26 protein-coding genes (1 of these 26 cut by a window edge) are annotated in these 43,573 nt (G+C 71.1%); 13 read left to right on the forward strand and 13 right to left on the reverse strand.

Going from position 1 to position 43,573, the window contains the following annotated elements; translation table 11 throughout:
* Window positions 1–1,277 carry the start of a hypothetical protein gene (locus IU476_RS27200; protein ID WP_228824379.1) on the reverse strand. The gene continues 1,396 nt to the left of window position 1, outside the view, so 1,277 of the gene's 2,673 nt are visible here — the first part of the coding sequence; its start codon is at window positions 1,275–1,277; the stop codon falls past the left edge of the window.
* Window positions 1,278–1,505: 228 nt separating this feature from the next.
* Between IU476_RS27200 and IU476_RS27205 the strand changes: the two genes are divergently transcribed.
* Complete coding sequence (locus tag IU476_RS27205) at window positions 1,506–2,585, forward strand: oxygenase MpaB family protein (protein ID WP_195104735.1); 1,080 nt, start codon at window positions 1,506–1,508, stop codon at window positions 2,583–2,585.
* A gap of 107 nt (window positions 2,586–2,692) precedes the next feature.
* Here IU476_RS27205 and IU476_RS27210 read toward each other — a convergent pair whose 3' ends face one another.
* From IU476_RS27210 to IU476_RS27220, 3 genes are all read right to left on the reverse strand, one after another.
* Entirely contained in the window at window positions 2,693–3,658 is a 966-nt protein-coding gene (locus IU476_RS27210) for a bacteriocin fulvocin C-related protein (RefSeq protein ID WP_195104737.1), read from the reverse strand.
* Window positions 3,659–3,871: 213 nt separating this feature from the next.
* Complete coding sequence (locus tag IU476_RS27215) at window positions 3,872–4,480, reverse strand: hypothetical protein (protein ID WP_195104740.1); 609 nt, start codon at window positions 4,478–4,480, stop codon at window positions 3,872–3,874.
* 97 nt (window positions 4,481–4,577) lie between these two features.
* Window positions 4,578–5,261: a TetR/AcrR family transcriptional regulator gene (locus IU476_RS27220; RefSeq protein WP_195104742.1), complete on the reverse strand. Its 684-nt coding sequence runs from the start codon at window positions 5,259–5,261 to the stop codon at window positions 4,578–4,580.
* 216 nt (window positions 5,262–5,477) lie between these two features.
* Here IU476_RS27220 and IU476_RS27225 point away from each other — a divergent pair, with 216 nt between their 5' ends.
* Window positions 5,478–7,316, forward strand: a complete 1,839-nt coding sequence (locus IU476_RS27225; protein ID WP_228824380.1) for an ABC transporter ATP-binding protein — start codon at window positions 5,478–5,480, stop codon at window positions 7,314–7,316.
* Window positions 7,313–9,058: an ABC transporter ATP-binding protein gene (locus IU476_RS27230; RefSeq protein ID WP_195104744.1), complete on the forward strand. Its 1,746-nt coding sequence runs from the start codon at window positions 7,313–7,315 to the stop codon at window positions 9,056–9,058. Before IU476_RS27225 ends, IU476_RS27230 begins: the two co-directional genes overlap by 4 nt.
* Before the next feature lie 19 nt (window positions 9,059–9,077).
* On the opposite strand, the gene IU476_RS27235 is transcribed toward IU476_RS27230, so the two are convergent.
* From IU476_RS27235 to IU476_RS27250, 4 genes are all read right to left on the reverse strand, one after another.
* Window positions 9,078–10,397, reverse strand: coding sequence for a salicylate synthase (locus IU476_RS27235; protein ID WP_195104746.1), 1,320 nt, complete (start codon window positions 10,395–10,397; stop codon window positions 9,078–9,080).
* A gap of 116 nt (window positions 10,398–10,513) precedes the next feature.
* The gene (locus tag IU476_RS27240; protein WP_195104748.1) at window positions 10,514–12,103 is read right to left on the reverse strand and encodes an NAD(P)/FAD-dependent oxidoreductase; all 1,590 of its coding nucleotides are present in this window, start codon (window positions 12,101–12,103) and stop codon (window positions 10,514–10,516) included.
* Between the two features lie 44 nt (window positions 12,104–12,147).
* Complete coding sequence (locus tag IU476_RS27245) at window positions 12,148–13,380, reverse strand: cytochrome P450 family protein (RefSeq protein ID WP_195104750.1); 1,233 nt, start codon at window positions 13,378–13,380, stop codon at window positions 12,148–12,150.
* A gap of 14 nt (window positions 13,381–13,394) precedes the next feature.
* Window positions 13,395–14,408: a methyltransferase gene (locus IU476_RS27250; RefSeq protein WP_195104752.1), complete on the reverse strand. Its 1,014-nt coding sequence runs from the start codon at window positions 14,406–14,408 to the stop codon at window positions 13,395–13,397.
* Between the two features lie 144 nt (window positions 14,409–14,552).
* Here IU476_RS27250 and IU476_RS36350 point away from each other — a divergent pair, with 144 nt between their 5' ends.
* Genes IU476_RS36350 through IU476_RS27290 form a run of 5 tightly spaced genes read left to right on the forward strand, consistent with a single transcriptional unit; the run spans window position 14,553 to window position 34,486 of the window.
* The gene (locus IU476_RS36350; protein ID WP_228824381.1) at window positions 14,553–25,223 is read left to right on the forward strand and encodes a non-ribosomal peptide synthetase; all 10,671 of its coding nucleotides are present in this window, start codon (window positions 14,553–14,555) and stop codon (window positions 25,221–25,223) included.
* A complete protein-coding gene (locus IU476_RS27275) occupies window positions 25,220–30,988 on the forward strand; it encodes a non-ribosomal peptide synthetase (protein ID WP_324194345.1) in 5,769 nt (1,922 codons plus the stop codon). The genes IU476_RS36350 and IU476_RS27275 overlap by 4 nt, the downstream gene beginning before the upstream one ends.
* 23 nt (window positions 30,989–31,011) lie before the next feature.
* Window positions 31,012–32,109 carry a saccharopine dehydrogenase NADP-binding domain-containing protein gene (locus IU476_RS37125; RefSeq protein WP_324194352.1) on the forward strand — a complete coding sequence of 366 codons (1,098 nt, stop codon included), beginning with the start codon at window positions 31,012–31,014 and terminating at the stop codon, window positions 32,107–32,109.
* Window positions 32,106–33,230 (forward strand): Gfo/Idh/MocA family oxidoreductase, encoded by a 1,125-nt coding sequence (locus tag IU476_RS27285; protein WP_324194346.1) that lies wholly within the window; start codon window positions 32,106–32,108, stop codon window positions 33,228–33,230. Before IU476_RS37125 ends, IU476_RS27285 begins: the two co-directional genes overlap by 4 nt.
* Window positions 33,227–34,486: a cytochrome P450 gene (locus IU476_RS27290; RefSeq protein WP_195104756.1), complete on the forward strand. Its 1,260-nt coding sequence runs from the start codon at window positions 33,227–33,229 to the stop codon at window positions 34,484–34,486. Before IU476_RS27285 ends, IU476_RS27290 begins: the two co-directional genes overlap by 4 nt.
* Before the next feature lie 51 nt (window positions 34,487–34,537).
* Here IU476_RS27290 and IU476_RS27295 read toward each other — a convergent pair whose 3' ends face one another.
* Window positions 34,538–35,248: a class I SAM-dependent methyltransferase gene (locus tag IU476_RS27295; RefSeq protein ID WP_195104758.1), complete on the reverse strand. Its 711-nt coding sequence runs from the start codon at window positions 35,246–35,248 to the stop codon at window positions 34,538–34,540.
* A 182-nt stretch (window positions 35,249–35,430) separates the two neighbouring features.
* Between IU476_RS27295 and IU476_RS27300 the strand changes: the two genes are divergently transcribed.
* Entirely contained in the window at window positions 35,431–36,840 is a 1,410-nt protein-coding gene (locus IU476_RS27300; protein WP_195104761.1) for an MFS transporter, read from the forward strand.
* 28 nt (window positions 36,841–36,868) lie between these two features.
* Here IU476_RS27300 and IU476_RS27305 read toward each other — a convergent pair whose 3' ends face one another.
* Complete coding sequence (locus IU476_RS27305; RefSeq protein WP_195104764.1) at window positions 36,869–37,165, reverse strand: YciI family protein; 297 nt, start codon at window positions 37,163–37,165, stop codon at window positions 36,869–36,871.
* A 198-nt stretch (window positions 37,166–37,363) separates the two neighbouring features.
* Between IU476_RS27305 and IU476_RS27310 the strand changes: the two genes are divergently transcribed.
* Window positions 37,364–38,284, forward strand: a complete 921-nt coding sequence (locus IU476_RS27310) for an alpha/beta hydrolase (RefSeq protein ID WP_195104835.1) — start codon at window positions 37,364–37,366, stop codon at window positions 38,282–38,284.
* Window positions 38,285–38,310: 26 nt separating this feature from the next.
* On the opposite strand, the gene IU476_RS27315 is transcribed toward IU476_RS27310, so the two are convergent.
* Window positions 38,311–38,913: a TetR/AcrR family transcriptional regulator gene (locus IU476_RS27315; protein WP_195104765.1), complete on the reverse strand. Its 603-nt coding sequence runs from the start codon at window positions 38,911–38,913 to the stop codon at window positions 38,311–38,313.
* 112 nt (window positions 38,914–39,025) lie between these two features.
* On the opposite strand from IU476_RS27315, the gene IU476_RS27320 reads away from it, so the two are divergent.
* Window positions 39,026–40,000, forward strand: a complete 975-nt coding sequence (locus IU476_RS27320; RefSeq protein ID WP_195104766.1) for an NADP-dependent oxidoreductase — start codon at window positions 39,026–39,028, stop codon at window positions 39,998–40,000.
* Window positions 40,001–40,427: 427 nt separating this feature from the next.
* Window positions 40,428–40,793, forward strand: coding sequence for a MerR family transcriptional regulator (locus IU476_RS27325; RefSeq protein ID WP_324194347.1), 366 nt, complete (start codon window positions 40,428–40,430; stop codon window positions 40,791–40,793).
* Between the two features lie 31 nt (window positions 40,794–40,824).
* Here IU476_RS27325 and IU476_RS27330 read toward each other — a convergent pair whose 3' ends face one another.
* Window positions 40,825–41,793, reverse strand: a complete 969-nt coding sequence (locus tag IU476_RS27330; RefSeq protein WP_195104767.1) for a hypothetical protein — start codon at window positions 41,791–41,793, stop codon at window positions 40,825–40,827.
* A gap of 281 nt (window positions 41,794–42,074) precedes the next feature.
* Window positions 42,075–42,545, reverse strand: a complete 471-nt coding sequence (locus tag IU476_RS27335; RefSeq protein ID WP_195104768.1) for a nuclear transport factor 2 family protein — start codon at window positions 42,543–42,545, stop codon at window positions 42,075–42,077.
* A gap of 89 nt (window positions 42,546–42,634) precedes the next feature.
* Here IU476_RS27335 and IU476_RS27340 point away from each other — a divergent pair, with 89 nt between their 5' ends.
* The gene (locus IU476_RS27340) at window positions 42,635–43,399 is read left to right on the forward strand and encodes a helix-turn-helix domain-containing protein (protein WP_195104771.1); all 765 of its coding nucleotides are present in this window, start codon (window positions 42,635–42,637) and stop codon (window positions 43,397–43,399) included.
* Window positions 43,400–43,573: the final 174 nt, after the last annotated feature.

Raw genomic sequence — 43,573 nt, forward strand, 5'->3', positions numbered from 1 at the left:
GGGGGTACGTGGAAGCGCTCGGCCAGCACCAGGTAGTGCGGTTGTTTGGGGGTCGGCGGGTTGGTCGGCGGCGGCTCCGGATCCTCCGTGCGGACGTCGGAGGTGATGTCGCTGACCGGGAGGGTGAAGACGAACGGAGCCAGCTTCGCCTTGAGCTCGGCGAGTTCGACGTACGCGGCGCGCAGCGACGCCGCGGGCTCGGGCAGCACGATGTCGTAGGTTTGGCGTAATCCGAAGCGGTACAGGCGAACCTGCCACTTGCGCATCATGCTGAAGTAGTCGATCCGGATGGCGTTCTGGTCGCTGGGGTTCTTCAGCGAGCGGGTGGTGCTCTGCTCGGTGCCGGTCACGGTCGTGGTCGAGATGGTGACCTTGTGTTCCTGTTTGGAGCGGGTGGAGGCCTTCTGGGTCAGGCTCGTCGCGTGTTTGCGGCTCTCGGTGGCGGAGTTCGACTCCTTGCTCTGGCCGGTGTAGGTCGAGGTCACCGAGCCGGAGATGACCGGGATGCCGCCCTTCACCGTGCCGGTGATGTTGAACTGGTTCGAATGTTCCTGCTCGGAGGTGGCGGCCTGGGACAGTTCGGTGTTGTCGGTGACGCCGGTCTCGCTGAGGGTTTCCAGCGAGTCGGTGACGATCGAGGTGAATTCCTTCTTCTGGACCGACCATTCCTTCTGGGTGACCGCGGTCTGCTCCAGCGGCGCGAGCGGGATCGTGGCGATCAGCTCGCCGCGCTCGATGCCCGCGGGCGCCATCTCCAGCCGCTCGAGGTTCATCAACCCGAGCTTGGGCCCGACGAGGTCGGCCTCGAACTGCCGGACCGCGATCTGTGCTCGCCGCAGCGCCAATTGCGCCGCACCGGAAGCCGATGCGTCCTCGGCGGCCTTCGCCGAAGCACGTACTTGCGCCTGCCGCAGTTCGACGAGCTGGTGCCCGACCGACAGCAGTTGCTCGAACGGGATCTCGGCGAGTGCGGGCATGCGGGCGGTGAACGACACGGTGGTGCCGTCGGTGAGCGCCGCGAAGAACTCGCGCACCGCGTCGGACGCGGCGCCGGGCGGCGCCAGTTCGGCCGCCTCGCCCGCGCCGAGCCCGAGCGACCGTAGGTAGACGAGTTTCGGGAGCGCCTGGCCGACCTGCGCCACCGGCACCCGCAGCGGGACCAAGGTGGCCTTGTAGATGTGCCGTGCGGCGGAGTCGAGCACCGGAGCCGGGGCGGGCGCGGCGGGCGCGACGGCCTCGGATCCGTGATCCAGTGAGATTTCGATGTCGGATGTCATGCGTCCCCCTCACATGTCAGTCATTACAGGCTAGCCGACAATCACGGGCCCGCACCGTAATCGACTTAATTGGTCAAATGACCGAATTCTGGTGTGTGGCAGAGGGTTTCACCAAGCGAATGTTCGGGCGTAATTCGCCGCGATCCGCTCCGGCTCGAGGTTACGCCGACGAATTCGTCGCGGTCCGGTTACCGTGGGCCGCACGGGATTTCTTCGATGGAGTGGGTTATGGGCACACCGGCGACGGTCAGTGAGGGCGACGCACGTGCCGAGTGGTTGCGGGAGATGCCGTTGTCGCCGTGGCTGGATGTGGGTGATCCGTTGGCGGAGGATGTCGTCGGCGTGATGCGGGCGCGGCGGCAACCGATGGCCGATCCGCTGCCGCGGATCCGGCGCCTCGCCGCGGACGGCGACCGGGCGTGCCGAGACTTCCTGCGCGACATCGAGACTCCGCCGGAATGGGCGGACTTCGCGCGGATGCGGCTGGGTGGGGCGATGGCACACCGTCATTTCGGGCAGTACGTCTTCGCGGTCGGACACGGTGCGCTGATGACCACGTTCAGTTCGCCGGATTCCGCCTATATCCTGACCCGCACCAATCGGCTCGAACGCGACGTGGTGCGACGGCTGTTCGAGTCATCGGAATTGTTCTTCGGAGTCCTCGACACCGACGAACTCCGCCCGGGCGGGAGCGCTTGGGAAACCTGCGTGCGGATCAGGTTGCTGCACACCATGATTCGGCTGCGGCTGGTGGCGGACGGGTGGCCGCTGCCCGGCACGCCAATCAACGCGCTGCACACCGCCGCGGGCCCGCTGTTCTTCGGCGCGATGATGCTGGACCGGCTGCGCTCGCTCGGCGCGTCCATCAGCCCCGCGGAGCGCGACGGGTTCTACATGATCTGGCGGTATGTGACCCGACTGCTGGGCGTGCCGCGCGAACTGCTGGGCGACACCGCCGCCGAACAGTCCGTCCTGGACGCGCGAATTCTGCCCTACACCTTCGATCCCGACGACAACTCTCGCCGGCTGGCCGACGTCGCGCTCACCGGGCTGAGCCGGATGCCGGTGGCGCGTCTGCTGCCTCGCGCCAGCCACGAGGTCATGGCGCGGTACCTGCTCGGCGGCGACCGCGCCGACGCGATGGGCATCCCCGCCCATCGCCTCGGTACCGCCGTCATGGTTGTCCTGGCACTGGGACTGAGACCCTACGGGTTCGTGCAGCGACTTCCGGTCGTCGCGCCGCGCCTGGAGCGGTTCGGGCGGCGTTGCCTGCGGGACCTGCGGAACGCCGGACCGGCCGGAATTTGAAGGCACCCATAGGGCGGGACGCGCAGGGATTGTCGCCGAGGACATAGACCCCGGCGGAGGGCGACGGCCGCCGGTGGACCCGTCGAGGTGTCGAGGGCCGGGCCCGGTCAGCTGCAGCGGCCGTCGCACGGTTCGACCCATGCGGTGCCGCAGCCGCTCCGGGTGAACTCGCAGTCGCTGGCGGGGTAGCAGTGCTGGTCTCCGCACCAGCCGTCGGTTGTCGCGCAGGGGCAGGTGTTGGCTGCGATTTCGCGGGTGGCGGGGCCGAGTATGCCGATGGCCGCGTAGGCGCGGTCGGGGCCGAAGGCGTCGATCGCGGCCTTCTTCAAATCCCCGAGCCGGGCTCGGACCGGAGCGCGGTCGTGTCCGTCGAAGGTCGATTCCTTGCCGAGAAGTTCCGCGGCGCGGTCGAGGACCTCACGTTGTGCGGGAGTGAAATCGGTGTGCGTGCTGCGGAAGTGAGCGAGGTGATCGGTCCACAGTGTGCTGCGCACCTGGGGAGTGTGCGCGTCGAAAATCTGCCGACGGTAGGAGAGGGGGTACTCGACGACCTGCTCGTAGGTGCGGGGGAGGTTGTCGCGGTGCGCGTGCACCCAGGAGCGCGCGGATTCCTGTTCCTTGGCGGCGAACGCGGGCACGGTGCCGGTGAGGATCAGACCGGCCGCCACGCCCGCGCCACCGGCGAGCCGCAGGAACTGCGCGCGGCCGACCGCGGCGGCGCCGGACGGCGCACCGGGGAGTTCGCTGGCCGCGCCGTCCGCGCGGCGGCGCAACGTGCCCAGCGCGTGCACGACGCGGACGCTCGCCACCGGACCGAGCCGACGGGCGAGCGGAATGGCGATCGCGCTGCCGGTCCAGGCCCGTACCTGCTCGCCCGCGCCGTCGACGCGCAGCAGCGTGGGCGCCCATTCGGGGTCGGCGCCGAGTGCGCGCTGCCGCCACCGTGTCACGTCGGCGTCGGCGAGCGACAGTACCTCGATCCGGTCCCGGCAGGCCTCGCCGACCACGGCGGACACGTTTCGACAGGTGCCGCAGGAGGCGTCGAAGGCCAGAATCCAGCGCTGGTGAGTCATGGACCGTCCTTACTACAGGTGGCACGGGGCAACCGCCGAATGCCGGCGCGGAATTGCCGATGAACTGGTGTAGAAACTGGGGCCGCTCTTTCGGCTGACGATATTTCCTGTAGCCCAAGACGATTCGCATCGGTAATTGCTAGGTAATACCTAGAAGGAGAGCTACGCCGATCTCGCCGACGGAGCGCACTGCGGCGACGTCCCGGCCGTCGGCTATGCCGGGGCGTTCGGTCCGGGTTCGGCGGGCACGTCCGTCGTGGTTCCGCGGATCGGCAGGATGCAGATCACCACGATCACCACGGTGCCGAGCGCGGTGACGCCGCCGAAGATCGCCGCACTGCCGAAGCTGACGTCGGCGGCCTCGCGGACGTTGACGGTCCGTTCGTCCGACAGCAGACCGCCCAGGGCTCCGGTGCCGGGACTCTCGACGAGCGTCTTGAACACCTGACCCTTGCTGTTGAGATACAGCAGCGTGCAGAGCACCGACAACGCCTGTCCCGTCGCGCAACCCAGGACGAGCAGGGCCAGCCCGACTCTGCCGTCGCGCAGGTACAGGCCGACCGCGACGATCGTCGCGAGCGCCGCCGCGGCGGTCAGCACGCCCCAGGCGCCGCTGATGTGCGCGGGATTCGCGCCCTCACCCCAGACGTCGGCCAGGTTCGGATCGGTGGTGCCCTGCGTCCGGCCGAAAGCGTTGGCCACGACCTTGCCCCGGCGTCCCGCCGCGACCAGCCACGGCTGGAAGAGCACGACGGCCGTGACGAGGCTCAGAGCCGCCGCACACAGAAAGGCCCAATACACGCGCAGATCGCGATCGGTCATCGCAAGCTCCCGTACCGGCCCAATGCACGCTATTGAATCACGCGGCGAACCGCGCCACACGCCGAGTCGGCGAAGTGTGCCCGGGGGACACCATGGGTCATCTGCCGTGGGAGGTGAGGTTGGCGATGAGGCCGTCGACGATGTCGCACACCGCTTTTCGCGTGTCGTAGCGGGCGACCGCGGTGGTCCAGTGGGGTAGGGCGGCTACCGCGGACGGGAAGTCGTCGCGTAGGTCGGAGGCGGCGGAATCGGTCCAGTGGGGTGGGGTTCGGCCGCGGCGGGTGGCGGCGGCGCGGTCGTCGGCGGCTCGGCGGGCGGTGAGTTCGCCGAGTGTGAAGCGCCAGAGCACGGAATACAGGTAGACCGCTTGCTCCTCGGTGGCGCCGAGGGATCGGGCGCAGCCGACGAATTCGTCGAGGATCCACATCGCCGCCCGGCCGTAGGTCTCGCCGGTGAGGAGAATGTCGACCACCCATGGCATTTCGTGCAGGGTGTCGATGAGGTAGAGGACGATCGCGACCAGGCGCTCCCGGGGGTCGGCGGGGAGTTCCGGCTGTCGCAGGTCGTCGGCGCGGGCGTCGAGGACGGCGAAGAACAGCGCGCCCTTGGTGGGGAAGTGGTGGTAGATCGCCGCCGTGCTGACGCCGAGCCGACCGGCGAGCCGCCGCATGCTGAACGCGCTCGCGCCGTCGGCGGCGAGCATGTCGCCGGTGGCGGCGAGCACCGCGTCGCGCTCCAGGCGGACCGGTCGGCCGCGGCGGCGGGGGGCGGGGTTCGGCACGGCGCTCCATTCTTCCGGCGGCGCTCTCGGCGGGCGAGGCGGGGTTGTCCCATGATAAAAATACGCGTTGGGAAAATTCGGCGACGGCCGCTGTCGCCGCCTTCACCCGGGGTGCGAGCTGTGTTAGAGTCCAGTTCGCAGTAATGACAATCGTTTTCATATACCGGCTGTCGAGGCTGCCGGAGCTGTACGCGCGCGATCGACGGGAGCCGTGAGATGACTGGGACCGGAGCGGCGCTCCAAGTGGACGAGGTGGAGCAAGAGCCGCGGCCGGCCGAGGTGACCCCGGGCAGCGCGCTCGTCCGGGTGACCGAGCCGGTCCGCGGGCGGCTCACGGCGGCGCTCGCCGTCGCCGCCCTGGGCGGCGCCGCCGGGGTCGCCGGTTGCGTCGGCCTCGCGCTGGCACTGCGGGAACTGCTGGCCGCCGACACCGCGAGCGGCACGGTCGTGCGCTACCTCGTGCTCGCCGCCGCCGGGTTCCTCGCTCGATTCGCCTTGCGCGCCTGGTCCTTTCTGCTCTCGCACCTGGCCTCGTTCGATCTCGAGCAGCGCCTGCGCCGCGATCTCGCCGCGCACCTGGCCCGGATCCCGCTCGGGGAGGCGCAGCGGCTGGGCTCCGGCGCGGTGAAGAAGATCGTCCAGGACGATGTGCGCGGACTGCACATGGCGGTGGCCGACGCGGTGCCGCTCGCCGGATTCACGGTGGCGCAACCCGTCGCGGCGCTGATCGCCCTGGGCTTCGTGGACTGGCGGCTGCTGCTGGCGGTCGCGCTGTTCCTGCCGGTGGTGTTCCTCGGCATGCAGCTGACCCTGCGCGACTACGTCGAGACCCGCCGCCGCTACGACGAGGCCAACGAGGCGATCAACGCGGCGACGGTCGAGTTCGTGCAGGGCATGCCGGTGGTGCGGACGTTCGACGACGGCACGGTCTCGTTCCGCCGCTTCGTGGACCGCGTCCGGCAGTTCAACGTCGCTACCACCAACTGGCAGAACAACAATCGCGGCGCGATGATCTTCGCCAACCTGACCGTCGCGCCGCTGCCGACCATCGTCATCGTGACCGCGGTCGGCATCTGGCTGACCTCCGCCGGGTCGATGTCGCCCGCCACGCTGATCGCCGCCGTCCTCATCGGCACCCTGCCGGTGGAGTCGGTGGTGCCGCTGATGAACCTGTCGAACCTGATCAACGACTCCAAGGCCGGAGCCGCTCGGATCGTCGAACTGCTAGACATCGCGCCGCTGCCCGAGCCGGAGCACCCGCGGCGCCCGGCGGACGGGTCGATCGAGTTCCGGTCCGTCCGGTTCGGGTACGCGGGGGCGGACCGGGCCGCCCTGGACGGCGTCGATCTGACCGTGCCGAGCGGGACGGTGTGCGCGCTGGTCGGGCCGTCGGGCTCCGGGAAATCGACTGTGGCGCGGTTGATCCCGCGGTTCTGGGACGTGGACGCCGGGCAGGTGCTGGTCGGCGGCGTCGACGTCCGGCAGATCCCGTCCGAGGACCTGCTCCGGCACCTGGCGATGGTCTTCCAGGACCCGTTCCTGCTCTCGGACACCGTGGCCGCGAACATCCGGCTCGGCCGGCCCGCGGCCACCGACGCCGAGGTCGAGGCCGCCGCGAAGGCCGCGCGGGCACACGATTTCATCGTCTCGGAGCTGCCGCGGGGCTACCAGACCCCGGTCGGCGAGCGCGGCGCCCGGCTCTCCGGCGGCCAGCGACAGCGGATCACCCTCGCGCGGGCCCTGCTGGCCGACGCGCCGATCGTGATCCTCGACGAGGCGACCTCGTTCGCGGACCCGGAGAACGAGGCGGCCATCCAGGACGCCATCGCCGAACTCACCCGCGGCCGCACCGTGCTCGTGGTCGCGCACCGGCTGTCCACGATCGTCGACGCCGACCGGATCGTGGTGCTCGACGCCGGCCGGGTCGCCGAAACCGGCACGCACACCGAACTCGTCGCGGCCGGCGGCACCTACGCCCGGCTCTGGGACCACCACCGGCGCGCCCGGGGCTGGGGTCTCGGCGCGGGCACCACCGAGGAGGTCACGCACCGATGAGCAGAATCCTGCGGCTCATGCTGCTCGCCGCCGGGGACTACCGCGACGAGTTCCGCCGCACCCTGTGGTTCGCGCTGCTCGCCTCGATCCTGCAGGCCGCCGCCTACGCCACGCTGATCCCGATCCTGTATCAGCTGAGCCGGCCGGAGGTCGACATCGCCGCCGCGTGGCGCTGGTTCGCGGTGCTGGTGGTGTGCTGGGTGCTCCAGGCGGCCTGCCACTACGGGCAGCTCCGGTTCGAGTTCGGCCGCTGGGCCGACGTGCTCGCCGCCACCCGGTTGCGGCTGGGCGACCGGCTGCGGACCATGCCGCAGGCCGATCTCGAGCGCCGGGCCGCGGGCGATCTCACCACGGTGATGGGCAGCAACGTCGCCAACGCGACGATGGGCTCGTCCGGGATGGCGCTGCTGTTCATCCAGATGGTGACGGTGCCCGTCGTCATCGGCGTGGTCATCCTCGCGGTCGACTGGCGTCTCGGCCTGGTCCTCGCGGTGTCGCTGCCGTTCGCGGTGTTGTTTGTCCGTCGCATCCAGCAGATCACCGGCGCGGGCGCGCGGCGGACCGACGCCGCCGACGCCGCGGCCGCCGCCCGGGTGGTCGAGTACGTGCAGGGGCTGCCGGTGCTGCGCGCGACCGGGCAGGTGGGCAGCTCGTCGCTGCGGCTGGTCGAGACCCTGGAGGAGCAGAACGAGGCCATGTCGGCCATGCAGAAGCGGCTGACCTGGCCCGGTCTGCTGGCCGCCGGTGTCGTCCAGCTCTGCCTGGTGGCGATGGTCGCCGTGGGCGCGGCCCTGGTGCTGGATGTGCGGCTGTCGGCGGCGCTGCTGATCGCCGTGGTGGCTGCCGCGGTGCGCTTCGCCGAGCCGCTGTCGGCCATGGCCAACATGTCCGCGATCTTCGAGGTCATCGACTCGGCGCTGGAGCGCGTCGGCGAGGTGCTGGACACTCCGGCGCTGCCGGTGCGCGCCCCGGAGGCCCGAATCACGGGGCACGACTTGGCATTCGAGGACGTGCGCTTCGGGTACGGCGACGGCGCGCAGGTGCTGCGCGGGGTGTCCTTCACCGCCCCGGCGCGCTCGCTCACCGCGCTGGTCGGCCCCTCCGGCTCCGGCAAGACGACGGTGACCCGGCTGCTGACCAGGTACGCCGATCCCGACGCGGGCAGCGTCCGGATCGGCGGGACCGACCTGCGCGACCTGGACCCGGCGGAGATCTACCGCAACATCGCGGTCGTGTTCCAGGACGTCTACCTGTTCGACGACACGATCCGGGCGAACATCGCGATGGCCGACCCGCACGCCACCCAGGAGCGGATCGAGGCCGCGGCCAGGGCCGCCAACGTGCACGCCTTCGTCGAGCGGCTCCCGCACGGCTACGACACCCGGGTCGGCGAGATCGGCTCCGCGCTGTCCGGCGGTGAGCGCCAGCGCATTTCGATCGCCCGCGCGATTCTCAAGGACGCGCCCATCGTGCTGCTGGACGAGCCGACCGCGGCGCTGGACACCGAGAGCGAGGTCTTCGTGCAGGAGGCCATCGACGCGCTGGTCGCGGACAAGACGGTCGTCGTGATCGCGCACCGGCTCTCCACCGTCGTGGCGGCCGACCAGATCCTGGTGCTGGAGGACGGTGCGGTGTCCGAACGCGGCACCCACGCCGAACTGCTGGCGCGGGAGGGGCGCTACCGCGCGATGTGGGCGGCGCAGAGCAGGGCGCGGACCTGGAAGGTCGGCGCCGCGGTGTAGTCCTCGGCGGCCGGGCTCGCTACGGGTTCGTGACCGGGCCGCAGTGGTCCGCGACGAGATAGGGGGCGACGCAGGCGAGCTTCTCGCGGGTCTCCTCGTGCTCGCGCTCCGGTGTCGAGCCCGTGACGACACCGGCTCCGGCGCGCAGCCAGCCGCGGCCGCCGCGCTGGTAGACCGCGCGCAAAACCAATGCGGCGTCCAGGTTTCCGGTGCTGTCGGCGCGCAGGACGGCGCCGCTGTAGAGGCCGCGGTCGCCGGGCTCGAGGTCGTCGATCGCGGCGCAGGCCGGAGCCTTCGGGATGCCGGAGGCGGTGATCGCCGGGAAGACGGCGGCGAGGGCGTCCCAGCCGTCGCGACCGGCCGCCAGCAGTGTCTCGACCCGGGACGCCAGATGCTGCACGCTGCCGCGCTCCTTGACGGTCAGGAACTCGCTGACCCGGGTGGCGCTGCCGACGCCGGCCAGTTCGTCGAAGGCCAGCCGGACGGAGGTCGCGTGCTCGTAGATCTCCTTCGGGTCGGTTAGCAGTTCGTCGCGCAGCGCGCGGTCGCGGTCGGGGTCGCCGGTCCGGGCGCGGGTGCCCGCCAGGGGCTGGGTGGCGGCGAGCCCGGCGCCGTCGGCCTCGAGCACGGTCTCCGGGCTGACGCCGGCGGCCTGCCAGCCGCCGAGATCGAGCAGGAACGAGCGGGCGGGAGTGTTGGCGCGCCGGATCGCCGCGTAGGTGGCGGGCATGTTCACCGCGAACGGCAGCTCGACCCGGCGGGACACGATCACCTTGTGGAACTCGCCGGCGCGGATGCGGTCCAGCGCCGCGCGCACCCGCCGCAGATAGGCGATGTCGATCCCGTCCAGCGGCAGCGGCGTGGGTTCGGTTGCGACGCAGTCTTTTTCGGGTAGGTCGAGGTCGAATGGGTCGCCGTGGCTCCTGATGTGGACCGCGTCGCCGGTGATCTCGAGTTCCACCCCGGGCACCATGAGGTGCGCGAGGGTCTCGCCCGGCGCGGCGGTCCGCGGCTGTCGGAGTTCGAAACAGGCCCAGCCGTACGCCCGCCACCCGGAGATCGGCGCCCGGTCGAGTGCGGCGCGGATCTGCGGCCACGGGGTGCCGGACCAGGAGGCGGTGTGGTCGCCGCCGAGGGTGCTGTGCAGCCGATCCGGTCCGACGGTGATCGCGCCGATCGGGTTGCCCGCCAGGTACCAGCGGCCGTGCTGTTCGTACACGACGTAGTCGGTGAGCTGCCCGGAGGCCGCGATCGCGGTCGCCAGGGCGAGCGGGTCGCGGGAGTGCGGGCGCACGCTGTGCACGTAGCCGTCGGCTTCGAGCGTGGTGGGTCGGTTCATCGTGCTCACTGTTCGGGTGGGGGTGCGGTGGGAGTCGGGGGATGCGGTGGAGTCGAGGGTGCGGTGGGATCGGCAGGTCGGGGTGGCCGGTGTCCGGGCGGCACCGGCCACCGGGATCAGGCGAAGGACTCGCTGATCCAGCGCGGCGCGTCGGTGCGGGTCCAGCGCATGAACTCCATCGCCGTGTCCTGGCCGATGTCGATGTACTTGAGTTCCGGTGTGCCGTGCGGCAAGTACTCGGGGAAGAAGCGGTCCCGGTTGATTCGCTCGACGATCGCGGCCGCGGCCGCCTCGGGAGTCAGCTCGCCCCGCTCGACCGCCTCGCAAGTCGCGCGCGCCGATGCCAGCAGTTCGCGGATGCTGCGCGCCAGCGGGGAGTCGCCGCGCTCGAGGTTGCGGAACACTTCGTCGTCCCGGCTCGAGAAGTACCGGGACAGCGCGTGTTCCAAGGCGGCGTCGGCGTAGAAGCTGTAGGTGTGCCAGACCCGGAACACGGCGTCCCACAGCGCGTAGTCGCGGAAACCGACGTAGGAGGAGTAGGCGAGATCGTCGTGCACGTCGAACATGCGCTGCTGCACCGCGTCCAGACCGGTGAACCGCTCGCGCGACCAGTCGCCCGCGCGGGCCGCCTCGATGATCCGCCAGGCCAGCGCGTTCACCGTCTGGAAGGAGTTGGCGAGCCCGCGGGAGAACAGCGCGTCGATCGCGCCCGCGGATTGCGCGGTGAGGCAGAAGCGGTCGCCGACGGTCTCGGTCGCGGAGTACTGCAACCGGCCGGTGCTCACCCACGGCCGGACCGCGCGGGCATTCGCGAATTGCCTTGCGACCGCCGGGAAGCGGTCGAGGAAGGCGCGGAACTCCGCCTCCGGGGCCGGGCGGTCGTCGTCGACGGCGTCCCCGGTCAGGGTGAGTCCGACGCTGCACAGCGGGTTGGTCGACGCGTCGTTGTTGTCGAATGGGATCACCCACAGCCAGCCGCCGTCGAAGATGTGGTGCAGGGTGCCGTGGTGCCACCGGGTCGGCGGGTCGTAGGCCACCGGAGCGACGTCGTCGAACGGCTCGACGCCGATCATGTGGGTGAACAGCGAGCGGGAGCGGGTGCGCGCCCGGGTGGGCAGTTCCCGCAACGCGAATCGCTCGGCCAGCACCGAGCGGAAACCGGTGGCGTCCACCAGATAATCCGCCGTGAACGTCTCGCCGGATGCCGAGCGCAGCGTCACCCCGCTGCCGGGATCTATGGCGATGTCCTCGATCCGGGTGTTCATCCGCGCGGTCGCGCCGTAGCGGACGGCGAGGTGGTAGACGTGCGCGTCGATGTCCTGGCGGAACCAGTGCGATTCGGTGCGGCGATAACCGGAGGCCAGCACGACCTGGTTGGCCTTGCGCGGATCGGACGCGCGGCCCTGCTCGTGGTACACGAAGCCGAAGTTCTGCTTCTGCCCGCAGGTCTTGACGACCTTCTCGGAGGTGTCCTGGAAGGTGGCCAGGGCGGCGAGTTCGGGAACGTCGTAGCGCTCGGCGAGCACGCGCATCGTGGTGGAGGCGTGCGGAATGGTGGACTCGCCCACCACGAAGCGCGGGTGCAGGCCGGCGTCGACGAGCAGCACCGCCAGCCCGTGCCGGGCCAGGATCGTGGCGAGCGTGCTGCCCGCGATCCCGGCGCCGAGCACGGCGACGTCGTAGCGGGGAGCGGTGGGGGATGTCATGGTGAAACTCCTTGTGCTGAGGGTGATCTCGGTGCAGCGCGGCGTCAGGGACGCACCGGCAGCGTGCGCAGGCCGCGCAGACCCATACCCGGGCGCCAGCGCGGCTCGGCCGGGTCGGTGGCCGGGCGCAGGCCGGGCCAGCGCGCGACGAGGGCGGTGAGCGCGACAGCGACCTCGGTGCGGGCCAGCGCCGCGCCCATGCAGTGGTGGATGCCGCCGCTGAACCCGAGGTGCGGGCGCGGCGCGCGGTGGATGTCGAAGCGGTGCGGATCGGGGACGTGGGCGGGGTCGCGGTTGGCGGCGGCGGTGCACACCAGCACCCGGTCGCCGCGGTCGACGCGCTGCCCGCCGAGCTCCAGCGGAGCCACCGCCAGACGCATGGTGGCCGATTCCACCGGACCCCAGTAGCGCATGGTCTCTTCCACGGCGGCCGCGGCCAGCGACGGATCGTCGCGGACGGCGGCCCACTGGTCCGGGTGGGTGAGCAGCGCCAGGACGGCACTGGCAATGAGGCTCGCCGAGGTCTCGAATCCCGCGGCCACCAGCAACCCGATCATGGCCTGTAACTCGCTGTCGGAGAGCGCGTCCCGGCCGGAGGCGGGATGGGCGAGCCTGCTGACCAGATCGTCGCCGGGCGTGCGCCGCTTGCGGACGACGAGCTCGCGGGTGTAGGCGTCGAGCTGCTCGCGCAGCACCGGATCCGGGCCGGACAGCGGGGTGGCGGCGGTCGCCGCGCGGACGGCGAGATCACGCAGGCCGGGGTGCCATTCCGCGGGGAAGCCGAGGATGTCGCCGAGCACGGTCAGCGACAGCGGATAGGCGTAGGCGTGCAGCAGGTCCACGGTGCCGTCGCCGGCGCGCGCCGCCCGCTCCGCGTCGTCCAGCAGCCGTTCGGCGTGCCGGATCACCGTGGGGCGCAACGCGGTGACCGACCGCGGCGTGAACGCCTGCTGCGCGGCCCGCCGCAATCGGGTGTGCTCCGGCGGATCGGACAGCAGCATGGTGGTGGGCGGCTCGGTGCCACCCGCGCGCGCTCGGGCCGCGCGTTGCGCGGGGGAGAGCAGCGCGCGGGGATCGTTGGCCAGCCGGCGGTCGCGCAGGGCCGCCTCGGCGGCCTCGTACCCGGTGATCATCCAGAATCCGCGACCGGGTTGCTCGGGGAGTTCGGCGAAGACGATCGGCGCGCGCGCTCGCAGTGCGTCGTAGACGGTGTGGGCGCGGGCGTGGAAATCGTCGGAGAGCAGGTCGATCACGATCGGCCGGGAGGTGTCGGGCATCGGTGGCGTTCCGTTCAGACCGGCATGGCCTCGATCAGCGAATACGAGGTGGGGAAGACCGTGGGGTGCACCGCGACGACCGCGAAACCGGCTCGGCGGCACAGGATCTCGTACTCGGTGCGGGTGCGCTCCTGGCCGCCCATGTTGACGAGCATGCTGATGTCGGTGAGGTAGGGGGCGGGGTCGGCGGTGTCGACCACGTCGGGCAGCACCGATTCCACGATCAGCAGCCTGCCGTCGGCCGGGAGCACCCGGCGGCAGCGGTCGAGGATGACGCCGCAGCGCTCGTCGTCCCAGTCGTGCAGGATGTTCTTGAGCACGTACAGGTCGCCGCCCGCCGGGACCGCGGCGAAGAAGTCACCGGACTCGACCCGGCAGCGGTCCGCCACACCGGCCGCGGCCAGCGTCGCGGCGGCCTCGGCCACCCCCGTCGGTGAGTCGAACACGATGCCGCGCAGCGCCCGCGCCCCCTTCAGGATCTGCGACAGCAGAGTGCCGTCCCCGCCGCCGACGTCGATGACGGTGCGGTGCCGGGTGAAGTCGTAGCTCACCGGAACCAGTTGCGCGATGGGCAGACTGACCTGGCGCATGGTCGCGTTGAATCGCTCGGACAGCTCGGGCCGGGTGGCGAGGAAGCCGAAGAAGTCGACGCCGTACAGCCCTTCGAAGGTCGGCTGCCCGGTGCGCACCGCCTGCTCGGTCAGCTTCCAGGAGTCCAGCAGCTCCGGGTCGGTGAACAGCAGCACCGCGGCGGCCTGCGAGTCCGGCCGATCGGTGCGCAGCGGCGTTCCCGCCTCGCCCAGCCGGAAGCGGCCGGGGCCGGTCTCGACGACGATCTCGAGGGCCGCCAGCGCCCGGAGCAGCCGGGCCAGCGCGCCGGGGTGAGTTCCGGTGCGGGCGGCCAGTTCTCGGTACCCGAGTTCGTCGTCGCCGAGGTGATCGGCCAGCCCGAGACGGGCGGCGGTGCCGACGACCTGGGAGCAGATCGTTCCGAACATCATGTTCATGAGTCGTTGCGGAGTTGCCATGCCTGCTTCCTGTGCGTCACCGAAGGCGTTGTCCACCAGCGGGTTTCGGGTGTTCGCACGATTCGTTCAGTTTGACCGAATCGTCCGGTCGTCGTAGATTCTAGCGTAAGTGAAAATGATTGTCGTTTTGCATAAGGGATCGTGATGCAGCAGAGGGTCGATGTCCTCCCCATTCGCTCGACGGCCGGGAGCGAGGAATCCGACGGCCTGCGTCGCGCTGTCGCCGAATTGACCGGGCTGGCAGCCGAAGAGCTGGCCGACGACGCGAATCTGCTGGAGCTGGGCCTGGATTCGGTGACGGTCATGCGGATCTCCGGGCTGCTGCGCCGCGCGGGCGCCCGGGTGGAGTTCCGCGACCTGGTGCGCGAGCCCACGCTGCGGGCCTGGTCGGAGCTGGTGCGGGCGCGGCAACCCGCCGCTCCGACCGTCACGGAATCGGCCGGGGTCGACCCGACGGGCACTGCCGCCTCGTCGCGACCGTCGGCGCCCGTGTCCCGCGCCGCGCCGCCCGTCGAGCCGTTTCCGCTGGCGGTGATGCAGCACGCCTTCTGGATCGGGCGCGCGGGAACGCACGATCTCGGTGGCGTCGCCGCGCACTTCTACAGCGAGTTCGACCACGACGGCGGGCTGGACCCGGAGCGGCTCGAGGGCGCCGTGCGCGCCCTGCTCGCCCGGCACCCGATGCTGCGGGTGACCGTCGACCCGACCGGTATGCAGCGGGTGGCCGAACACGCGACGGCCGCACTGGTGGTCCACGACCTGCGGGCACTGCCGGAGCCGGAGCGGGCCGCGCGCCTGGCCGCCGTCCGGGACGGGTGTTCGCATCGGGTCATGGACGTCGCGGCGGGTGAGGTCGTCGACGTACAACTCTCGCTGCTGCCCGGCGGACGCAGCCGGGTGCACCTCGACCTGGACATGATCGCCGGTGACGCGCTGAGCCTGCGGAACCTGCTCGCCGACCTGGCCGTGCTGTACGAGCACGGGCCCGACGCGCTGCCCGCCCTGCGGTACCACTACGGCCGGTATCTCGCCGACCGCGCCACCGCGCGCGCCGCCGCCAGGGAGCAGGCGCGGCGGTGGTGGCAGGAGCAGTTGCCGAAACTGCCTGCCGCGCCGCAGCTTCCGCTGCTGACCTCGGAGGAGGCGAGCGGCGGGCCGCGGGTCGGCCGACGGCACCACTGGCTCGCGCCGGAGCGGGCGGAACGGCTGCGGGAGCGGGCGCAGCGGGCCGGGCTGACCACCGCCGGTGTGCTCGCCACGGTCTTCGCCGAGACCCTCGGCGCCTGGAGCAGTGCCGACCGGTTCCTGCTGAACCTGCCCGTCTTCGACCGGGAACCCCTGCACGACGACGTGGATCGGCTGGTCGGCGACTTCTCCAGTTCGGTGCTGCTCGACGTGGACCTGACCGATCCGATGACGGTCGCCGAGCGGGGCGGCGCGATCACGCGCCGGCTGCGCGAGGTGCTGGGTTACACCGCCTACACCGGCGTCGAGGTGCTGCGCGATCTCGGCCGCGGCGGTGATCGGGTCTACGCGCCGGTGGTGTACACCAGCGCGCTGAGCCTCGGCGAGCTGTACGCGCCCGAGGTCCGGGCCTGCCTGGGCGAGCCGGTGTGGACGATCTCGCAGGGACCGCAGGTGTGGCTCGACGCGCAGGTGACCGAGTTCGACGGCGGCATCCTGCTCAACTGGGACGCCCGGGTGTCGCTGTTCCCGCCCGGCCTGCTGGACACCATGTTCGAGGCCTACATCCGGTTCGTCGAGCTGCTGCTCGACGACGAGGACGCGTGGCACCGCCCCGCCCCCTGGCCCGCGGCCCCGCACATCTCGGTCCCGGCCGTGCCCGCGCCCGCCGTCCCGCTGCATCGGCGGTTCTTCGACCTGGCCGAGGCCGAGCCGGAGCGGACCGCACTGCTCGCCGACGACACGGCGATCTCCTACGGCGAACTGTCCGAGCGCGCCCGGCGGGTGGCGGCGTTGCTGCGGGAGCGGGGGATCGGGCGCGGCGACAGCGTCGGCATCACCCTGCCCAAGGGAGTCGAGCAGATCGTGGCGGTCCTCGGCGTGCTGGCGGCGGGCGCGACCTATGTGCCCTGCGGTTTCGATCTGCCGCCCGCTCGGCGCGAGCAGGTCTATCGCACCGCCGGCGCGCGGCTGGTTCTCACCGATCGGGAGACGGCGGGCGTCGAGGCGCTCGCACCGGAGCACGCCCGCACCGTCGCCCCGGTGGAGCGGATCGCCGAGATCGACGCCGAGGACACGATGTACGTCATCTTCACCTCGGGGTCGACCGGGACGCCGAAGGGCGTCGAGGTGCCGCACCGGGCGGTGGCGGCCACCGTCGACGCGGTCAACACCCGGTTCGACATCGGTGCGGGCGATCGCACGATCGCGTTGTCGGCGTTGGACTTCGACCTCTCGGCGTACGACATGTTCGCGTTCCTGGCGTTCGGCGGGTCGGTGGTCGTGGTGGACGAGGCCCGGCGGCGTGACGCCGTCGCCTGGGCCGAGTTGATCCGGCGCTGGGACGTCACGGTGGTCAGTGCCGTTCCGGCGCTGCTGGACATGCTGCTGACCGCGGCCGCGGGCGCGGGGCTCGGCACCGCGCTGCGCGTGGTCATGCTCGGCGGCGACCGGGTGCCGGTCGATCTGCCCGATCGGCTGCGGGCGCTGGTGCCCGGCTGCCGGTTCGCCGGTCTCGGCGGGATGACCGAGGCGGCCATCCACGCCACCGTGTGCGAGGTCGGCACGGTCGATCCCGGCTGGTCGAGCGTGCCCTACGGAGTGCCGCTGCCGCACGCGGCGTGCCGGGTCGTCGACGGTCGCGGCCGGGACTGTCCGGACTGGGCGCCCGGCGAACTGTGGGTCGCCGGAGCGGGTTTGGCGCACGGCTACCGCGGTGATCCGGAGCGCACGGCGGCGAAGTTCGTCGAGCACGCCGGAGTGCGCTGGTACCGGACCGGTGACCTGGTGCGGTATCGGCCGGGCGGCCTCGTGGAGTTCCTGGGCCGCACCGACCACCAGGTGAAGATCCGCGGCCACCGCATCGAATTGGGGGAGATCGAGGCCGTGTTGGCCGAGCATCCCCGGGTCACCGCCGCGGCCGCCGCCGTGCTCGACCACCCGGCGCGCTCACTCGGAGCGCTGATCGTCGTCGACGCCGAGCTCACCGACGACGCGCTGGTCGTCGCGGATGCCGAGTTAGCCGACGACGCGCTGGTCGTCGCGGATGCCGAGTTAGCCAACGACGCGCTGGTCGTCGCGGACGCCGAGCTCGCCAACGACGCGCTGGTCGTCGCTGATGCCGAGTTAGCCGACGACGCGCTGGTCGTCGCCGATGCTGAGCTCACCGACGACGCGCTGCGGGCCTGGCTCGGCGCGCGGCTGCCCGGATACATGGTGCCCCGGCGCTTCGTTCGCGGGACGGAACTACCGATCACCCGCAACGGCAAGGTGGACCGCGCGGCGGTCCACGCTGCTCTCGTCGCGGTGCCGGACCGGCGCGGGACCGGCACCGGTGCGCCGCGGAACGAGATGGAGCGGACCGTCGCGGCCGCGTGGGCGGAGGTGCTCGAGGTCGCCGAGATCCGGCGCGACGACGACTTCTTCGCGCTCGGCGGCGACAGCCTGCTCGCCACCCGCTTGGTCCGGCGGCTGCACGCCGACGGGGTGGCGGGCGCCGCACTGGCGCACCTGTTCGCCACCCCGACTCTCGCTGGGTTCGCCGCCACCCTCACTCGCGGCACGGCGAACCGGCTCCCGGAGATCGTCGCCGATACCGGGCACCGGCATGATCCGTTCCCGCTCACCGACATTCAGGTCGCCTACTGGCTCGGCCGCTCCGGCGAGTTCGATCTCGGCGGGATCGGTGCCCACCTCTACCTCGAATACGACTGGGCCGACGTCGATCCGGCTCGGCTCACGGCCGCTTGGAACCGGGTGGTCGACCGGCATCCGATGCTGCGTGCGGTGATCGAGCCGGACGGCACCCAGCGGGTGCTGGAATCGGTTCCCGCCTACCGGATTCCGGTGTCCGACGGTGAGGTCGCCGCCGTCCGGGAGGCGGTCGCCCGCGACCTCCGTGACGCGGGGAGCTGGCCGCTCTTCGACATTCGGGTGGTCCGGGACGGAGAGAACGTCACCGTCTGCGCCGCGTTCGACACGTTGATCGCCGACGGGCTGAGCGTCCTTGTGCTGCTGTCGGAGTGGACGCGGTTCTACACTGATCCGTCCTTCGAGCCCGCCCCCTTGGCACTCGAGTTCCGAGACTATGTGCTCGGGTGTGCTCCGTCGGAGTCGGAAGTGGCTGCGGCGCTGGCGTATTGGTGGGAACGGTTGCCGGAGTTGCCGCCGGGTCCGCAGTTGCCGTTGCGGGTGTTGCCTTCGATGGTCGAGCGTCCTCGGTTCACTCGGCGGGAGGTGCGGCTCGATCGGGAGCTGTGGGCGGGGATCGTGGGGCGTGCGCGGACCTTGGGCGTGACGCCGAGTGTGGCGCTGTTGGCTTGCTACACATGGGTTCTCGGGCAATGGAGCGCCCAACGCGAGTTGTCGGTGACGCTGACCCGCTTCGATCGCCGGGATGTGCATCCGGACGTCATGCGGGTGGTGGGTGATTTCAGTTCGCTGCTGCTGGTGGCGGATCGCCCCGGCCCGGGGGAGACCTGGGCGGGCCGCGTCCGGCGGTTGCAGCACCAGCTGTGGAGCGACCTCGACCACCAGCAGGTGTCGGCGGTGCGGGTGCTGCGCGAGCTGGGGCGGGAGAGCGAACTCGCCGCCGAGCCGGTGCCGGTGGTGTTCACCTCGATGCTGGGTGTGGATGACGAGCTGGTGGGGTCGGTGCGGTGGCCGGATTTCACGCGGACGCAGACGCCGCAGGTGTGGCTGGATCACCAGGTGATCGAGCTGCCCGAGGGATTGGTGCTGAGCTGGGACTCGGTAGACGAGCTGTTCCCCGAGGGCTTGGTCGGGGACATGTTCGATGCTTACCACCAGCTACTGCGCGGGTTGGGGGCACTCGACTGGGAGCAGCCGCTGAATACTGTGCTGCCCGAACGGCAGCGGAAGATTCGCGAGCGCGTCAACGACACCGGGCTGACGGCCCTACCCGAGCGACAGGGGGCAATTCGGCACAGCGTCAACGACACTCGGCTGGCGGCGCTGCCCGCTCGGGAGAGAGCGCTCGGCGATCGCGTGAGCGACGCCCGGCTGGCGGGGTTGCCCGATCCGCAGCGCGACCGTGTAAACGACACCGGGCTAGCGGCCCTGCCCGAGCGGCATGGGGCAATTCCCGACTGCGTCAACGATATTCGGCCGATCGCCGCCCTGCCGACGGATCGGTTGCTGCACACGGCGATGTTCGAGGTCGCCGCCGCTGACCCGGACCGCATCGCGCTCGTCGATGGGGAGGCCAGCGTCTCCTTCGGTGAACTCGCCGATGAGAGCCGACGGATCGCGGCGCTGCTCGCGGACCGGGGTGTGCGGCCGGGCGACGCGGTCGCGGTGTGCGCGACCAGGGGTGCGGCGCAGGTGGCGGCCTTGTATGGGGTGCTTGCGGCCGGGGCGGCGTATGTGCCGGTGGCCGTTGACCAACCGGTGCAGCGGCGGGCTGCGATCTTGGCGCAGGCCGATGTGGCGGTTGTGCTGACCGATGACGTCGGACGCTTCACCGCACGGGCGTCTCGTGTCGACATGGAAAACGTCTCAGGCACAGGCGGTCTGGCTGCCGTGTCGGCGGGCGAGGGTGTGATGGCTGATCAGGGTGACAGTCCGACACCGGTTCCCGTCGCGGCGGGTCGGCCTCCGGCGTGTGCTGTGCCAATTGTCGATATCGCGGACGCGGACGGCCACGCCCCGGCGTCGCTCCACCCGGGAACCGGCAGTGACCTCGCCTACGTCATCTTCACTTCCGGCTCCACCGGTACCCCGAAGGGCGTGGAGATCGAGCACCGCCAGGCGGTGAACACCCTCGACGACTTGCGGGACCGGTACGAACTCGACGCGGGGGATCGGGTATTGGCCTTGGCGGCAGTCGATTTCGATCTGTCGGTGTTCGATTTGTTCGGGGTGCTCGGTGCCGGCGGCCGGGCTGTGCTCGTGGCCGACGAGGATCGGCGTGATCCGGACCGGTGGCTGGCGCTGGTGCGTGAGCACGGTGTCACCGTGTGGAACACGGTGCCCGCGATGTTGGAGATGCTGCTGACCGTCGCCGAGTCCGGGGCGGGACTCGCGCCGTCGTTGCGGCTGGCATTGGTGTCCGGGGACTGGGTGGGGCTCGATCTGCCCGGCCGCCTCGCGGCCCTGTCCCGGTGTCGGCTGGTGGCGCTGGGTGGCGCTACGGAGGCGGCGATCTGGTCGAACTACTTCGAGGTCGACTCGGTCGATCCGGGGTGGGCGTCGATTCCGTACGGGCGGCCGTTGCGAGGCCAGCGGTTTCGGGTGGTCGACGAGAACGGTGACGACCGGCCGGACTGGGTGCCGGGGGAGTTGCTGATCGGCGGTGCGGGTGTGGCTCGCGGCTATCGGGGGCGCGCCGATTTGACCGCTGCGGCGTTCTTCGAGGCCGACGGGGTGCGGTGGTATCGCACCGGTGATCTGGGGCGGTATCGGTCGGACGGGGTGCTGGAGTTTCTGGGCCGGGCGGATCGTCAGGTGAAGATTCGCGGGCATCGGGTGGAGCTCGGCGAGATCGAGCACGCGATCTCCGCTCATCCGGAGGTGCGGCGGGCGTTCGCGTTGGCGGTCGGGGAGCGTGCGAGTGCGCGGCTGGTCGCGTTCGTCGAACAGGTTGTGCCGCACGGACTTTCGAAGTTTCTTGCCGAGCGGCTACCGGCCGCTTGGCTGCCGGAGTTGATCGCGCTGCCGGATCCGCCGCTAACGGGCAACGGCAAGATCGACCACGCCGCACTCGTCCAACACGCCGCACTCATTGAGCGGGCCGAAACACACTCGAGCGCAATGGGTTCCGTGGCAAACGAGTGGCCTCGCCCCGGGCTCGAGACCCGGATCGGGCAGATCTGGAGCGATGTGCTCGGCGGCGGCCTCCCGCACCGCACCGCCAACTTCTTCGGTGCGGGCGGGGATTCGCTGTCGGCCACTCGGCTCGTCGGCCGGCTCGCCCGCGAACTCGGCCTCACCGTACGGCTGCGCGACTTCTTCCTCGACCCGACCATCGCCGCACTCGCCCGCGCCGCTGCCGTCGGATCGCAGCCGACGACCGCCCGCGCGCTCACCACGGACCCGGCGCACCGTTTCGACCCGTTCCCGCTCGCCACGGACCCGGCGCACCGTTTCGACCCGTTCCCGCTCGCCATGGACCCGGCGCACCGTTTCGACCCGTTCCCGCTCACCACGGACCCGGCGCACCGCTTCGACCCGTTCCCGCTGACCGACATTCAGGTCGCGTACTGGCTGGGCCGGTCGGCCGACTTCGACCTCGGCGGCATCGGCGCGCAGCTGTACTTCGAGTACGACTGGCCCGGCCTCGACCCGGAACGTCTGGCGCAGGCCTGGATTCGGGTCGTCCGTCGCCATCCCGTGCTGCGAGCGGTGATCGACGCCGACGGCAGCCAGCGGATACTGCACGACATTCCGGACCACCGCATCCCGGTCATCACCGCCGCGGGCGACTTCGACATGATCGCGGAGAGGCTGCGCGACGAGATGACCGGCGGCGCCCTCGACGCCGCCACGGGACCGCTCTTCGACATCCGGGTGCTGCGTGACGGCGACCGGGCACGGGTCTGCGTCGTCTTCGACAGTCTGATCGTCGACGGACTCAGCGCACTCGTGCTCCTCGCCGACTGGACCCGCTGGTACACCGATCCGTCCTTCGAACCCGCCCCCTTGGCACTCGAGTTCCGAGACTATGTGCTCGGGTGTGCGCCGTCGGAGGCGGAAGTGGCTGCGGCGCTGGCGTATTGGCGGGAGCGGTTGCCGGAGTTGCCGCCGGGTCCGCAGTTGCCGTTGCGGGTGTTGCCTTCGATGGTCGAGCGCCCGCGATTCACGCGCCGGGAGATACGACTCGACCGAGAGGTCTGGGCGGGAATCGTCACGCGTGCGAGAACTCTCGGGGTGACGCCGAGTGTGGTGCTGTTGGCTTGCTACACATGGGTTCTCGGGCAGTGGAGCGCCCAACGCGAATTGTCGGTGACGCTGACCCGCTTCGACCGCCGGGACGTGCATCCCGACATCATGCGCGTGGTAGGCGATTTCAGCTCCCTGCTCCTGGTCTCCGACCGCCCCACCCCAGGCGAGAGCTGGGCACAGCGAGCACGGCGCTTGCAGGAACAGCTATGGAGCGATCTCGACCACCAACAGGTGTCCGCGATTCGCGTGCTGCGCGAACTCGCCCGCGAGAGTGCGACACCCATCGAGCCGGTGCCGGTGGTGTTCACGTCGATGCTCGGTGTGGACGACGAGCTGGTGGGGTCGGTGCGGTGGCCGGATTTCACGCGGACGCAGACGCCGCAGGTGTGGCTGGATCACCAGGTGATCGAGCTACCCGAGGGGTTGGTGCTGAGCTGGGACTCGGTAGACGAGCTGTTCCCCGAGGGCTTGGTCGGGGACATGTTCGCTGCCTACCACCAGCTACTGCGCGGGTTGGCAGCACTCGACTGGGAGCAGCCACTGAATACAGCGCTGCCAGAACGGCAACGGGCGATTCGTGACCGCGTCAACGACACCGGGATGGCGGGGCTGCCCGAACGGCAACGGGCGATTCGTGACTGCCTCAACGACACCGGGATGGCGCCGCCCGAGCGGGAGCGAGCGATCAGCGATCGTGTCAGCGACACCCGTCTGATGGGGCTGTCCGAGCAGCAGGGGGCGGTTCGCGATTGTGTCAATGACACCGGGCTGGCGGCGCTGCCCGAGCGGCAGGGGGCAATTCGCGACTGCGTCAACGGCATTCGGCCGCCCGCCGCCCTCCCGACGGGTCGGCTGCTGCATACGGGGATGTTCGAGATCGCCGCCGTCGATCCCGACCGCCCGGCGCTTCTCGACGGCGGCGTGACGCTATCGTTCGGCGACCTCGCCTCGCACAGCTGCCGTATCGCGGCATTGCTGGCCGAGCGCGGCGTCCGGCCCGGCGATGCGGTCGCGGTCTGCGCTGCCAGGGGCGTGGCGCAGGTGGCGGCCCTGTACGGCGTGCTCGCCGCAGGGGCGGCGTACGTGCCGATCGCTGTCGACCAGCCGGTGCAGCGGCGGGCTGCGATCTTGGCGCAGGCCGGTGTGGCGGTTGTGCTGACCGATGACGTCGGACGCTTCACCGCACCGGCGTCCCGTGCCGACGTGGAAAACACCTCAGGCACAAGCGATCTGGCCGCCCTGTCGGCAGGCGAGGGCGCGATGGCCGATCGGGGTGGCAGTCCGACACCGGTCCCCGCTGCGGCGGGTCGGTCTCGAACGTGCGTTGTGCCGATTGTCGATATCGCGGAGGCGGACGGCCACGACCCGGCGTCACTCCACCCGGGAACCGGCAGCGACCTCGCCTACGTCATCTTCACCTCCGGCTCCACCGGCACCCCGAAGGGCGTGGAGATCGAGCACCGCCAGGCCGTCAACACCCTCGCCGACCTCGAGGACCGCTACGGCCTCGGCCCGCACGACTGTGTGATCGCTGTTGCCGCAGTCGATTTCGACCTGTCGGTGTTCGACCTGTTCGGGGTCCTCGGTGCCGGTGGACGGGCGGTGCTCGTGGCCGATGAGGACCGCCGCGACCCCGAGCGATGGCTGGCGCTGGTGCGCGAGCACGGCGTAACCGTGTGGAACACGGTGCCCGCCATGATGGATATGCTGCTCACCGTCGCCGAGACGAGCGAGGTGGCACTGCCGTCGCTGCGTCTCGCGTTGCTGTCCGGCGACTGGGTGGGCCTCGACCTGCCCGGCCGCCTCGCGGCCCGGGCACCGCACTGCCGATTCGTCGCGCTGGGCGGTGCCACGGAGGCGGCGATCTGGTCGAACTATTTCGAGGTCGACTCCGTCGATCCGGCCTGGACCTCGATTCCGTACGGGCGGCCGTTGCGCAATCAGCGCTTCCGGGTGGTCGACGAGAACGGTGACGACCGGCCGGACTGGGTGCCGGGGGAGTTGCTGATCGGCGGCGCGGGCGTCGCCCGCGGTTATCGGGGCCGGGCCGATCTCACGGCTGCGGCGTTCTTCGACGCCGACGGGATGCGGTGGTATCGCACCGGTGACCTGGCGCGCTACCGGCCCGACGGGGTCCTGGAATTCCTCGGCCGCGCCGACCGCCAGGTCAAGATCCGCGGCCACCGGATCGAACTCGGCGAGATCGAGCAGGCGATCACCACCCACCCACAGGTGCGGCGAGCCTTCGCCCTCGCGGTGGGCGAACGCACCGCCACGCGGCTGGTCGCGTTCGTCGAACCCGTTGTGCCGCGCGGTCTTTCGAAGTTCCTCGCCGAACGGCTACCGGCCGCTTGGCTACCGGAGCTGATCGCGCTGCCCGATCCGCCGCTGACCGGCAACGGCAAGATCGACCACGCCGCACTCGTCCGCCGAGCCGGAACAGCCTCCAGCACAACGGCTTCCGCAATCGGCGAACCGCCCCGCCCCGGGCTGGAGACCGGGATCGCCGACATCTGGACCGACATCCTCGGCGCCCCGCCGCCGGATCGGCACGCGAGCTTCCTCGCCGCGGGCGGCGACTCCCTCTCCGCCACTCGGCTCGTCGGCCGGCTGGCCCGCGAACTCGGCCTCCCGGTGACCCTCCGCGACTTCTTTCTCGACCCGACCGTCGCCGGACTCGGCGGCAACCACCCGCACAACGCGCTCGACCTCGAAGAAGGTGCTCTGTGAACGTTCCCGACCTGGTAACCGACCTGCGACAGCGCGGCGTCCACCTGTGGGCCGACGGCGACCAGCTGCGGTTCCGCGCCCCGCGGGGCGCGCTCACCGCCGATGACCGGGAGCGCCTGGTCGCGCACAAACCCGCCGTTCTCGCCCACCTCGCCGACGACCAGGCCACGTTCACCGTGACCGCCGATCCGGCCGCCGCGTACGACCCGTTCCCGCTCACCCCGGTGCAGCAGGCCTACCTCGTCGGCCGCGACCCCACCTACCCGTTCGGCGGCGTGGCCTGCGCCAGCTATCTCGAAATCCGTTACGACGACATCGAACCGGCCAGCGTGGAGCGGGCGTGGAACGCGCTCGTGCGCCGCCACGACATGCTCCGCGCCACCGTGCACCCCGACGGCCACCAGCGGGTCGCCGCGACGGTCCCGCACTACGAGATCCCGGTGACCGACCTCCGCGGCGACGAGGCCGCCGTCGACGCCGTGCTCGACCGGCAGCGCGACGACCTGCTCGGCCCGGCGGCCGCGACCGGCACCTGGCCGCTGTTCGCCGCGCGGATCACCCGCACCGGCAGCGGATGTGTTCTGCACCTGCTGGTGGAACTATTGGTCCTCGACGCGGCGAGCATGCAGCTGCTGCTGGCCGAGCTGGACGAACTCGTGCACGCCGACGGTGACGCGGCGCTGCGGCCCACACCCGAAATCGGTTTCCGCGATTACGTTCTCGGCGTCCGGGCGCAGCGCGACGGTGCCCGCTACCAGCGCGACCGCGACTACTGGCAGGAGCGGATCGACACCCTGCCCGCCGCCCCCGACCTGCCCACCCGCGACGACGCCGCCGAGGCCGACCCCGCCTTCGACCGGTTACACCACCAGCTCCCGGCCGCCCTCCTGGCCGGGCTGACCCGCGCCGCGGCACCGCACGGGCTCACCCCGTCCGCCGCCGTGCTCGCCGCCTACGCCGAAGTCGTCGGGCGCTGGAGCCGGAACCGGCAGTTCACGCTCAACCTGCCGATAGTCAACCGGCCTCCGGTGCACCCCGACATCGGTGCGGTGCTCGGCGACTTCACCTCCGTCGAACTGCTCGGCATCGACCTCGACGCCGAGGACACCTTCGCCGGCCGGGCCCGCGCCGCCACCGCCCGGCTGTTCGCCGACCTCGACCACCGCTCCTTCGACGGCGTGGAGGTGCTCGGCGAACTCACCCGCCGCGCGGGCAGTCCGGTGCTCATGCCGGTGGTCTTCACCAGCACCCTCGGCGCGGACGACGCGGGCGCCCGTGCGCTGCGCGGCCGCATCCGGCGCGGTCTCACCCGCACCCCGCAGGTTTGGCTGGACTGCCAGGTCACCCCCTACGACGACGGTCTGATGATCGCCTGGGACGTGCGGCGCGGCGTGCTGGCGGGTGACATCGCGGGCGAGGCCTTCGCCGCGTTCGTCGACCTGCTGACCCGGCTGGCCGAGGAGCCGGACACCTGGACCGAGTCGTCGCCGGTCGCGCTGCCGCCCGCGCAGCGCAGCCGCCGCGAGGCCTACAACGACACCGCCGCCGAACAGGCGCCGCGGCTGCTGCACGAACGGATCCTGGCCCGGGCCGACACCGACCCGGACGCCCCCGCGGTGATCCACCGGGACACCGTGCTCGGCTTCGCCGAACTGCGCCGCCGCGTCGCCGCGACCGCCACCGCGCTGCGGGCGGCCGGCGTGCGGCCGGGTGACCACGTGGCCGTGCTGATGGACAAGGGACCGGAACAGGTCGTCGCCGTGCTCGCCACCTCGGTGCTCGGCGCGGCGTACGTGCCGATCGAGGTGACCCAGCCGAGGGCGCGCCGGGAACGGATCGTCGACCGCGCGGGGGCCGCCGTCGTGCTCACCCAGTCGTGGCTGCGTGATTCCGGCGAAATCCCCAAGGCCGCAAAGGCTCTCGCCGTCGACCTGCTGCCCGGCATCGACACCGTGCCCGAGGCGGCGGGCGATCCCGGCGCGCCCGCCTACGTCGTCTTCACCTCCGGCTCCACCGGTGAGCCGAAGGGCGTCGTCGTCACCCACCGCGCCGCCGCGAACACCCTCGACGACATCGAAGAACGTTTCGCCCTGACACCGGCCGATCGGGTGCTCGGCGTGGCGAGCCTCGCCTTCGATCTGTCGGTGTGGGACATCTTCGGCGTGCTCGCCGCGGGCGGCGCTGTCGTGCTGCCCGAACAGGATCGGGTGGCCGACCCGTCGCACTGGCTGGAACTGGTGCGGCGGCACGGGGTGACGCTGTGGAACAGCGTGCCCGGCCAGCTGCAGATGCTGCTCGACGTGCTGGAGAGCACCCCCGGCGCCCGCGCCGAGTCGCTGCGGCTGGTCCTGCTCTCCGGCGACTGGATCCCGCTGGACCTGCCCGGCCGGATGCGGGCGCACCACCCGGACACCGCCGTCGTCGGTCTCGGCGGGGCGACCGAGGCCGCCGTCTGGTCGCTGCACCACCCGATCCGCGACATCGACGCGGAGTGGCGCAGCATCCCCTACGGCACCCCGCTGCGGAACCAGACCATGCATGTGCTCGACGCCGCGCTGGAGGACTGCCCCGAGCACGTCACCGGCGAAATCTTCATCGGCGGAAGGGGTTTGGCCGAGGGGTACCTGGGCGACGACGAGCTGACCGCGCGACGATTCCTGCGCCATCCGCGCACCGGCGCCCGCCTCTACCGCACCGGCGATCTCGGGCGGTTCCACCCCGACGGGCGGCTGGAGTTCCTGGGCCGCGAGGACACTCAGGTCAAGATCCGCGGTCACCGGGTCGAATTGGGCGAGATCGAGTCCGCGCTGCGCCGCCACCCCGCCGTCGCCGACGCCGCGGTGGTGGTCGACGGCCGGGGCCCGGCGGCCCGGCTGCTCGGCTTCGCCGAGATTGCCACCGACGGCGAGGCGGGCCTCGGCGAACAGGCCGCGGCCGACGTGCTCGCCGCCGCCGAGAACGCCGCCGCGGCGGCCCAGAACGACATCGATGGTGAAGCGTTCGTCGCCCTGATGAACGCCGTCGACGAGATGGCCATGCTCTCCATCGCCGCCGAACTGCGCGCGAAAGGGCTGTTCGCCGAACGCGAGCGCTCCCACGACATCGCCGAGATCGCCACCGCCACCGGCGTTTCCGACCGCCAGCACGGCCTGCTGCGCCGCTGGCTCGCGGCGCTCGCGGACGGCGGCGCGGTGGAGCACGACCCGCACACCGGCCGCTACCGCGACCTGATCGCCGCCGGGCCGCGCGCGGTCGAGGAAGCGTGGCAGCGGATCGACGAACTCGAGGCGACCGTCGGGTACGGCAGTGAGACCCTCGCCTACATCCGGGCCTGCAGCTCCCGACTCGACGACCTGCTGCGCGGCGCGCTCGACGTGCGCGAACTGCTCTTCCCCGCAGGGAAAGCCGGTGCGGCGCACGCGGTCTACCGCACGAACCTGGTGGCGCGCAGCGCGCACCGCGTCGTCATCGACACCGTGCGCGCGATCGCGGGACAGCTGCCGCACCGGTTGCGGGTGCTCGAGGTCGGCGCCGGTATCGCGGGCACCAGCACCGATCTGATTCCCGCGCTGGCCGAGTTCGAGCCGGACTACCTGTTCACCGACCTGTCGGAGTACTTCCTCGGCGAGGCCCGCGCGAAATTCGCGGACTACCCGTGGATGCGCTACGGGCGCTTCGACATCAACGCCGACGCGCGCGAGCAAGGGCTGCGCCCCAATTCCGCCGACGTCATCCTGTGCGCGAACGTGCTGCACAACTCGGTGAACGCCGACGAGGTGCTGGCGCGGCTGCGGGACCTGCTCGCCCCTGGCGGCTGGCTGGTGTTCCTGGAACCCACCCGGCAGCACAACTACGCGCTGCTGGTGTCGATGGAGTTCGAATTCTTCAGTGAGCTCACCGAATTCACCGATGTCCGGGCGGGCACCGGGCAGGCGTTCTTCACCCGCGACCAGTGGCTGCGCCAGCTCGACACCGCGGGCGCCGAGCACGTGCGGGTGCTGCCCGCCGAGGACGCTCCGCTCGCCGCCTCCGGCCAGGGCGTCTTCCTCGCCCGGTTCAAGGGCCAGCGGCGCGCCGTCACCGAACAGCAGCTGACCGAGCACGTCGCGACTCTGGTGCCCGAGCACATGGTGCCCGGCGAGCTGAACCTGCTCGACACGCTGCCGCGCTCGGCGAACGGGAAACTGGACCGGGCGGCGCTCGCCGCACGGGTCGCCGCCGTCCCTGCCGCCGCGGACCCGTCCTACAACCCGCCCGCCGACGAGATCGAGGAGCGGATCGCGCAGCTGTGGCAGGAGATGCTGGGCGTCCCGAAGGTCGGCCGCGATCAGAATTTCTATGTGCTGGGCGGTGATTCGCTGCTGTTGTCGCAGATGGTCGGCAAGCTGCGCGACCGGGTGCCCGAGGTCGCCGACATCGAATGGCAGGAACTGCTGCGCGACGTGCTGCGCAACCCCACCGTCGCCGCGCTCGCCGCCCGCCGCCACGGTAGCCGGGATTCGGCCGCGCCGGCGGCGGAGCGGACTGCGGTGGGCGCGTTGGGCGGCGAGCCCGGGCACCCGAGCGGGACGCGGACTGCGGTGCGCGCGTTGGGCGGCGAGCCCGAGCACCCGAGCGGGGCGCGGACCGCGGTGCGCTCGCTGGGTGGCGAGCCCGGGCACCCGAGCGGCACCTGGGTGCTCGTGCACGGCGGCACCGGCACGCTGTCGCCGTACGACGCGCTGATTCCGCACCTGCGCGACGCGCACCCCGGGCCGCTGCTCGGGCTCGCGGTCGACGACCCGGCGAAGTACCTGAACCTGCCCGCCGACACCGTGATCGGCAGGCGCGCAGCGGATTACGCGACCGAGCTGCTCACCCGGGACCGGCGCTTCCGGATCATCGGCTACTCGGTCGGCGGCCTGCTCGCCGCCGAGATCGCCCGCACCCTCACCGAGGCGGGCGCGACGGTCGACGAACTCACCGTGATCGGCTCCTACCAGCCGCCCGCCGTGCACGACGAGCTGCTGACCGAGTACGTCTTCGCACAGTCCCTCGGCATCGATCCGGCCGCGGTCGGCTTCCCCGCCGACGACGCGGCGGTCACGGCAGCGCTGCGCACCATCCTGGACCGCACTCCGGACCGGGTTCCCGCCGGTGCGCTCGCCGCGCTGTCCGGCGACCCGGCGCGGCCCGCCGCGGAATTCCGGAAGCTGGCAACCGTACCGCGCGCCGACCGCCTCGCCGCGCTGCACGCCGCGGCAGGCTCCGGCACCGGGCCCTACCGCGCCAACGGCACCACGTTCGCGCAGTTCCGCACGCGATTCGAGATCTTCGCCCACAACCTCCGGGCAATGGGCGCCCACCGCGCCGAACCCTACTTCGGCCCGGTGCGGGTACTGAGCAACAGCGGCACCGCCACCCTGCTGGGCACCCGAGAGGATGTGCGGCGGTTCTGGTCCCAGATCGCCCTCGGCGACCTGGTTTTCGAGGAGATCCCCGGCGACCACCTGACCAGCGTCTCCGCCGCCCACGCCACCACCCTCGCCGCCCGAATCACCGCCCCATTCCCACCCGCGAGCGCCGCACCGCTCCCACCCGAGAGCACTGCCTCGCTCCCGCAGGCGGGCGCTGAGTCGCTCCCGCAGGCCGGTGCTGAGTCGCTGACGCAGGCGGGTACTGCGTCGCCGCAGCGTGCGGACTCTGCCTCGCCGCCGCAGGCGGGCACTGCGTCGGTGCCGCACACGGGTACCGCACCGCTCCCTCACACGGGGACCGCGCCGTGACTGGTGTGGTGGGCCCGGTTGCGGTGCTCGGGGGCACCGGTGTGGTCGGTCGGGCTGCGGTGCGGATGCTCACGCGGCTCGGTATCGACGTTCTTCGTGTCGGTGCCCGGCGGGTGGATTCCGTACGGCGACAGGGAGATTCAGTGGTCGAGTTGTGTCGGGTGGATGCGGACGACGTGGACTCGCTGGCGGAGTTCTGTGCGGGGGCGCGGCTCGTGCTCAACTGCGCCGGGCCGTCTTATCTGCTGGCGGACCGGGTGGCGCGGGCCGCGCTGGGGGCGGGCAGCGACTACGTCGACGTCTCCGGGGACGGGCCGGCGTATCGGCTGCTCGACGGTTCGCCGCTGCTGCGCGGGGCGCGGACGGCGGTGCTCGCCGCGGGCATGCTGCCCGGCGTGGCCAATGTCGTGCCCCGGGTGCTGGCCGGTGATCTGACCGGCGCCCGGCTGGTCGTCCACGCGGGCGGCATCGAGCCGTTCGCACCGGCCTCGGCGGGTGATCTGGCCTTGTCGCTGGACAGTTCCGACGCCGGGCACCGGTACGGCGAGACCCACGCCGCCTGGACGGGCGGGCGGCGGCGACGCCATGCCCTGCCGGTGCGCGAGGACGTCGAGATCGCCGGATTCCCCGGCCGCGTCACCACCATGCCGTACCTCACCGCCGACGCCGAGCGGCTGGCCCGTTCGACCGGCCTGGACGAATTGCACTGGCACAACGTCTTCGTCGGGAACGCGCTGCGTTTGACGCTGAGCAGGCTGCGCGGCCGCGTTCCCTCCGACCCGGCAGGACTGGCCGCGATCACCGGCGAGATCGCCGCCGCCGCGGCACTCGACCTGACCGGTCTGAACCCCTTCTACCTGATGGCGTTCACGCTGCACCGGGCAGGCCGCACCGACACCGCGGTGCTGCGCACCCACAGCAGTTTCGAGCTCACCGCCGCCACGGCCGCGCACACCGTGCGGGCGGTGCTGTCCGGGGCGGTCGCCCCCGGCCTGCACTACGCCGACGAGGTGCTCGACCCGCGCGGCCTGCTCGACGCGGTGGCCGCCCTGGGCGCGCTGCCGATCTTCCACACCCACCGCCACGCCCACGACGAACCGATGGAAGCAGGCAGCCTGTGAACGATGTGAAACCGAAGGTCGTCGTGTGCGGCACCGCGTTCGGCCGGGTCTACCTGAGGGCGGTCCACGAGGACCCGGAGGTCGAACTCGCGGGCGTCGTCTCCCGCGGCAGCGCGGCGTCGGCGGGGTACGCGAAAACCTATGGCGTGCCGCACTATATCGGCGTCGACGAACTGCCGGACGACATCGATATCGCCTGTGTCGCGGTGCGCGCCGGGGCCGCGGGCGGCGACGGCGCGAAGCTGGCGCAGCGGCTGCTGAGCCGCGGCGTCCACGTGTTGCAGGAGCACCTGCTGCACCCCGACGAACTCGCCGACTGCCTGCGCACGGCCCGCGACCACGGCGTCCGCTACCGGCTCAACGCGTTCTATCCGCACTTGCCGGCGGTCCGACTGTTCCTGACGGCGGCCGAGATCCTGCGCGAGCGCGGACGACCGCTGCACGTGGACGCTGCGGCGGGTGGCCAGGTGGCCTACTCGCTGCTCGACATCATCGGCCGTGCCGTCGGCGGCCTCCGGCCCTGGGCCGTCGCCGACCCCGCGCCCCGCCCGGCGGACATCGCCGCACTCGCGGATTCACCCCAGCCCTACACCCACCTCGACGCGGTGATCGGCGGTGTCCCGGTGTCGCTGCGGGTGCAGAACCAGATCCACCCCGGCGACCCGGACAACCACGCGCTGCTGCTGCACCGGCTGGCGATCGCCTTCGAGGGCGGCGTGCTGTCGCTCGCCGACACCCACGGCCCGGTGCTGTGGAGCCCGCGCCTACACACCGGCCGCGACGCGACCGGGCGGCTCGTCATGGGCGGCCCCGGCACCGAACGGCTCGACGTGCCGAGCACCGAGATCCTGGGTCCCGCCGCGGCACCGACCTTCCGGACCGTCTTCGCGGAGGTGTGGCCCGGCAGCGTCCGAATCGCACTGGGGGAGTTGCGTTTCGACATCGCCGACCCGCGACGGTCCGCGGCCGCCGCGCAGTGGGCCGCGACCGTCACCGCCCTGTGGCAGCGGCTCACCACCGCACTCGGCCCGCCGGAACTGATCCGGCCGCCCGCCCCCGAGCCGGTGCCGCTGCCGGACCTGCTCGCACAGCGCCGCGACCGGGCCGGTGCGGCCTCGTGACCGCGACCGGATCGCCACGCGAACTGGCCGACCTGCGCGACTTCTCGGCCGACCCGTTCACCACGATGGACCGGCTCTACCGGGAGAACGGAGCCGTCTCCGAACTCGGCGCGGGACCGATGCGCTTCCGGGTCACCCTCGGCACCGAGGCGACCGCGTTCATCCTCGCGAACAGCGACCTGTTCAGCTGGGAAGCGGCGTTCACCGCGCTGGCCCCGCTGACCGGGTCGTCCGCCCTGCTCGTCACCGACGGGGACCGGCACCGCAGGCTGCGCCGCCTGGTCGCTCCCGCCCTGACCGCGCGCCGGGTGGAGCACCACCTCGGCACCGTCACCCGGCACATCGAGGACGCGATGGCGGACTGGGCGCCCGGCGATATCGTCGACATCTACCCGCCGCTGCGCCGGGCCACCCGCGCGGCGACCCTGGAGAGCCTGTTCGGCGCGGCCGCCGTCGACCGGTCCGAGGGACTGGACGACTGGCTGCACGACATCCACCGCGCCATCGACACCGACGTGGTCGGCGGCAGCATCGACCGCGGGTCCGGCTCGCGGGTGTGGCGCCGGGCGCTGCTGGCCCGGTCCGCGGTGCACCGCTGGGTGGTCGCCGAGATCCGGCGGCGCGACGCACCGGGCGACGACGTGCTCGGCGTGCTGCTGCGCGGGGTGGCGGGCGACCGGCTCACCGACGACGAGATCACCGACCAACTGGTCAGCCTGCTCGAGGCCGGCGCCGAAACCACGGCGGCGCAGCTGTGCTGGCTGCTCTACTGCACACTGGCCGACCGCGAGCGCTGGGCCCGGGCCGCCGCGGGTCTCGACCCCGCCGCCCTCGACCACCACGTCTCGGAGGCGATGCGGCTGTATCCGGCCACGGCCGTCGTCTCCCGGAAGGTCGCCACCGAATTCACCTTTGCCGGAACCGATTTCGTGCCCGGTGAGCTGCTGATCTTCAGCCCGTTCCACACCCACCGGCTGGCAAGCGTGTGGCCGGAGCCCGAACGCTTCGACCCGGGCCGATGGGATCCCGCCTCCGAGCGATACCGCCGGCCCGCGCCGCACGAGTTCCTGCCGTTCGGCGTCGGTCCGCACCGCTGTGTCGGCGCCAATTTCGCCACCATGGCGATCAAGGCCGCGTTCACGGCCGTCGCGGCGCGGATCGACGCGGAACCGGTGACGACCGACGCCCGTCCCGCGGGGCTGATCGGTATGCACCCCGCGGACGGAATCACCGTGCGCATCACCGCGAGACGATGAGCGGGCGCGGGAACTCGCACCGGTGAACCGGTGCGGGCGCGGGCACCCGTTTCACGCGCGGGCCCGCAGCACCCCGGCCTGCGCGGTCAGTTGCTCGCCGGCCAAGCCGGTCTCCTCGGCCAGATCGTCGATGCCGAACGTGTGCCACTCGCTGACGTTGCGGACCGTCCGCGGCGGCGCCGCGTCGCCGGTGATCTGCCACGTCGAGGTCATTCGGAGGAGATCGCCGCCGATCGGCTCGGCCTCGATCGTGCCCTCGTAGGTCAGGTTCCCGATCTGCTCGCGCCCCAGCGGCATCGACGGCAGCACCGTGGGCCGCGCGACCGGCAGCAACTCCACCAGCACCGGAGCCCCGGGAGCCAGCCGGGGCAGCACCCGATCCCACAGCGCGCGGCGGTCCGCGGCGTCGAGGTGGCCGAGCACCCCGAACAGGATCAGCGCCGAGATCGATTCGGGCAGCCGCACCGACTCCGCGGGTTCGGGGACGATGGTGACCCGGCGCCGCAGGTCCTCGTCGGCGAGCACGTCGTGGGTCAGCACCGCGCGCATCGCCGGGGCGGGCTCGCTCGCCAGAATCTTCGCGGTGGGCAGCACCTCGGCGACCACCCGGCAGGTGCGCCCGGTGCCCGCCCCGATGTCGACGACCGTGCCCGCGCCCGGGTCGACCTCGGCCAGGATCTTCCGCAGCGCCGCTTCGCCTTCCGCGTGCGCGCGGGGAACGAGGTCGTAGAACTCGGCCACGGGTGAGTAGAAGTCGTCCATGCGCATCTCCTGTTTCGCTGCGGGGCTGTCGCCCCGCTTAATGAAAAAGATTATCATTATGCCCAATCTCGCCAGTGGCTTCCGGGAGGCGAGTCGAGGAACCCCACGCGACCGCGAGCGCCGCTATGCTGACCGAGAAAAAATACGCGTTCTGAAAATCGAATCCGGTTGTGGAGAAACAGATGTCGCAGACGAACAGACCGGCCGCCGTCCTGGCGACCGTGGTGATCGTGCAGTTCATGGTGTCGCTGGATCTGTCGGTGGTGAACGTCGCGCTGCCCGCCATCCAGGACGAGTTCGACCTCCCGGCCACCACGCTGCAGTGGGTCGTCAACGCCTACGCGGTGGTCTTCGGCGGCTTCCTGCTGCTGGGCGGTCGGCTCGGGGACGTGATCGGCCGCCGCCGCACGATGATCGCGGGACTGGTGCTGTTCGGCGCCGCCAGCCTCGCCGGAGGACTGGCCACCCACGAATCGCTTCTCATCGGCGCGCGGGCGGTGCAGGGCCTGGGCGCCGCCGCGCTCTCGCCACTGTCGCTGGCGCTGATCACCGTGACATTCGAGGAGGGCCCGGCCCGGACCAAGGCCGTCGGGCTGTGGGCCGCGGCGACCATGCTGGGCGGCGCGCTCGGCGTCGTCGCCAGCGGCCTGCTCACCGATTTCGTGAACTGGCGGTGGGTCCTGCTCATCAATGTCCCGATCGTGCTCGCCGCGCTGGCGACCGCCGTGCGGGGCATCGGCGGCGCGGTCGAGCAGCAGCGTCCCCGGCTCGACATCGTCGGCGCTGTGCTGGTCACCGCGTCGATGCTGCTGTTGATCCTCGGCGTGGTCCGCACCGGCGAGCACGGCTGGGCCTCCGCCGCCACGGCCGGCACGCTCGGGGCAGGGGTGCTGCTGCTGGCCGCGTTCATCGCGGTGGAACTGCGGGTCCGCGAACCGCTCATGCGTCTCGGCCTGCTCGCGCACGGCAGCGTGGCGGGCGCCAACGTCTTCGGCTTCATGATCACCGCGGGCCAGCTGACCGCGTTCTACTTCGTGTCGCTGCACATGCAGTCGGTGCTGCGGTACCCACCGGCCACCGCGGGCGTCTGCTTCGTCCCGTTCGCGCTCGGCGCCGTGGCCGGCATGCGCCTGGTCACGCCGATCGTGGACCGGTTCGGCCACCGCGCGGCGCTGATCGCGGGCGGCATTCTCGGCGCCGTCGGCATCGCGTGGTTCGGCGTGGGCGGGCCGGGCGGCACCTTCGTCACCGACATCCTGGGCCCCTCGATCATGGCCAGTGTCGGCATCGGCATCAGCTTCGTGGTCATGGGAACCATTGCTATGCGCGGCGTGTCGGCCGCGGAGGCCGGTATGGCGTCCGGCCTGCTGAACAGCTCCCGCCAGCTCGGCGGCGCGCTCGGCCTCGCGGTGCTCACCACGGTCGCCGCCACCGTCACCGGAGCCGACCGCTCACCCGCCGGCCTCAGCGACGGCTACGCCACGGCGTTCCTGCTCGGCGGCGCGCTGATCGCCGTCGGAACGGTGGTCGCGGGACTGCTCGTCCCGCACCGGGCGGTCGAGCCGACGGCTGCCGAGGCCGCGGTGCGGTAGTAGCGGGCTGATCGAAAATCGTTGCCGCTCAGGGTGTTTCCCGCGCCAAGTGGGCCAGCGCCGGTGCGGTCTTGGTCGGGACGAACTCGATCACCTCGTAGGTGGCCGCGCCCGCTGTGCCGAAGGGATCCTGCGCCAGGATCGCGTCGAGTTCGGAGCGGGAGCCGACATCGGCCAGGATGACTCCGCCGGTGCGGGGCACGCGCCGCCCCGAGGCGAGGAATACCCCCGCGGCGTAGTTGGCGTCCAGCCACGCGGCGTGCTCGGGGATCAGCGCATCGATGGTGTCCAGGTCAGCGGTGTAGGTGAGGATCACGACGAACATCGGCCCATCTTCGCGCAACGCCGAATGCCTGCCGCCGACGGGCTTCCCGGTCCTGGCTGGTCCCGCTCGGTGAATTTAGGCTGGGCAGCTGCGGAATTCGGGTCTCCGGCAGCTTGCCGGACAGTAGCGGGGAGGTGTGGTGTGACGCGATCTTCGAGCCGGCGGCCACGGCTGGGGAAGGCCGGCGTCGTCGCGGTCATGGTCTTGCTGATGGCGTGGATCACCGCGGGCGCGGCCACGGCCGTGCCGGTGCACGCGCCGGTGCGGCAGGCCCCGGCGGGCGGATTCCAGGAGCTGTCCGTGCCTTCCAGCATGGGGCCCATCAAGATTCAGGTGCAGTGGGCGGCGCGCGGCGGCAGCGCGGCCCTGTACGTACTCGACGGACTGCGCGCGCCGACCGATCACAGCCAGTGGACGACCGACACCGACGCGCTGCGCCGATTCGCGGGCGACGACGTCACCTTGGTGTTCCCGGTCGGTGGCCGTTCGAGCTTCTACACCGACTGGCATCGGCCGAGCAGCACCAACCGGCAGGCGACCACCTACCGGTGGGAGACGTTCCTCACCGCCGAATTGCCCGCGTTCCTGGCGCGATACGGCGTCTCGCGCACCAACAACGCCATCGTCGGCGCCTCCATGGGCGGCAACGCCGCCCTGACGCTGGCCGCCCACCACCGCGACCAGTTCAAGTTCGCCGGATCCTTCTCGGGATTCCTGCACCCGACCTTCCCGATGTGGAACGAGGCGATGCGCGCGGCCATGTGGGACGAGGGCAACTTCAACGTCGACGATATGTGGGGCCCCGCCACCGATCCCGCCTGGCGCCGCAACGACGCCACCGAACAGGCCGAACTACTGCGCGGCCTCCCGATGTACGTCTGCGCGGGCAACGGCGTGCCGGGACCGCTCGACCTGCCGAACGGCGTCGGCAACACGGTGAACGCCATGGGCCTCGACGCGCTGGCGATGGTCGCGGCACAGATGTTCCGAGACCGCATGTCCGCGTTGGGCATTCCCGCCCGCGTCGACATCGTCAACGGCACCCACACCTGGCCGTACTGGCAGGAGGCGCTGGCGACGGCCCGCCCGATGATCCTCGACGCCCTCGGCGCGCACTGACCCGCACCTCGAAGACCGCTCGCCTCTCAACGCCGCGGCGGTGTGCTCGGCCGATCGGATGCGCCGGGCCGGAGGCTGTCCATCAGCAGGTCCAGCAGGCGGGCGGCCCTGGCTTCGTGCTCGGGCCGCGGGGCCACGGTGAAGATGCCGATGAGGAAGGCGGCGGTGTCCTCGGCGGTGACGTCGGAGCGAAGGTCGCCTGCCGCCCGCCCGGCCTCGAGGATCATGGTGATGGCCGCCAGCAACTCGGTCCGGGTCTGCGCGTGGGCGATCTCGCCCGACTCGATCATCGCGGGCAGCGTGTCGAGCATGCCGTTCTTGGTCGCGACCCAGTCGCCGAACAAGTCCGTCCAGTGCCGCATCGCCGCGGCCGGGGGCAGGCGGCCGAGCAACTCGCGGGCACCGGTCGTCAGCCGCGCCACCTGATCCCGGTAGACCGCGTCGACCAGCGACTCGCGCGTCGGGAAATGCCGGTAGAGGGTGCCGATGCCGACGCCGGCCTCGCGGGCGATCGCGCGCAGCGACACCTCGGCCGCACCCGAGGCGAATGCGCGGGTCGCCGCCGCGAGCAACCGGTCGCGGTTGCGGGTGGCGTCGGCGCGCGGCGTGCGTGTCTCCGGATCAGTCAAAGCGGATCATGCTCCGTTTGTGTTACGGTCGTCCATGTAAGCGGAGCATAGTCCGTTTCAGTGCGGTCCTCGGTCCGGCGAGGCGTTCCCTCGGTCCCGAAGAGAGGCAGACATGCGGAATGACAGCGATCAGCAGGTGGTGGGCCGGGCGGTCCAGCTCGGTTCGTTCGGTGGTCTCGAAGTCCTGGAAGTCCGTGAGATCCCTGCTCCGCAGGCCGGTCCGGGGCAGGTACGGGTGCGGGTCACCGCCGCCGGGCTGAACCCGATGGACTGGATCATGATCGCCGACTCGGACACGGCGTCCCGATTCGGCCTGAGCCTGCCGGCCGGGTTCGGAACCGACTACGCGGGCGTGGTCGACCAGGTCGGTGCGGGGGTGACCGGCTTCGCGCCCGGCGACCGCGTGTTCGGGGGCGCCCTGTCGCGCGCGGTCGCGGACTTCGTGGTGGTCGAGGCGGCCGGAGCCGTCGCGGCGAACGAGGCCCATCACACCCCCGACGGCGTCGACGACCGCACCGCCGCCACCCTCACGATCGCGGGCCGCACGGCATCCGCCGCCCTGGCCGTGATCGACCCCGGCCCCGGCGACACGGTGCTGATCGGTGGCGCGGGCGGCGGGGTCGGGGTCTTCGCCGTCCAGCTGGCCCGGCTCGCGGGAGCGCGCGTGATCGGGACGGGATCGGCGACCTCGGCCGATTTCCTGCGCGAACTCGGAGCCGAGCCGGTCACCTACGGCGACGGCCTGGCCGACCGGGTGCGGGCCCTCGCTCCCGGCGGTGTCACCGCCGCCCTCGACCTGCACGGGACCGAGACGGTGCGCGTCGCAAGGGAACTCGGCGTTCCGGACGGCCGGATCGGTCTCATTGCCGCGCAAGTCGACGGCGTCTCCTCGGCCAACGGGGCCGACGCCGCGCCCGAGGCGCTGGACGACCTGGCTCGCGCGGTCGCGGCCGGACGACTCCGGGTGCCGATCGCGGCGAGCTTCCCGATCGAGCAGATCCGCCGCGCGGCCGAACTCCAGGCCGGACGGCATGTGCAGGGCAAGATCGTCATCGACCTCCAGGCCGAAGCCGCTCCGTCGACGTGACATAAACGCTCACGGCGGCAGCCGAAAATCTGTCGTGTCGGGTGTAGACATTCGGTGCGGGGCGTTATAAAGTCACTGTCGTTCGAAAAGAGGAGTCCAGAAGCCGGGAGGTGAACTACCCGGGTAGGAAGTTCCACCGTCCCCTTCCGGCGGCACGAGACAGACGTCCGGCGCAGTCGGCCGGACCCGCCGGAAGGGGACGAGTACTTCGAACGACACCGAGTCCGCAAGCACCGAGGAAGATCGGGGATCCAGGAGGTGGTCACTGAGTAGCGATTTATCGGTTCCGCATCTCGGGAAGCTCCGGATGCGGTGTGTGACAGCGGTCCCGACGGGCCGCTGAAGGTAATGAACGTTCCCCCCTTCGTAGATCCCGGGCCTCGGCGCACCAGCGCCGGGGCCTGTCGGCGTTGACCCGAGAGGCCCCGTGCATCAACAGAACTCCCCTGCCGCCGGCGGCCACAGCGCCGCCGACAAACTCGACGACGACGATTTCCCCGCCTATTCGATGGGGCGCGCCGCGGAGATCCTCGGCGTCACCCAAGCCTTCCTGCGCGGCCTCGATGCCACCGAATTGCTGACCCCGCAACGGTCACCGGGCGGTCACCGCCGCTACTCGCGTCACCAACTGCGCCTCGCCGCCCGCGTCCGCCAACTCGTCGACGCCGGCAACACCCTCGATGCGGCCTGCCGCATCGTGGTCCTCGAGAACCAGCTCGCCGAGGCCCAGCGTCGCAACACCGAACTGCAACACACCCTCGATCAGCGCAGCGACCCGTCCGCAACGACATAACGTGCCCGGCGGTGTCAGCACTCGCGCGCGGTCACGGGAACAGTATGTCGCCGTAGGCCGCCAGTGTCGGTGTGGTGCCACTCGACAGCTGGTAGACCGGCTGCTGGTCGGGGGCGAGGGGATTGCCGGTGGCCGGGTCCCGCCAGCTGGAACCCGCCGCCGGGCGGCCCGTGTACACCCGACTGTCACCGCCGACCCACACCGCGAACGGATCCGCCGAACCCCAAGCGCCGTAATCGGGTTGGGTGCCATGGAAATTGGTGACGGCGAACTCCGCGCCCCAGGTGTAGCCGCGGTCGGTGGAGGTCGAGCCGAACAGCCCGCCTCGGGCCGATTTGATGTAGGTCACCATCAGCGTCGCGGTCATGAATCCCGGATATCCGACGAAACTGGGCAGGCCCAGGCATCGGTGCGGCAATACGGTCCGGTTGTTGACGTCGAAGTCGTAGCCGTCGCTGGACCGGTACAGGATGATGTTGTCGCCTTCTCTGGTGAGCAGGTAGACGTCGGCGGTGTGCGCATTGGACAGATAGATCCCGTTGCCCGACACGGGAAGACCGTTCAGGAGCGCTCCGGCACTCTGCCACTGCTGGCCGTCGTAGGTGGCGTGGTAGATCTTGTGATCCGGGTTGCCGAAATTGTCGAGATGCCCGGCCCAGTACAGGTGCAGACGGTCGGGCCGGGAAATGAGGACGGGGCGGCGAGCGGTCTGGTTGAACCGCATCTCGCGGTCGAGAATGCCGAGCGGTGGCGACCACGAGTCGCCGTCGAAACTCGACCACGACATGCTCCGGTCCTCGGTCCCGCTGGCATACACCCCGCTGTATGCCATGTAGAGCCTGTCGTGCCAGGTCGCGAGCGACGGTCCGGCCGCCGAGTTCGCGTTCGGCACCTCGTTCATCCCGTTCCAGTTGTTGCCGTCGTAGGTACGCGACCACCAGATTCGCTGATCATCGGTGTCACCGTGCCGGGGGAATCTTCCGGCCATGTAGAGCGGCATCGTCTGTCTCCTCGAGAGTCTCGGCTTCGAGCATTCGGCGAATCGCGACGGTCGGCGGGGGGAATCAGGTTGAGTCACTGTCGAATTCCGGCTCATGATCCGCCCGAAGTTTCGACAGCCGGAGAGCGTTCCCCCAAGACACCGGACAACTGATGGAGCGTACGGGTTGTCGACCAGCCGGCAGGCAATTCCGTTGGGCGGCAACCGACTTGTTATGTCCTACCGAACAGTCTCGATACGCCGATGCCGGTCCTGTCGAGACCGGCCGGACCCGCCTCGGCTCAGGGCGTGGCGAAGACGGAGCCCGCCGCGGCGAGGGTGAGGACTTCCTTGTTGCCGTCGGCCCAGGTCGGTGTCATGACGACGGTGTCGATGAGCCAGCCGTTGCCGGTGTCGGTCAGGCCGATTCGGTAGGTGCCGCCGAGTGTCCAGCGGGGGGAGCCGAAGCGGTTGGCGAGTAGGTGGATGGCCTGGAAGACCGCGGTGAGTTCGGCATGGTGGCCGTCGACGTGGACGAGGTGATTGCCGAGGAGGTGCTGGGTGGCGTCGAACGCGCCCAGCAGTGTGGACCAGTCGCGGCGAATGCCGTCGGGAGTCGCGGTGACGGGCTCGCCGCCCCAGATAGCGGTGTAATCCAGCACGACCTGATCGGCGAAGACACTCGGGAACTCGTCCCAATCACCGGTATCGATGTACCAGAACATCCGGGTCGCCGCTTCGATGACGTCGGCGCGCTGCTGTGCTGTGCTCATGACCTCGAGCCTGCTGGACGGTCCCGCGGGCAGCCAGGCCCGCGTTGTCCACGTACCGCCGGTACCAGGCTGATTCGTAGACTGAAGCCATGACCGAACTGGGCGCCTTCCTGGCCGGCCGCCGCGCCCGCGTGGAACCGGCCGCCGTCGGCCTACCCACAGGCCGCCGCCGCCGCGTCCCCGGTCTGCGCCGCGAGGAACTGGCACAGCTCGCCGGTATCAGCGCCGAGTACTACCAGCGGCTCGAGCAGGGCAGGTCGGCGCACCCGTCCGACGAGGTCCTCGACGCCCTCGCCGAGGCGTTGCGGCTGGACCCGGTCGAGCGCGAGCATCTGCGGGCCCTCGCCCGACCGGCTCGCCGCCGCGGCCCCGTCGGCGCGAACGGCACGCGTCCCGAGTTGCGCGCGATGCTCGACGCGATGGACGCCATCCCCGCCCTGATCATCACCGACACCTTCACGGTGCTGGCCGAGAACGCGTTGGCGCGCAAACTGTTCGACGCGCTCGGCGAACACGAGAATCTCGCGCGCGCATTGTTTCTCGCACCGGCCGCCCGCGCGTTCTATCTCGAATGGGACGACACAGCTGCCGCCACGGTCGCTCAATTGCGACTGGTCGCGGGCCGCTATCCCGACGACCCGGCGGCCACTGCCCTGATCGAGGAACTCACCGCAGCGAGTCCCGAATTCACCGCGTTGTGGCAGGAGGGCGACGTGGCGCTGCGCACCTACGGCCGCAAGCGCTTCCGCCACCCCGAACAGGGCGTGGTGACGGTGAACTACGAGAATTTCGAACTCCCGGGCGACCCACGCCAGCGTCTGGTCACTTTCACTCAGACGGAAGTTCGGCCATAACTCATCGGGACCTGTTGCCGGTCAACATCTTCTGCTCGAAGTGGGCCAGCGCTAGGTCGTGTCTCCCAATAATTTGAGCCATTCGACGACCAGGGCCAGGACGAATCCGGCGCGGTAAGTGATTGCGAGCTTGTCGTAGCGCGTGGCCACCGCCCGCCAGTGCTTGGCCCTGTT

The sequence above is a fragment of the Nocardia blacklockiae genome (assembly GCF_015477355.1).
In the GTDB taxonomy this organism is placed as follows: Bacteria; Actinomycetota; Actinomycetes; order Mycobacteriales; family Mycobacteriaceae; genus Nocardia; species Nocardia blacklockiae.

Bases quoted from the DNA above. Each gene is read 5' to 3' on its own strand.
- IU476_RS27205 (WP_195104735.1), top strand. From the start codon at position 1,506: ATGGGCACACCGGCGACGGTCAGTGAGGGCGACGCACGTGCCGAGTGG.
- IU476_RS27210 (WP_195104737.1), bottom strand. From the start codon at position 3,658: ATGACTCACCAGCGCTGGATTCTGGCCTTCGACGCCTCCTGCGGCACC.
- IU476_RS27215 (WP_195104740.1), bottom strand. From the start codon at position 4,480: ATGACCGATCGCGATCTGCGCGTGTATTGGGCCTTTCTGTGTGCGGCG.
- IU476_RS27225 (WP_228824380.1), top strand. From the start codon at position 5,478: ATGACTGGGACCGGAGCGGCGCTCCAAGTGGACGAGGTGGAGCAAGAG.
- IU476_RS27230 (WP_195104744.1), top strand. From the start codon at position 7,313: ATGAGCAGAATCCTGCGGCTCATGCTGCTCGCCGCCGGGGACTACCGC.
- IU476_RS27235 (WP_195104746.1), bottom strand. From the start codon at position 10,397: ATGAACCGACCCACCACGCTCGAAGCCGACGGCTACGTGCACAGCGTG.
- IU476_RS27240 (WP_195104748.1), bottom strand. From the start codon at position 12,103: ATGACATCCCCCACCGCTCCCCGCTACGACGTCGCCGTGCTCGGCGCC.
- IU476_RS27245 (WP_195104750.1), bottom strand. From the start codon at position 13,380: ATGCCCGACACCTCCCGGCCGATCGTGATCGACCTGCTCTCCGACGAT.
- IU476_RS27250 (WP_195104752.1), bottom strand. From the start codon at position 14,408: ATGGCAACTCCGCAACGACTCATGAACATGATGTTCGGAACGATCTGC.
- IU476_RS36350 (WP_228824381.1), top strand. From the start codon at position 14,553: ATGCAGCAGAGGGTCGATGTCCTCCCCATTCGCTCGACGGCCGGGAGC.
- IU476_RS27295 (WP_195104758.1), bottom strand. From the start codon at position 35,248: ATGGACGACTTCTACTCACCCGTGGCCGAGTTCTACGACCTCGTTCCC.
- IU476_RS27300 (WP_195104761.1), top strand. From the start codon at position 35,431: ATGTCGCAGACGAACAGACCGGCCGCCGTCCTGGCGACCGTGGTGATC.
- IU476_RS27305 (WP_195104764.1), bottom strand. From the start codon at position 37,165: ATGTTCGTCGTGATCCTCACCTACACCGCTGACCTGGACACCATCGAT.
- IU476_RS27310 (WP_195104835.1), top strand. From the start codon at position 37,364: ATGGTCTTGCTGATGGCGTGGATCACCGCGGGCGCGGCCACGGCCGTG.
- IU476_RS27320 (WP_195104766.1), top strand. From the start codon at position 39,026: ATGCGGAATGACAGCGATCAGCAGGTGGTGGGCCGGGCGGTCCAGCTC.
- IU476_RS27330 (WP_195104767.1), bottom strand. From the start codon at position 41,793: ATGCCGCTCTACATGGCCGGAAGATTCCCCCGGCACGGTGACACCGAT.
- IU476_RS27335 (WP_195104768.1), bottom strand. From the start codon at position 42,545: ATGAGCACAGCACAGCAGCGCGCCGACGTCATCGAAGCGGCGACCCGG.
- IU476_RS27340 (WP_195104771.1), top strand. From the start codon at position 42,635: ATGACCGAACTGGGCGCCTTCCTGGCCGGCCGCCGCGCCCGCGTGGAA.